The organism is Pseudomonas sp. Leaf48 (assembly GCF_001421885.1).
GTDB lineage: Bacteria > Pseudomonadota > Gammaproteobacteria > Pseudomonadales > Pseudomonadaceae > Aquipseudomonas.
The window spans coordinates 114,829-172,499 of sequence record NZ_LMLH01000001.1 but is presented as its reverse complement, the minus strand read 5'-3'; the positions used below and the strand labels follow the sequence as shown (position 1 = coordinate 172,499).

At 59.6% G+C, this 57,671-nt stretch carries 51 protein-coding genes (1 of these 51 running past the window's edge); 31 read left to right on the top strand and 20 right to left on the bottom strand.

Annotated features, from left to right (window positions below; translation table 11 throughout):
• From ASE98_RS00790 to rlmF, 5 genes are all read left to right on the top strand, one after another.
• Positions 1–2,847 carry a valine--tRNA ligase gene (locus ASE98_RS00790; RefSeq protein ID WP_060539535.1) on the top strand — a complete coding sequence of 949 codons (2,847 nt, stop codon included), beginning with the start codon at positions 1–3 and terminating at the stop codon, positions 2,845–2,847.
• Positions 2,848–3,025: 178 nt separating this feature from the next.
• Positions 3,026–3,478 (top strand): hypothetical protein, encoded by a 453-nt coding sequence (locus ASE98_RS00785; protein WP_060539534.1) that lies wholly within the window; start codon positions 3,026–3,028, stop codon positions 3,476–3,478.
• 59 nt (positions 3,479–3,537) lie between these two features.
• The gene (locus tag ASE98_RS00780) at positions 3,538–4,032 is read left to right on the top strand and encodes a hypothetical protein (protein ID WP_060539533.1); all 495 of its coding nucleotides are present in this window, start codon (positions 3,538–3,540) and stop codon (positions 4,030–4,032) included.
• 69 nt (positions 4,033–4,101) lie between these two features.
• Positions 4,102–4,629 carry a hypothetical protein gene (locus tag ASE98_RS00775; protein WP_060539532.1) on the top strand — a complete coding sequence of 176 codons (528 nt, stop codon included), beginning with the start codon at positions 4,102–4,104 and terminating at the stop codon, positions 4,627–4,629.
• Between the two features lie 195 nt (positions 4,630–4,824).
• Entirely contained in the window at positions 4,825–5,847 is a 1,023-nt protein-coding gene (rlmF, locus tag ASE98_RS00770; RefSeq protein ID WP_060539531.1) for a 23S rRNA (adenine(1618)-N(6))-methyltransferase RlmF, read from the top strand.
• A 195-nt stretch (positions 5,848–6,042) separates the two neighbouring features.
• Here the strand turns inward: rlmF and ASE98_RS00765 are convergent, their stop codons facing one another.
• Positions 6,043–6,324, bottom strand: coding sequence for an HU family DNA-binding protein (locus ASE98_RS00765; RefSeq protein WP_007905514.1), 282 nt, complete (start codon positions 6,322–6,324; stop codon positions 6,043–6,045).
• Positions 6,325–6,719: 395 nt separating this feature from the next.
• Between ASE98_RS00765 and yejK the strand changes: the two genes are divergently transcribed.
• On the top strand, positions 6,720–7,724 hold the full coding sequence (gene yejK / locus ASE98_RS00760; RefSeq protein ID WP_060539530.1) for a nucleoid-associated protein YejK: 1,005 nt from the start codon (positions 6,720–6,722) through the stop codon (positions 7,722–7,724).
• On the top strand, positions 7,724–8,074 hold the full coding sequence (locus ASE98_RS00755; protein WP_060539529.1) for a glutaredoxin family protein: 351 nt from the start codon (positions 7,724–7,726) through the stop codon (positions 8,072–8,074). The genes yejK and ASE98_RS00755 overlap by 1 nt, the downstream gene beginning before the upstream one ends.
• 108 nt (positions 8,075–8,182) lie before the next feature.
• Here the strand turns inward: ASE98_RS00755 and ASE98_RS00750 are convergent, their stop codons facing one another.
• The 9 genes from ASE98_RS00750 to ASE98_RS00710 form a co-directional block, all read right to left on the bottom strand.
• On the bottom strand, positions 8,183–9,118 hold the full coding sequence (locus ASE98_RS00750) for a glutathione S-transferase family protein (RefSeq protein ID WP_060539528.1): 936 nt from the start codon (positions 9,116–9,118) through the stop codon (positions 8,183–8,185).
• Positions 9,119–9,206: 88 nt separating this feature from the next.
• Positions 9,207–9,524 (bottom strand): GIY-YIG nuclease family protein, encoded by a 318-nt coding sequence (locus tag ASE98_RS00745; RefSeq protein ID WP_060539527.1) that lies wholly within the window; start codon positions 9,522–9,524, stop codon positions 9,207–9,209.
• 39 nt (positions 9,525–9,563) lie between these two features.
• Positions 9,564–10,034, bottom strand: a complete 471-nt coding sequence (locus ASE98_RS00740) for a nuclear transport factor 2 family protein (protein ID WP_060539526.1) — start codon at positions 10,032–10,034, stop codon at positions 9,564–9,566.
• 101 nt (positions 10,035–10,135) lie between these two features.
• Positions 10,136–11,443 (bottom strand): CynX/NimT family MFS transporter, encoded by a 1,308-nt coding sequence (locus ASE98_RS00735; RefSeq protein WP_060539525.1) that lies wholly within the window; start codon positions 11,441–11,443, stop codon positions 10,136–10,138.
• Positions 11,433–12,092: a FadR/GntR family transcriptional regulator gene (locus ASE98_RS00730; RefSeq protein WP_060539524.1), complete on the bottom strand. Its 660-nt coding sequence runs from the start codon at positions 12,090–12,092 to the stop codon at positions 11,433–11,435. Before ASE98_RS00730 ends, ASE98_RS00735 begins: the two co-directional genes overlap by 11 nt.
• A 282-nt stretch (positions 12,093–12,374) precedes the next feature.
• Positions 12,375–13,139, bottom strand: a complete 765-nt coding sequence (locus ASE98_RS00725) for an amino acid ABC transporter ATP-binding protein (protein ID WP_003178331.1) — start codon at positions 13,137–13,139, stop codon at positions 12,375–12,377.
• 12 nt (positions 13,140–13,151) lie between these two features.
• The gene (locus ASE98_RS00720; protein ID WP_060539523.1) at positions 13,152–14,249 is read right to left on the bottom strand and encodes an amino acid ABC transporter permease; all 1,098 of its coding nucleotides are present in this window, start codon (positions 14,247–14,249) and stop codon (positions 13,152–13,154) included.
• A gap of 10 nt (positions 14,250–14,259) precedes the next feature.
• Positions 14,260–15,441, bottom strand: a complete 1,182-nt coding sequence (locus ASE98_RS00715) for an amino acid ABC transporter permease (protein ID WP_060539522.1) — start codon at positions 15,439–15,441, stop codon at positions 14,260–14,262.
• Positions 15,442–15,506: 65 nt separating this feature from the next.
• The gene (locus ASE98_RS00710; protein WP_060539521.1) at positions 15,507–16,538 is read right to left on the bottom strand and encodes an amino acid ABC transporter substrate-binding protein; all 1,032 of its coding nucleotides are present in this window, start codon (positions 16,536–16,538) and stop codon (positions 15,507–15,509) included.
• 468 nt (positions 16,539–17,006) lie between these two features.
• Here ASE98_RS00710 and ASE98_RS00705 point away from each other — a divergent pair, with 468 nt between their 5' ends.
• From ASE98_RS00705 to ASE98_RS00685, 5 genes are all read left to right on the top strand, one after another.
• A complete protein-coding gene (locus ASE98_RS00705) occupies positions 17,007–17,663 on the top strand; it encodes an alpha/beta hydrolase (protein WP_060539520.1) in 657 nt (218 codons plus the stop codon).
• A 97-nt stretch (positions 17,664–17,760) separates the two neighbouring features.
• Complete coding sequence (rhlB, locus tag ASE98_RS00700; RefSeq protein WP_060539519.1) at positions 17,761–19,248, top strand: ATP-dependent RNA helicase RhlB; 1,488 nt, start codon at positions 17,761–17,763, stop codon at positions 19,246–19,248.
• Positions 19,249–19,374: 126 nt separating this feature from the next.
• Positions 19,375–20,319 carry an ornithine cyclodeaminase family protein gene (locus tag ASE98_RS00695; RefSeq protein ID WP_060539518.1) on the top strand — a complete coding sequence of 315 codons (945 nt, stop codon included), beginning with the start codon at positions 19,375–19,377 and terminating at the stop codon, positions 20,317–20,319.
• 225 nt (positions 20,320–20,544) lie between these two features.
• A complete protein-coding gene (locus tag ASE98_RS00690; RefSeq protein ID WP_060539517.1) occupies positions 20,545–21,672 on the top strand; it encodes an NAD(P)/FAD-dependent oxidoreductase in 1,128 nt (375 codons plus the stop codon).
• Positions 21,673–21,761: 89 nt separating this feature from the next.
• Positions 21,762–22,412, top strand: a complete 651-nt coding sequence (locus ASE98_RS00685; RefSeq protein ID WP_060539516.1) for a helix-turn-helix transcriptional regulator — start codon at positions 21,762–21,764, stop codon at positions 22,410–22,412.
• 135 nt (positions 22,413–22,547) lie between these two features.
• On the opposite strand, the gene ASE98_RS00680 is transcribed toward ASE98_RS00685, so the two are convergent.
• The 6 genes from ASE98_RS00680 to ASE98_RS00655 all read right to left on the bottom strand — a co-directional run bounded on the left by ASE98_RS00680 (position 22,548) and on the right by ASE98_RS00655 (position 27,965).
• On the bottom strand, positions 22,548–23,324 hold the full coding sequence (locus ASE98_RS00680; protein WP_060539515.1) for an ABC transporter substrate-binding protein: 777 nt from the start codon (positions 23,322–23,324) through the stop codon (positions 22,548–22,550).
• Positions 23,325–23,701: 377 nt separating this feature from the next.
• The gene (gene moaE / locus ASE98_RS00675) at positions 23,702–24,154 is read right to left on the bottom strand and encodes a molybdopterin synthase catalytic subunit MoaE (protein WP_007989960.1); all 453 of its coding nucleotides are present in this window, start codon (positions 24,152–24,154) and stop codon (positions 23,702–23,704) included.
• A gap of 3 nt (positions 24,155–24,157) precedes the next feature.
• Complete coding sequence (moaD, locus tag ASE98_RS00670; RefSeq protein ID WP_060539514.1) at positions 24,158–24,400, bottom strand: molybdopterin converting factor subunit 1; 243 nt, start codon at positions 24,398–24,400, stop codon at positions 24,158–24,160.
• Positions 24,397–24,870, bottom strand: coding sequence for a cyclic pyranopterin monophosphate synthase MoaC (moaC, locus tag ASE98_RS00665; RefSeq protein ID WP_007972660.1), 474 nt, complete (start codon positions 24,868–24,870; stop codon positions 24,397–24,399). The genes moaD and moaC overlap by 4 nt, the downstream gene beginning before the upstream one ends.
• 239 nt (positions 24,871–25,109) lie before the next feature.
• Complete coding sequence (locus ASE98_RS00660; protein WP_060539513.1) at positions 25,110–26,504, bottom strand: PhoH family protein; 1,395 nt, start codon at positions 26,502–26,504, stop codon at positions 25,110–25,112.
• Between the two features lie 336 nt (positions 26,505–26,840).
• Positions 26,841–27,965 carry a polysaccharide deacetylase family protein gene (locus ASE98_RS00655; RefSeq protein ID WP_060539512.1) on the bottom strand — a complete coding sequence of 375 codons (1,125 nt, stop codon included), beginning with the start codon at positions 27,963–27,965 and terminating at the stop codon, positions 26,841–26,843.
• A gap of 263 nt (positions 27,966–28,228) precedes the next feature.
• On the opposite strand from ASE98_RS00655, the gene yaaA reads away from it, so the two are divergent.
• The 16 genes from yaaA (at position 28,229) to ASE98_RS00575 (ending at position 48,743) form a co-directional block, all read left to right on the top strand.
• The gene (yaaA, locus tag ASE98_RS00650; protein WP_060539511.1) at positions 28,229–29,008 is read left to right on the top strand and encodes a peroxide stress protein YaaA; all 780 of its coding nucleotides are present in this window, start codon (positions 28,229–28,231) and stop codon (positions 29,006–29,008) included.
• A gap of 820 nt (positions 29,009–29,828) precedes the next feature.
• A complete protein-coding gene (locus ASE98_RS00645; protein ID WP_060539510.1) occupies positions 29,829–31,145 on the top strand; it encodes a nucleotide sugar dehydrogenase in 1,317 nt (438 codons plus the stop codon).
• Between the two features lie 183 nt (positions 31,146–31,328).
• Positions 31,329–32,810, top strand: a complete 1,482-nt coding sequence (gene alg8 / locus ASE98_RS00640; RefSeq protein ID WP_060539509.1) for a mannuronan synthase — start codon at positions 31,329–31,331, stop codon at positions 32,808–32,810.
• 36 nt (positions 32,811–32,846) lie between these two features.
• Positions 32,847–34,016 carry an alginate biosynthesis protein Alg44 gene (locus ASE98_RS00635; RefSeq protein ID WP_060539508.1) on the top strand — a complete coding sequence of 390 codons (1,170 nt, stop codon included), beginning with the start codon at positions 32,847–32,849 and terminating at the stop codon, positions 34,014–34,016.
• Between the two features lie 15 nt (positions 34,017–34,031).
• Entirely contained in the window at positions 34,032–35,537 is a 1,506-nt protein-coding gene (gene algK / locus ASE98_RS00630; RefSeq protein WP_177336930.1) for an alginate biosynthesis TPR repeat lipoprotein AlgK, read from the top strand.
• A complete protein-coding gene (locus ASE98_RS00625; protein WP_060539507.1) occupies positions 35,534–37,018 on the top strand; it encodes an alginate export family protein in 1,485 nt (494 codons plus the stop codon). The genes algK and ASE98_RS00625 overlap by 4 nt, the downstream gene beginning before the upstream one ends.
• Before the next feature lie 26 nt (positions 37,019–37,044).
• Positions 37,045–38,634, top strand: coding sequence for a mannuronan 5-epimerase AlgG (algG, locus tag ASE98_RS00620; protein ID WP_060539506.1), 1,590 nt, complete (start codon positions 37,045–37,047; stop codon positions 38,632–38,634).
• Between the two features lie 10 nt (positions 38,635–38,644).
• Complete coding sequence (locus ASE98_RS00615; protein WP_060539505.1) at positions 38,645–40,093, top strand: alginate O-acetyltransferase; 1,449 nt, start codon at positions 38,645–38,647, stop codon at positions 40,091–40,093.
• Positions 40,094–40,101: 8 nt separating this feature from the next.
• A complete protein-coding gene (locus ASE98_RS00610; RefSeq protein ID WP_060539504.1) occupies positions 40,102–41,223 on the top strand; it encodes a mannuronate-specific alginate lyase in 1,122 nt (373 codons plus the stop codon).
• A 396-nt stretch (positions 41,224–41,619) separates the two neighbouring features.
• Positions 41,620–43,185, top strand: coding sequence for an MBOAT family O-acyltransferase (locus ASE98_RS00605; RefSeq protein WP_060539503.1), 1,566 nt, complete (start codon positions 41,620–41,622; stop codon positions 43,183–43,185).
• An 11-nt stretch (positions 43,186–43,196) separates the two neighbouring features.
• Positions 43,197–44,372 carry an alginate O-acetyltransferase gene (locus ASE98_RS00600; RefSeq protein ID WP_060539502.1) on the top strand — a complete coding sequence of 392 codons (1,176 nt, stop codon included), beginning with the start codon at positions 43,197–43,199 and terminating at the stop codon, positions 44,370–44,372.
• Between the two features lie 14 nt (positions 44,373–44,386).
• Complete coding sequence (locus tag ASE98_RS00595; RefSeq protein WP_060539501.1) at positions 44,387–45,043, top strand: alginate O-acetyltransferase AlgF; 657 nt, start codon at positions 44,387–44,389, stop codon at positions 45,041–45,043.
• Between the two features lie 215 nt (positions 45,044–45,258).
• Positions 45,259–46,710 carry a mannose-1-phosphate guanylyltransferase/mannose-6-phosphate isomerase gene (locus ASE98_RS00590; RefSeq protein ID WP_060539500.1) on the top strand — a complete coding sequence of 484 codons (1,452 nt, stop codon included), beginning with the start codon at positions 45,259–45,261 and terminating at the stop codon, positions 46,708–46,710.
• Positions 46,711–46,879: 169 nt separating this feature from the next.
• Entirely contained in the window at positions 46,880–47,344 is a 465-nt protein-coding gene (locus tag ASE98_RS00585) for a hypothetical protein (RefSeq protein ID WP_060539499.1), read from the top strand.
• 34 nt (positions 47,345–47,378) lie between these two features.
• The gene (locus ASE98_RS00580; RefSeq protein WP_060539498.1) at positions 47,379–48,203 is read left to right on the top strand and encodes an SDR family oxidoreductase; all 825 of its coding nucleotides are present in this window, start codon (positions 47,379–47,381) and stop codon (positions 48,201–48,203) included.
• Between the two features lie 141 nt (positions 48,204–48,344).
• Complete coding sequence (locus ASE98_RS00575; protein WP_060539497.1) at positions 48,345–48,743, top strand: DUF4440 domain-containing protein; 399 nt, start codon at positions 48,345–48,347, stop codon at positions 48,741–48,743.
• Positions 48,744–48,850: 107 nt separating this feature from the next.
• Here ASE98_RS00575 and ASE98_RS00570 read toward each other — a convergent pair whose 3' ends face one another.
• The 4 genes from ASE98_RS00570 to ASE98_RS00555 form a co-directional block, all read right to left on the bottom strand.
• A complete protein-coding gene (locus tag ASE98_RS00570) occupies positions 48,851–49,714 on the bottom strand; it encodes an efflux RND transporter periplasmic adaptor subunit (protein WP_060539496.1) in 864 nt (287 codons plus the stop codon).
• Between the two features lie 24 nt (positions 49,715–49,738).
• Positions 49,739–49,939: a DUF1656 domain-containing protein gene (locus ASE98_RS00565; RefSeq protein ID WP_015096751.1), complete on the bottom strand. Its 201-nt coding sequence runs from the start codon at positions 49,937–49,939 to the stop codon at positions 49,739–49,741.
• Complete coding sequence (locus ASE98_RS00560; RefSeq protein ID WP_060539495.1) at positions 49,929–52,133, bottom strand: FUSC family protein; 2,205 nt, start codon at positions 52,131–52,133, stop codon at positions 49,929–49,931. The genes ASE98_RS00565 and ASE98_RS00560 overlap by 11 nt, the downstream gene beginning before the upstream one ends.
• A gap of 147 nt (positions 52,134–52,280) precedes the next feature.
• The gene (locus tag ASE98_RS00555) at positions 52,281–53,792 is read right to left on the bottom strand and encodes an efflux transporter outer membrane subunit (protein ID WP_060539752.1); all 1,512 of its coding nucleotides are present in this window, start codon (positions 53,790–53,792) and stop codon (positions 52,281–52,283) included.
• Between the two features lie 331 nt (positions 53,793–54,123).
• Here ASE98_RS00555 and ASE98_RS00550 point away from each other — a divergent pair, with 331 nt between their 5' ends.
• From ASE98_RS00550 to ASE98_RS00540, 3 genes are all read left to right on the top strand, one after another.
• A complete protein-coding gene (locus tag ASE98_RS00550; protein WP_060539494.1) occupies positions 54,124–55,092 on the top strand; it encodes a LysR family transcriptional regulator in 969 nt (322 codons plus the stop codon).
• Between the two features lie 183 nt (positions 55,093–55,275).
• Positions 55,276–56,436, top strand: a complete 1,161-nt coding sequence (locus ASE98_RS00545; RefSeq protein ID WP_060539493.1) for an efflux RND transporter periplasmic adaptor subunit — start codon at positions 55,276–55,278, stop codon at positions 56,434–56,436.
• Positions 56,433–57,671 carry the beginning of a multidrug efflux RND transporter permease subunit gene (locus ASE98_RS00540; RefSeq protein ID WP_060539492.1) on the top strand. It continues 1,869 nt past the right edge of the window, so 1,239 of the gene's 3,108 nt are visible here — the first part of the coding sequence; its start codon is at positions 56,433–56,435; the stop codon falls past the right edge of the window. Before ASE98_RS00545 ends, ASE98_RS00540 begins: the two co-directional genes overlap by 4 nt.

The following is a 57,671-nucleotide window of genomic DNA, read 5'->3' as shown; positions in this document are numbered from 1 at the left end:
ATGGATAAGACCTACCAGCCGCACGCCATTGAAACTTCCTGGTACAACACCTGGGAGTCAGAGAATTACTTCGCCCCGCAAGGCGCGGGCGAGTCCTACACCATCATGATCCCGCCGCCGAACGTCACCGGCAGCCTGCACATGGGTCACGGCTTCAACAACGCGATCATGGACGCCCTGATCCGTTTCCGCCGCATGCAGGGTCGCAACACCCTGTGGCAGCCGGGCACCGACCACGCCGGTATCGCCACACAGATGCTGGTGGAGCGTCAGCTCGAAGCCAAAGGCCAGAGTCGCCACGACCTGGGCCGCGAGAAATTCCTCGAGAAAGTCTGGGAATGGAAGGATGAGTCCGGCGGCAACATCAGCCGTCAAATCCGTCGTCTCGGCTCCTCCGTGGACTGGAGCCGCGAGCGCTTCACCATGGACGACGGCCTCTCGGAAGCGGTTAAAGAAGCTTTCGTGCGCCTGCATGAAGACGGCCTGATCTACCGCGGCAAGCGCCTGGTCAACTGGGACACCAAGTTGCACACGGCGATTTCCGACCTCGAAGTGGAAAACCACGACGAGAAAGGTTTCCTGTGGAACCTGAAGTACCCGCTGGCTGACGGCGCGAAAACCGCTGAAGGCAACGACTTCCTGATCGTCGCGACCACTCGCCCGGAAACCATGCTCGGCGACTCCGCCGTCGCGGTGAACCCGAACGACGAACGCTACAAAGCCCTGATCGGCAAATTTGTCGAGCTGCCCCTGGTTGGCCGCCGCATCCCGATCATCGCCGACGATTACTGCGACCCTGAATTCGGCACCGGCTGCGTGAAAATCACCCCGGCTCACGATTTCAACGACTACGAAGTCGGCAAGCGCCACAACCTGCCGCTGCTGAACATCTTCGACAAGAACGCTGCAGTCCTGCCGGCTTGCCAGGTGTTCAACCTCGACGGCACGCTGAACGAAACCATCGACGGCAAGATCCCGGCCGAATACGCCGGTCTCGACCGTTTCGAAGCGCGCAAGCAGATCGTGGCCGCGTTCGACGCCGCCGGCCTGCTGGTCAGCGTCGACGATCACGCCCTGAAAGTGCCGAAAGGTGACCGCTCCGGCACCATCATCGAACCATGGCTGACCGACCAGTGGTACGTGTCGACCAAGCCATTGGCCGAGCCTGCGATTGCCGCCGTTGAAGACGGCCGTATCCAGTTCGTGCCCAAGCAATACGAAAACATGTACTTCTCGTGGATGCGCGACATCCAGGACTGGTGCATCAGCCGTCAGCTGTGGTGGGGTCACCGGATTCCGGCCTGGTACGACGAGTCTGGCAAGGTCTATGTAGGCCGCGATGAAGCCGAAGTGCGCGCCAAGCACAACCTCGGCCCGGACGTTGCCCTGCAACAGGACAATGACGTTCTCGACACTTGGTTCAGCTCGGGCCTGTGGACCTTCTCCACCCTCGGCTGGCCGGAGAAGACCGAGTTCCTGAAGAAATTCCACTCCACCGACGTACTGGTCACCGGCTTCGACATCATTTTCTTCTGGGTTGCCCGGATGATCATGCTTACCATGCATTTGGTGAAAAACGAAGACGGCACGCCGCAGGTTCCGTTCAAGACTGTGTACGTTCACGGCCTGGTGCGCGATGGCCAGGGCCAGAAGATGTCCAAGTCCAAGGGCAACGTCCTGGACCCGCTGGACATCATCGACGGTATCGAGCTCGAAGCCCTGGTGCAGAAACGCACCTCCGGCATGATGCAGCCGAAGCTGGCGAAAAAGATCGAGAAGCAGACCCGCGACGAATTCGCCGAAGGCATCGCCAGCTACGGCACCGACGCCCTGCGCTTCACCTTCTGCTCGCTGGCGTCCACCGGTCGCGACATCAAGTTCGACATGGGCCGCGTCGAAGGCTATCGCAACTTCTGCAACAAGATCTGGAACGCGGCGCGCTACGTGCTGGACAAGGGCGAAGACTGCGGCCAGAACGGCGAAGCCTACGAGCTGTCCCTGGCTGACCGCTGGATCATTTCGCAACTGCAACGCACCGAAGCCGAAGTGACCCGTCAACTCGACCAGTTCCGTTTCGACCTGGCCGCACAAGCCTTGTACGAGTTCATCTGGAACCAGTACTGCGACTGGTACCTGGAACTGTCCAAGCCAGTGCTGTGGGACGAAAACGCACCGGTCGAACGTCAGCGCGGCACTCGCCGTACCCTGGTTCGCGTACTGGAAGTCGCCCTGCGTCTGGCGCACCCGTTCATGCCGTTCATCACCGAAGAAATCTGGCAGCGCATCGCGCCGCTGGCCGGTATCGAAGGCAAGACGATCATGCTGCAGCCTTGGCCGGTGGCCAATGAAACACGCATTGATCAGGCAGCCGAAGACGACATCGAATGGCTCAAGGGCCTGATGCTCGGCACGCGTAACATCCGTGGCGAAATGAACATCGGCCCGGGCAAACCGCTGCCGCTGTTCCTGAAAAACGTCAGCGCCGAGGATCAGCGTCGCCTGACCGAGAACGAAGCGTTGCTGAAAAAGCTGGCGCGCCTCGAGTCGATCACCGTACTCGCTGCTGGCGAAGAAGCACCACTGTCCGCTACCGCACTGGTCGGCGAGCTGGAAGTGCTGGTGCCGATGGCCGGCCTGATCGACAAAGGTGCCGAGCTTGCGCGTCTGGACAAGGAAATCCAGCGCCTGCAAGGCGAAGTGCAGCGCGTGGGTGGCAAGTTGTCCAACGCCGGTTTCGTTGACAAGGCGCCAGCCGAAGTCATCGAGAAAGAACGCGCCAAATTGGCCGAAGCCGAACAGGCTTTGGGAAAATTGGCAGAACAGCATGCAAGGATCGCAAGTTTGTAAATTGCTGTTGAATGCCTGGCTATAAAGTACAAAAAACGCCCCGATAATCGGGGCGTTTTTTATGGATGATTACTTAATATTTAATCAGGCCACTTATTCATAAAAAATGGATAAGCTGTGATTGGCAGTGACTTTGAACTATCTGCAAATTCTAAAACACTGAAAAAGGAATCTCAGTATGAGTACCCAACAACACAAATCGTTTCTCGCAACATTGAATACGGGTAATAATGCCTTGGCGATGGTTTCCCATAATGGCAATACACCGGTATGGACGCTCGTCGAGAACGGGGTCGCCGACGTCGTGTATTTCCGTTATGAAGAAGGTCATTACACCCTGCACGCCTGGTCGAAAGATGACCATTTAGGGCCAACCATCAATTTGGCCGGTGTGGTGTTTACAGTCGCTACCACGAACAACCCAACCACGTTCAATCTTACGAATGCTGACGGGAAAGTCGTGACACTCGATAACCTGACAAACGACAAAGAAGTGATACGTCTGCAAACCCGGGATGGCAAGGAGTTAAAAACCGAAATTGTCTGGGGAGACGATCCACAAAGGGTGTCAACGGTTGGCCAATACAAGCTGAACCTCGAGTTGAATATTTTAGAGCGCAACGCACCTTAGTTTATCTTTCAACAAAATTAAATCTTTACATAACTTTATAGCTGAAAAGGATTTCCACTATGAACACACTCAGACAAAAGTCATTTCTTGCGACATTGGCATTGAAAGGCAAACCACTGATCATTCACCGCTCGTACAACAACGACACATTAAGTGTGAGCGAACACAACGACACCGCCCTTATCTTTTACTTTCGCTGCGAAGGTGATTTCTACAACATTTATATCCGTTCCGAAGGCAACCATTTCGGAAAGACTCTAGACATAAACGACCAGTATATTATAGCGAACAGTGCAAAAGCTACGGGTTTCACAATCCTGAACACTGATGGAAAAACCCTCACACTCGACAGTCTTTCAAGCAACAATGAAAATATATACCTGCAAACTCGAAATGGAAAACGACTGTTTCTTGAAGTTGATTGGAGCCGCGAAGGATACTTCCCCCTACGAATATCGCACCCTTTAAATCCGACCATAGATCATCAAATGATTTTGAGTTTGAATATCCTGGAACGCAACACGCCGTACCTGGGCTTTCCGGATGAAATCTAATAACCTATAAATGCACTGGCAACACCATTAAAACCTTATATAACTTTATAGCTGAAAAGGAATTTCACTATGAGCACACTTCGACAAAAATCTTTTCTTGCAACACTGGCATTATGGGATAAACCGCTAATTATTGGACGGCCATATGGCCTACCGGTGTTAATGCTGGGTGATGACAATGACGCTGCCTTTATATTTTATTTCCGCTGTGAAGGCGACTACTACAACATCTATGTCCGAACTAAAGGTGAACACTTCGGAAGAACCCTCGACGAGATCGCCAGACTCGACCAGAAAAAACACGATTACCTATTCACAATCCATGGAAACCCCTGTTATATAACAACCAGCACAGCAGACGTCCCTACCAGCTTCAACATCCTGAATGGCTATGGAAAAATTTTGACGCTCGACAATCTAGCCAGCAACAAAGAAGAGATAATCCTGCAGACTCGAAGCGGGAACAAGTTAGCGATAGAATTTAGCTGGGATAACGAACCACCTCATATAATACTCACCTCAAGTGCTGGTGTTACACTGACTTTGAATATACTGGAGCGTAACGCGCCATACCTGGGCTTTCCGGGTGAAGTCTAATCGACTGTCCATGCTTTGAATGTCACTCGTGCGCACCACCTTTGTTATACCTGGAAAATCTACGACGTTGCGCAATCAGCAACAGTCAACGCAGGTCAGCGATTTTGGTGCGGACGATTCCGGACAGCCGCGCGTGTATCTGATTATGTGGGACAATGCTCGCCACTTTCAGCCATACCCGAATCGACCACACCCATGACCGCCCCACGTCCCCCCAAGCCTGCGCGCAAAAAGCCCGAACCGAAGACCCCGGCCACAGCCGTTGCACCGAAGGAAAAGGCCAGCCTGCACCCGCGCAATCGCCACCAGGGTCGTTACGACTTTCCGGCGCTGATCAAAAGCACCCCGGAACTGAAAAAGTTCGTGATCATCAATCCATACGGCAAGGAAAGCATCGACTTCGCCAGCCCGGACGCGGTACGGGTGTTCAACCGGGCCCTGCTCAAGTCATTCTATGGCATTGCCCACTGGGACATTCCTGCCGATTACCTGTGCCCGCCGGTACCTGGGCGTGCCGATTACGTGCACTTCCTCGCCGACCTGCTGGCCAGTGGCAATGACGGTGAGATTCCTCGGGGCGCCGCCGTAAAGGTGCTGGACGTCGGCATGGGTGCCAACTGTGTCTACCCGTTGATCGGTTACAGCGATTACCGCTGGCAGTTCCTCGGCTCGGACATTGACTCGACTGCCATCGCCGCAGCCAAGGCCATCATTCAATCCAACGGTTTGAACAAGGCCATCCAGGTGCGCCAGCAGGGCAATCCCAAGCAGATCCTCAGTGGCCTGTTGGAGAGCGCCGAGCGGTTTGACCTGACCATGTGCAACCCGCCGTTCCACGCGTCACTGGAGGAAGCCACCCGCGGCAGTACGCGTAAATGGCGCGCACTGGGCAAAGCCGACCCGAAACGCAAACTGCCGGTGCTGAATTTCGGCGGTCAGGCGGCGGAGTTGTGGTGCGAAGGTGGCGAGGCGCGGTTCGTCACACAATTGATCAGCGAGAGCGTGCAAGTGGGGCAACAGGTGTTGTGGTTCAGCACCCTGGTGTCGAAGGCATCGAATCTGCCGGCGATCCAGACTGCCCTGAAAAAGGCTGGGGCGCTGGAAAGCCAGGTGGTGGAAATGTCCCAGGGGCAAAAACAGAGTCGCTTTGTCGCCTGGACGTTCCAGACCAAAGCACAGCAACAGACCTGGCGCGGGCGCTGGGCAAGCAAAAACTGAGTCACCGCCCCACGTCGTCCAACTGTGGGAGCGGGCTTGCTCGCGAAAGCGGTACATCAGTCACCATTGAAGTTGACTGATGTACCGCTTTCGCGAGCAAGCCCGCTCCCACATGGTTTAGAGGTACTTGAGGCAAATCGCAGACACAAAAAAACCGTGCCCGGATCGCTCCGGCGCACGGTTTTTTAACAAGTCTTACTTGTTGACAGCGTCGGTCAGGCCTTTGGCCACAACCAGCTTGATCACTTTCTTGGCAGCGATTTCGATGGCAGCGCCAGTCGAAGGGTTACGGCCGGTACGGGCAGGGCGCTCAGTCACTTTCAGCTTGCCGATACCTGGCAGAGTGATTTCGCCGCCGTTTTCCAGCTGATCAGCAACGATTTGGCCCAGTTGGTCCAGAGCGTTACGCGCGGTGGTTTTCGGCGCGTCGATAGCTTCAGCGATGTCGGCGATCAGTTGGTCTTTAGTAAGAGCCATGTAGTGTTCCTTCCCTATCAAATTCATATGGATTGCAGAGTGCAGTGTCAGCCATCGAGCCCGATCTTTTGGATCCGGCACCCTCGGGTAAATAACCTCGGGATCCGGGTTATAGATTCCGAAATCAGGGTTTGGTTCGACCTGACAATTGCTGACTGCACGCTTAACGCAGTGACTTCGCGCAAGACCGGGCAAAGCTAGCACAGAGAGGTGGAAATATCCGCCTCTAGCGAACCATTTGGTCAGCTTTCTTGTGCTAAAACAGGAAAAAACAGCATAAGGACCACCGGTCGCCCCGGATTTGCCCTTCATCCCGCGCCAAAACCAATGGTTGCGGTACACTGAGCGCTTTTTCGGGGAGCATGCCCTCCTCTCTTCATTCAGCCGAGAAGCCCATGCCGATCCGCCATTGCATCGTCCACCTGATCGACAAAAAACCCGACGGCACACCAGCAGTTCTACACGCTCGCGACTCTGAACTCGCCGAGTCGAGCGCCATCGAGAATATGCTTGCCGACCTCAACGAGAGCTACAACGCCAAACAAGGCAAGGCCTGGGGATTGTTCCATGCCGAGTCCGGGGCGCACCCGTTCAGCGGCTGGCTGAAGGAGTACCTGGAGGGCGGCAAGGATTTCACAGCATTCAGCCGGGTGGCGGTGGAACACCTGCAGAAACTGATGGAAGAGTCCAACCTCTCGGTGGGCGGTCACGTGCTGTTCGCTCACTATCAACAAGGCATGACCGATTACCTGGCCATCGCCCTGCTGCATCACAGCGAAGGCGTGGCCGTGACCGACCAACTGGACGTGACCCCGTCCCGGCACCTGGACCTGGGTCAGTTGCACCTGGCGGCGCGGATCAACATCTCCGAGTGGCAGAACAACAAACAGTCGAAGCAGTACATCTCCTTCATCAAAGGCAAGAACGGCAAAAAGGTATCGGAGTATTTCCGCGACTTCATCGGCTGCCAGGAAGGCGTCGACGGCCCGGGCGAAACCCGCACCTTGCTCAAAGCCTTCAGCGACTTCGTTGAAAGCGAAGACCTGCCTGAAGACGATGCCCGTGAAAAAACCAAGACCCTGGTGGACTACGCCAGCAGCCAGGCCAAGCTCGGCGAGCCCATGGGCCTGGAGGAGCTGTCGGAGCTGATCGACGAAGAGCGCCCGAAAGCTTTCTACGATCACATCCGCAACAAAGACTACGGCCTGTCGCCGGAGATCCCGGCCGACAAACGCACCCTGAACCAGTTCCGCCGCTTCACCGGGCGCGCCGAAGGCCTGTCGATCAGCTTCGAAGCGCACCTGCTGGGCTCGAAGATCGAGTACGACGAAGAGGCCGGCACCCTGGTCATCAAGGGCCTGCCGACTTCGCTCACCGACCAGCTCAAGCGACGCAACTGATGCTCGGCGGTGTACTGAAGAAAGTCCTGCTGATCCTGCTGGTGGTCGTGGTTTATCAGAACTGGGGCAAGATCGAGCGGGTGTTCAATCCGGCGCAGGTGGTGTCGGAGCAGACCCAGGCCAGGGCCAACGTGGTGCTCTACGCCACTGAGTGGTGTGGTTACTGCAAATTGACCAGGCGCTTTCTCGATCAGAAAGGCATTCCCTACAAGGAAGTCGATATCGAGAAGGATGCCGTGGCTCGCAAGAACTACGAGGCCTTGGGCGGCGGCGGGATTCCGATCATCGACGTGAACGGGACCTTGATTCGCGGCTACGACCCGGATGCGATCCTCGCCGCTTTGAAATGATCCTGTAGGAGCGAGCACTCTCGCGAAAAACCGGAGAACCCCGTTGGGTATCTGGATTCACGCGTTATCGTTCACGACCATCGCGAGCATGCTCGCTCCTACAGTTGATCAGCAAGCCTCGATACGGAAACCGAACCGCGGGAAGTGCACATGCACGACGCCGCCACGTTCGTCTTCCCGACGCAGGATCAATTCCTCGCTGCCAGCAAACAACAACTCACCGGCCACCGGATCGACACCATAATCGATCGCGGCAATCACCACCTGCTGGCCTGCGGTGAAACCATTCGGATCTTCGAACGACTCGTCCGGCAAAGCTGCCGGCGTAGCGTTGCGGGCAACGTCCAGCGCTTCTTTCGAGGTCATCTCGCTCGACGCCCCATGACCAAAGCCCAGCACACGCACCAACCAGGCCGCAACCGCCGGATAGTTATCCACAAGCGGCGAGGTCACAGGCGTCGCCTTGAGGAACCACAACGAGTGAGCCAGGGCGAAGTCGGCAATCGACGGCTCACCGAACAGATAATCACCCTCTTCGCGCTGCAGCTGCTGCTCAAGGCGCGTCATGATCGTCGGCCACTGATGCCTGGCCTGCTCGGCGGACAATCGGGTCGCGCTGCCGCCACTGAACAAACCGGCACGGTCAGCGATGAATCCCTTGATCGCTTCCGGCGGCAAACTGGCGAAGCGCACCGCGATCGATTCCGGCTGGAACACCAGGCTGACCGCATGCTGGAACACCACCGAATCGGCCCAGGTGGCGAAACTGGCGGCGATCATTTCCTGACCTTCGGGGAAGAATGCCGGCAGGGCTTTTTCCTGCTCCAGGCGACGGGCGATCAACGCGGTGTCGCAATAAATATCCGCGCCGATCTGCAGCACCGGGGTTTTACGATAGCCGCCGGTGAGAGCCGTGAGATCGGGCTTGGGCATTACCGGCGAGATCTTCACCGAGCGCCAGGACAAGCCTTTGAAGCCCAGCAGCAGGCGGGCCTTTTCGGCGAAGGGGGACGTCGGGTAATGATGAAGAATCAACTCGGACATGCTCGGCTCCGCCGCACTGATAAGGAAGCAGCAGCTTAGCGCGCAATCGGATAGCAGCCTACAGATCTGCCTGATGGCAACTGATCAATCAGATTGATAAGGCGCTGGCAGCGCTGGCCACCAGGCACTCCTTGGCGCTTTTCCTGAGTTTCTTGATCAAGCGTTCCTGACGCAGGGCTTCGCTTTTATCGCGACAGGCTTCGGTGTAGACCAGCGCCATGGCCGGGCTGGAAAGAAAGAACCGCGCGCCCTTGCCACTTTGATGCTTGGCGAAGCGGCGCACGGGATCATCGCTGATCCCGCAGTAGAGCGAGCCATTGGCGGCGCGCACAAGATAGACAAACCAGGGTTTGCTGACCGGTGTCGGTTCGGCGGCAATGACAGGGGATTGGCTCGGGCTGCTCACGTGACGATCAAGGCTTGAAAAGGACAAGCCGCGATCTTATCAGCGACTGGCCTGGAATGCCTTCAGCCCCTTCAATGCCTGGGCACGAACAGCGTTTCTCACCAGGGGCGTCCAGCCCAGCAAAAGCCCTTTGAAACCCAGTGCCTGACGCGACCAGGCCCACAGGTCAAAGCTGTCGTGATGCTCGCAGATCTTGCCGTCGCGGAAAACGAAACGCGCCTGGATATCGTTGACCACGGTATTGCCAGTCTGGCTGAACAGATAGGTCGCCACCCAATGGGCGCTACCCGCGCGTTCGTCGGCGCGGACGTTATCGAAGGTGAGAGAGAAATCCCTGGCGCGCGTGGTGAGCATGCGCCACATGTCACCGGCATCCCGCCCGCGCAGTTCGCCGAACGCCGGATCACTGAACACTACGTCATCGGTATAGCAGGCACCCATGGCCTCGGCGTCCAGGCGCTGGAAGGCCTCGTAGAACCGGGTGATCAGTGCGTTATGGGCGTCAGTCATGGGCAGGGTCCAAGCGTTAATAAGGATTGCCTGCACCATAGTCAACAAATGCACTGTGCACTATCGGCATTCGTGAACCGAATACCGACAGTGTGCGGGAATCAGATCTTTTCGCTTTCCACCTGAACGTACAACGATCGCCCCGCACCGAGACCGGCGAGGATCGCGCCGAGGCCGATCACGCCGAAGATCCAGCCCACGGCCGTCCAGCCACCGGTCCAGTCATGCACGATACCGACCGCGAACGGCCCCATGGACGCCAGGGTATAGCCGAAGCCCTGGGCCATGCTCGACAGGTTTGCCGCCACGTGGGAATCGCGCGAGCGCAGCACGATCAGGGTCAACGCCAGGCTGAACGTGGCGCCCTGCCCCAGCCCGAGCACAATGGCCCAGCCCCACAATCCTTCGATCGGTGCATACAGGCAACCGAACAGGCCGCCGAGGGTCAACGCCATGACGATCACAATGGCCAGGCGCTGGTCCTTGCCGCGCGTGGCCAGCCACGGTGCGGCCAGTGAGCTGACCAGTTGCACGATCACCGAGCCCGACAACACCAGCCCGGCCTGGGTCGGCGTCAGGCCGCGCCCGATCAGGATCGAGGGCAACCAGCCAAATACGATGTAGGCCAGGGACGATTGCAGGCCCATGTAAAACGTCACCTGCCAGGCCAGCGGGTCACGCAACAGACCACGCACCCGGTAGGCGACGTGATGCGCGCCGTGCTTCTGGCCAACTTGCGGCAGCCAGAAAATCGCCGCCGCCAACGCCGGAATCACCCAGAAGCCCAGGCCCATGGCCCAGCTCTTGTCGAAATGCTCGCTCAGCGGCACCGTTGCGCCGGCAGCCATCGCGGCGCCCAGGCACAGGGCCATGGTGTAGACGCCGGTCATGGTCCCGGCCTGCTTGGGGAAGTCACGCTTGACGATGCCTGGCAGCAGCACGCCGATCACACCAATGCTCGCCCCCGCCAACACGCTGCCGGCAAACAGGCCGATTTCACCGAACGAACTGCGCAGGATGATTCCACCGGCCAACGTCAGGAGAATCCCCAACACCACCCGCTCGGCACCAAAACGCCTTGCCAGCACCGGTGCCAATGGCGCGAACAGACCCAGGCAGAGTACCGGCAAGGTCGTCAGCAAACCGGCCTGGGATGCCGACAGGCCGAGGGACCTGGAAACTTCGCTGAGCATCGGCGCCATGCTCGACAGCGCCGGGCGCAGGTTCAGCGCCACCAGAATCAGCCCGAGCAGCAACAGCCACGGCCGGCGCAGCAGCGGCTGAGCCGGCTGGACCTGTTCGTCATCGACCTCGGCGTCGATCAGCAGCTCTTCGAGCTCTGCGGTGCGCTTGGGTTGAGCGGTGTTGCCTGAATTGCTCGGCATGGTGTTCTCGTTTTCAAGGTTCATTGATCAACCGCCTCGACAGGGCTTTGGCCCGCTCCGGATCGCGTTGTTCGACGGCGTCGAGCAACTCGATATGCAGGTCGAACACTTCCTGGCGTCGGGGCGTGACGTTCAAGGTCTGGCGCAACTGCGCGCCGACGACGCTGGAAAAGTAGCAATACAACTCGCTGAGGGTCGGATTGTGCGCGGCGTCCACCAGACGGCGGTGGAACACCAGATCGCAAGCGATGTAGGTGTCGAGGTCGCCGTGATAGTGACTGCCACTGACACCCAGTGCCTCGCGCAAGGCCAGCAGATCTTCATCGGTGCGTCGCAACGCCGCCAGGCCAATGGCTTCGACCTCAAGAATGTGCCGGGTTTCCCGAGCCTGCTCGTGGGAACAGCGGGACAAGGCTTTCAGCGTATCCAGCGGATCAACCACCGCTCGCAGGTAACTGCCGTCGCCCTGACGTATCTCGATCAACCCGGAAAACGCCAACACCCGCATGGCTTCACGCACGGTGTTGCGGCTGATGCCCAGTTCTGCGGACAACTCGGGTTCGGTGGGTAAGCGCTGCCCCACCACCCACACGCCTTGGTTGATGCGTTGACGCAACTGATCCAGCGCTTGATCAACCAAGGATCGTTTAACTAATGGAGAAATGACTGACATTGGATTCACCCTTTCATCCAATCATAGGATGAATTTCCTGACATGTTAGTCAACATTGAACTGGAGGGCAACCGCACACGTTTTGTGTCGACAGTGGACCTGTCGACCACAAATCCTGTGGGAGCGGGCTTGCTCGCGAAAGCAGTTTGACATCCAACGATGATTTCGACTGATCCAGCGCTTTCGCGAGCAAGCCCGCTCCCACGGTTGATTTTCAGTGTTTTTTGGCACAAAAAAATAAACCCGGAACAAGTCCGGGTTCATTTCCACGCTTGAATCAGATCAATGCAGGATCTGGCTCAGGAACAGCTTGGTGCGGTCGTTCTGCGGGTTGTCGAAGAAGTCGTTCGGCGCAGCCTGTTCGACGATTTCGCCCTTATCCATGAAGATCACGCGGTTGGCCACGGTGCGGGCGAAGCCCATTTCGTGGGTTACACAGAGCATGGTCATACCGTCTTCGGCCAGGCCGATCATGGTGTCCAGTACCTCTTTCACCATCTCCGGGTCGAGTGCCGAAGTCGGTTCGTCGAACAGCATGATTTTCGGCTTCATGCACAGCGCACGGGCAATCGCCACACGCTGTTGCTGACCACCGGACAGTTGCCCCGGGTACTTGTGCGCCTGCTCCGGAATGCGTACGCGTTCCAGGTAGTGCATGGCGATTTCCTCGGCCTTGCGCTTGGGCATCTTGCGTACCCACATCGGCGCCAGGGTGCAGTTCTGCAAGATGGTCAGGTGCGGGAACAGGTTGAAGTGCTGGAACACCATGCCGACTTCACGGCGGATCGCTTCGATCTGCTTGAGGTCGTTGGTCAGCTCCACGCCATCGACCACGATGCGGCCCTGCTGATGCTCTTCCAGACGGTTGAGGCAGCGGATGGTGGTGGATTTGCCAGAGCCCGACGGACCGCACAGGACGATACGCTCACCCTGCTTGACGTTGAGGTTGATGTCTTTCAACACATGGAACTGGCCGTACCACTTGTTGACGCCCTGCATCTGAATAATGCCTTCAGGGCTCACAGGCTGTTTGATTGCTTCGCTCATTACAGAGAACTCCTAACGCTTGTGGCCAGTGTCGAGCTTGCGTTCCAGATGCATGGAATAGCGCGACATACCAAAACAGAAAATCCAGAACACCAGGGCCGCGAACACATAGCCTTCAGTGGCCATACCCAGCCATTTCGGATCGGCGGCGGCTTGCTTGACGCTGTTGAGCAGGTCGAACAGGCCGATGATGATCACCAGGCTCGTGTCCTTGAACAGCGCAATGAAGGTGTTGACGATGCCAGGAATTACCAGCTTCAGGGCTTGCGGCAGAATCACCAGGCCCATGCTGCGCCAGTAACCCAGCCCCATCGCCGCAGCCGCTTCGTACTGACCTTTAGGGATCGCTTGCAGACCGCCGCGCACCACTTCGGCCACATAGGCCGACTGGAACAGGATCACACCGATCAGCGCTCGCAGCAGCTTGTCGAAGTTCATGCCTTCGGGCAGGAACAACGGCAGCATTACCGAAGACATGAACAGCACCGTGATCAATGGCACGCCGCGCCAGAATTCGATGAAGGTCACGCAGACCACACGAATCGCCGGCATGTTCGAACGACGGCCCAGTGCCAGGACAATCCCCAGCGGCAACGCACCGGCAATGCCGACGGTGGCAATCACCAAGGTCAGCATCAGGCCGCCCCATTGGCTGGTCGCCACCTGGGTCATGCCGAACACGCCGCCGTGCAGCAGGCACCAGGCAATGATCGGGTACAGCACCAGGAAGCTCAGGCCATACACGGCCTTATGGCGAAAGCGCGAGATGAACAGCGGTGCCACGCCGATGACCGCCAGCCACACGGTCAGGTCCACACGCCAGCGCAGTTCCGGCGGGTAGTAGCCGTACATGAACTGGCCGAAGCGCTGCTGGATAAACACCCAGCAGGCGCCATCCTTGGTGCAGTCGGCCTGGCTGGTGCCAACCCAGTTGGCGTCGAGGATCGCCCATTGCAGGATCGGCGGTACAACCAGGTAGATCAGGTAGAACGCAAACAGGGTCAACAGGGTGTTGAGCCAGCTGGAGAACATGTTCGCGCGCATCCACGCCACGACACCGATGCTGCGGTTCGGTGGCGGCATGTCAGGTTTGAAAGTATGAGTCGTCATGCGCTTTTCCTTACCGCTCGATCAGCGCAATGCGCTTGTTGTACCAGTTCATCAGCAGGGAAATGCTGATACTGATCGCCAGGTACACGCTCATGGTGATCGCAATCACCTCGATCGCCTGCCCGGTCTGGTTCAGCACCGTACCGGCAAACAACGAGACCATTTCCGGATAACCGATACCAGCCGCCAGCGAGGAGTTCTTCGCCAGGTTCAGGTACTGGCTGGTCAGCGGTGGAATGATCACGCGCAGGGCTTGCGGGATGATCACCTTGCGCAGGGTCGGACCGTTGCGCAGGCCGAGCGAGTGGGCCGCTTCGGTCTGGCCATGGCTGACCGACTTGATGCCCGAACGCACGATCTCGGCGATGAACGCTGCGGTGTACACCGTCAGGGCCAGGGTCAAGGCCAGCAGTTCCGGGATCAGTACCCAGCCACCCACGAAGTTGAAGCCCTTGAGCTCCGGCATTTCCCAGTGCACTGGAGCGCCGAAAATCAACGCACACAGCGCCGGGATCACCAGGAACAGGGCCAGGCCGACCCAGAACTTGTGGAACGGCACGCCCGTCGCTTCAAAGCGTTTGTTCGCCCAGCGGCTCATCAGCACGATGGCGACGATGGCCACGACAACGCTGACCACGAACGGCCAGAAACCATCCGCCGCCAACGCTGCGGGCATGTTCAGGCCGCGGCTGCTGACAAAGAAGGTATCGCCGAAATTGTGGCTGTTGCGCGGCCCCGGCATGGTCAGGAACACTGCGAAGTACCAGAACAGGATCTGCAGCAGTGGTGGAATGTTACGGAAAACCTCCACGTACACGGTCGCCAGTTTGGCGATGATCCAGTTCTTCGACAGGCGTGCCACACCGACGATGAAACCGAGGATGGTTGCCAGGATCACGCCGATGAAGGTCACCAGCAGGGTGTTGAGCAGGCCGATGACAAACACCCGGGCATAGCTGTCCGCTTCGGTGTAGTCGATCAGGTGCTGGGCGATGCCGAAACCGGCACTGCGCTCAAGAAAGTCGAAACCGGAAGTAATGCCCCGGTGCTGAAGGTTGGTTTGCGTGTTATCGAACAGAAACCAGCCTAATGAGACCACCGCCACAATGGTGATGATCTGAAATACCCACGCACGCACTCGTGGATCGCTGAGGCTGAGCCTCTGCTTTGGTGCGCCGATTGAATTTTGCATGAAGTGCCCCGCAAATAATGGAACAGAACATCACCCGGTGGTTGGCCCACCGGGTGATAGAACCATCAGCGCACTGGTGGTGCGTATTGAATGCCGCCAGCGTTCCACAAGGCGTTCAGCCCGCGGTCGATTTCCAGAGGGGTGCTCTTGCCGAGGTTCTTCTCGAACACTTCGCCATAGTTGCCGACTTGCTTGACGATCTGCACGACCCAGTCTTTCTTCACTTTCAGGTCTTTGCCGTACTCACCGTCGGTACCCAGCAGACGGGCAACGTCAGGGTTCTTGGTGCCTTTGGCTTCAGCTTCGACGTTCTTCGAAGTGATGCCGGCTTCTTCAGCGTTGAGCATGGCGTAGCCAGTCCAGCGCACGATGGCCAGCCACTCGTCGTCGCCATTACGCACGACCGGGCCCAGAGGCTCCTTGGAAATGGTTTCCGGCAGAACCACGTAGTCCTTCGGCGCAGCCAGCTTGCTGCGCTGGGCGAACAGTTGGGACTTGTCGGAGGTCAGCACGTCGCAACGACCGGATTCCAGCGACTTGGCGCTTTCGTCGGAGGTGTCGAAGGTGATCGGGGTGTATTTCAGACCGTTACCGCGGAAGTAGTCGGACACGTTCAGTTCGGTGGTGGTACCGGCCTGGATGCAGATGGTCGCGCCATCCAGTTCCTTGGCACTCTTCACGCCCAGTTTGTTGTTAACCAGGAAGCCGATGCCGTCGTAGTAAGTAATGAAGCCAGGAAACTTCAGGCCCATGCCCGCGTCACGGGAACTGGTCATGGTGGTGTTGCGCGAGAGGATGTCGATTTCGCCAGATTGCAGCGCGGTGAAGCGCTCCTTGGCGTTCAACTGACTGAATTTGACCTTGGTCGCGTCACCGAAAACGGCAGCCGCTACAGCACGGCAGTAGTCAGCATCGATACCAACGATCTTGCCGGTAGCATCCGGAACCGAAAAGCCTGGCAGACCATCACTGACGCCACACTGTACGAAACCTTTTTTCTGCACTGCATCCAGGGTTGCGCCCGCCTGAGCGAACCCGCTGACACCGAGTACTGCAGCAGCAGTCACGATAGCCAGGGTGGATTTCAACATCTTCATTCAAACCTCCAGTTTTGCTCTTGTTGTGTCGGAGCGTGAGTCCAGTCGCACCCTTTTGAGGCGTAGTTGACCCGGGGTTGGCTTGTTTTGGGGTCAACCGACGTAAGACGCCAGCTATGAGTCTAGTAGGAGAAAATCCACATCATGGAGTACTCACTTCTCACCAATCGGCCGAACGGGCTGTAGCCCTTTCACGTTCGCGAAGCCCGTATCGGCCTTTGGCGAACATCCATCACCGGATTCTTAGCTATCCCGCGGCCAGCAGTAGACTGATAGTGTTACCGCCGGGCGCGAGATGGGTTGCACCGCTTCCCTATAGCAAAGCCCGTACCACACCGCTTTCCGAAGCCAATCAAGGACAGGTCAATAGCAAAACTTGTACCCTTGCGACATCTTCTTAACGGATCAACCAGACGCGCACTCAGACCACGCACTGAATGAGAGCGAACGCACTAAATTGGAGCAGACATGACCGAGCCCCTGATTCTTCAACCCGTCAAGCCGGCAGACGCCTGCGTAATCTGGCTGCACGGCCTGGGCGCCGATCGCTATGACTTCCTTCCCGTGGCTGAAGCCCTGCAGGAAACCTTGCTGACAACCCGCTTTGTCCTGCCGCAGGCACCGCACCGCCCCGTCACCATCAACGGCGGCTACGAAATGCCAAGCTGGTACGACATATTGGCCATGAGCCCCGCGCGCGCGATTGACCGCGAGCAACTGGAAGCGTCCTCGAACCGGGTCATCGAGTTGATCGAAGAGCAGAAAACCAGCGGAATAGACGCTTCGCGCATCTTCCTCGCCGGTTTTTCACAAGGTGGCGCCGTAGTGTTCCACACCGCGTTTATGAAATGGCAGGGACCACTGGGTGGCGTACTTGCCCTCTCTACTTATGCACCGACCTTCAGTGACGAACTTGAATTGTCGGCCAGCCAGCAGCGCATTCCTGCGCTTGTTTTGCATGGCCAATACGACGACGTGGTACAGAATTCGATGGGCCGCAGTGCCTACGAGCATCTCAAGCAACGTGGTGTCACCGTGACATGGCAGGAATACCCAATGGGGCACGAAGTGTTACCCGAGGAAATCCGCGACATAGGCACCTGGCTTGCCGAGCGCCTGCGCTGAACATTCATGTTTAAAAACGCCCTTTGATCATCCCACTACGCCGCGCCCGATTCTTGCATTACACTGGCCGGCGTACATTCCTTAATCAATTGATGAGATGACCGTGCTCAAAGCACTCAAGAAAATGTTCGGTAAAAGCGAGACTGAGCAACTCGCGCCAGTCCCCAGCGCTCCGTCTCACACCCCCAGCCACCGTACCGACGGTCATCAGTCTGGTCGGTCCGCCCCTGTAGCGGCACCGAAACACGAGCCGACGACCGCGCCGGCCGCACAGCCTGCCGTGCCAGCCGCGGCCGAGCAGCCGCGCAGCGAAGCGCCGAAACCGGCCAAACCGCGCCGCGAACCGAAGCCAAAGGCCCCGGTCATTCCCTGGAAACTCGAAGACTTCGTCGTCGAACCCCAGGAAGGCAAAACCCGCTTCCACGATTTCAAACTCGCCCCTGAACTGATGCACGCCATCCAGGACCTGGGCTTCCCGTATTGCACGCCGATCCAGGCGCAGGTGCTGGGCTTCACCCTCGCCGGCAAAGACGCCATCGGCCGCGCCCAGACCGGCACCGGTAAAACCGCGGCGTTCCTGATATCGATCATCACCCAGCTGTTGCAGACCCCGCCGCCCAAAGAGCGCTACATGGGCGAGCCTCGGGCATTGATCATCGCCCCGACCCGCGAGCTGGTGGTGCAAATCGCCAAAGACGCCGCCGACCTGACCAAGTACACCGGCCTCAACGTCATGACTTTTGTTGGCGGCATGGACTTCGACAAGCAACTCAAACACCTCGAAGCCCGCCACTGCGACATCCTCGTCGCCACGCCGGGCCGTCTGCTCGACTTCAACCAGCGCGGCGACGTGCACCTGGACATGGTCGAAGTGATGGTGCTGGACGAAGCCGACCGCATGCTCGACATGGGCTTCATCCCGCAGGTACGCCAGATCATTCGCCAGACCCCGCCGAAGAACGAGCGCCAGACGCTGCTGTTCTCCGCGACCTTCACCGACGACGTGATGAACCTGGCCAAGCAGTGGACCACTGATCCTTCCATCGTCGAAATCGAAGTCACCAACGTGGCCAACGAGAACGTCGAGCAGCATATTTATGCAGTGGCCGGGGCCGACAAATACAAACTGCTCTACAACCTGGTCAACGACAACGGTTGGGAGCGGGTGATGGTGTTCGCCAACCGCAAGGATGAAGTGCGACGCATCGAAGAGCGCCTGGTGCGTGACGGCGTCAATGCCGCGCAGCTGTCCGGCGACGTGCCGCAACACAAGCGCATCAAGACCCTGGAAGGTTTCCGCGAGGGCAAGATCCGCGTGTTGGTCGCCACCGATGTGGCCGGTCGCGGCATTCACATCGACGGCATCAGCCATGTGATCAACTTCACCCTGCCGGAAGTCCCGGACGACTACGTGCATCGTATCGGCCGTACTGGTCGTGCCGGTGCCGATGGTGTGTCCATCAGCTTTGCCGGTGAAGACGACTCCTACCAGCTACCGTCCATCGAAGAGAAGTTGGGGCGCAAGATCAGCTGTGAAACACCACCGACGCATCTACTGCGGCCGGTTGAGCGCAAGCGCCCGTAACGGCCGACTTGCAGAAAAAGGCGCAGCCGGAAACGGACTGCGCTTTTTTTTCGTCCGGATATTGTGCGCCATATCTAAAAGTCCATAATAGACAAATTAGTTTACACCCCACTTCCGGAGCCGCCCATGTCCAGCACGCCCCATGTGATCACCCAGCTTCAGGCCCGCGAACTGTTGGCGCAGGTCGATGTACCGCAGATTCTGCGCAAGCTGTTCCGCGAGCTGGCGGCCGGGCAAGCGGTGCAGCCGGCGCAGCAACTGGTGGAGTTTCCACAGGGTGCCGGGGACTTCATCAACTACCTGGGCGTCTTGGCCGAGGATGGCGTGTACGGGATCAAGACTTCGCCGTACATCGTGGGCGAACAAGGACCACTGGTGACGGCGTGGACCCTGTTGATGTCGATGCAGACCGGCCAGCCGCTGCTGCTGTGTGACGCCGGTGAACTGACCACTGCACGTACCGCTGCGACCACTGCGGTGGCGGTCGATGCCCTGGCGCCACTTAACGCCAGGCGCCTGGCGATCATCGGCAGCGGCAAAGTGGCTCAGGCGCATCTGCACTATGTAAAGAACCTGCGCGACTGGCACAGCATCAGCCTGTACTCGCCGAGCCTGAACGAAGACCCTGAGACGGTGAGTCTGCTCAAATCTATCGAGCCACGCCTGACCATCACGCAAAGTCGTGAGGCCGCCATCACAGACGCGGATGTGGTCATGCTCTGCACCTCGTCCGCCGGCCCGGTGATCGATCCGTCTACCCTGAGCAAACCGGCGCTGATCACTTCTATCAGCACCAACGCCCCGCGCGCCCATGAAGTTCCGCCGCAGAGCCTCAACGACATGCAGGTGTTCTGTGACTACCGCGTGACCACACCGGGCTCGGCGGGTGAAATGCTGATTGCCGGCGAGCAACATGGCTGGGACAAGGGCACGATCGTTGGCGACCTGCCCGACCTGCTGAGTGCAACAGTGCAGCGTCCCGACTACAACCGCCACGTGTTCTTCCGCTCCATCGGCCTGGGCCTGGAAGACATTGCACTGGCCAATGCGCTTTACCAATTGATGCACTGAAAAACCTCGCTCCAGTGAAGCGGGCTTTTTGTGGCGAGGGGGCTTGCCCCCGTTGGGTGGTGAAGCCGCCCCACAACCAGTTGCTGCTGTTATTCAGAAAGACCGAATGCAGTGGGATTCGCGGCTGCTGCGCAGCCGAACGGGGGCAAGCCCCCTCGCCACAAAATCGTCCCCCACCAAGGAAAGCACTATTAATTCGGCATTTGCGTTCTACAGGAGACGTTCATGAGCCAGGCAGATTTCATCATCATCGGCGGCGGGATTGCCGGCGCTTCCACCGGTTTCTGGCTGTCGCAGCACGGGCGCGTGGTCGTGCTCGAACGCGAATCCCATCCGGCCTACCATTCCACCGGACGCTCGGCTGCGTTGTACACCGCAGCCTATGGCACCCCGCAGGTTCGTGCATTGACCCAGGCCAGCCGGGACTTTTTCGATAATCCGCCGAACGGTTTCTGCGAACATCCGCTGCTGACCCCGCGCGGTGAAATGACCGTGGACTTCACTGGTGACCCGGCCGAACTGAACAATCAGTACCTGAGCGCGAAAGCCACGGTTCCGCAGATGCAATTGCTCAGCGCCGACGAAGCCTGCACGCGCCTGCCGATCCTGCGCCGAGAGAAAGTCCACGGCGCCATCTACGACCCGACCGCCAGCGACATCGACACCGACGCCCTGCACCAGGGTTACCTGCGCGGTATTCGCCGCAACCAGGGCGAAGTGCATACCGACAGTGAAGTCGTCAGCCTGAGCCGCGACGACCAAGGTACATGGCACGTCCAGACCGGCAACCAGACCTTCAGCGCGCCAATCATCATCAACGCCGCCGGTGCCTGGGCCGACAAGATCGCTGAACTGGCAGGCGCCCAACCCCTGGGCCTGCAACCCAAGCGCCGCGCCGCGTTCATCTTCGCCGGCCCCGAAGGCCTGGACATTCACCACTGGCCGATGCTGGTCAGCCTCGACGAATCCTTCTACATGAAGCCCGACGCCGGGATGTTCCTCGGCTCGCCGGCCAACGCCGACCCGGTGGAACCTCACGACGTGCAGCCCGAAGAGCTGGACATCGCCATGGGCATCTACCAGATCGAAGAAGCCACGACCCTGACCATCCGCCGCCCGACCCGCACTTGGGCTGGCCTGCGCAGCTTCGTCAGTGACGGCGACTTGTTGTGCGGTTTCGATCTGAAGGTACCGGGGCTGTTCTGGGTCGCGGCACAGGGTGGTTATGGCATTCAGACCTCGCCGGCCATGGGCCAGGCCAGCGCGGCATTGGTCCGTGGCGAAGCGCTGCCCGAACCGCTCAGCCGTTTCGGCCTGAACGCCGAGATGCTCTCCCCCGCTCGCCTGGGCTGACCTTGCGCCCCGGATGACGTGTCGACCTGATTACGGCACACTTTCAGCGCCCCTTTCACGGGGCGTTGATGCTGCCTGGAGTTCCACTGATGAACGCCCCTGAAAAAGACTCGATCCTGAACCACAGTGCCATGGACAACTTCCGGGCGATCGCCGACGCCATCGCCACGCTGTTCTTTCCCCATGCCGAAGTGGTATTGCACGACCTGCGCACGCAAAAGGTCGACTACATCGCCAATAACCTGTCGAAACGGGAAATCGGTGATGACTCGGCGCTGGAAGACATGCTCAGCGACGATGTCAGCGAACGTAACATCGGGCCGTACGAGAAGCTCAACTGGGATGGTCAGAAAATTCGCAGCCTCAGTACTGTGCTGCGTGACGGCGCGGGGCATCCGCTGGCCGTGCTGTGCATCAACCTGAACATCTCACTGTTCGAGAATGCCAAAGCCGCGCTGGATCTGTTCCTGTCACCGACCAAGCTGATTCCGCAACCGGACTCACTGTTTCGCGACGACTGGCAGGAGCGGATCAACACCTTCCTTCATGCGTGGCTGCGCGAACGCCAGTTGAGCCTGAACCTGCTGACCCGCGACCACAAACGCGAACTGGTGCTGGCGTTGCATGCCGAAGGCGCGTTCAAGGGTAAAAGTTCGTCGAACTATGTGGCCAATGTGCTGAACATGGGGCGGGCGACGGTGTACAAGCATTTGAAGGAATTGAAGGAATTGAAGGGCTAGAGCCCCGGGATTTGTATTGTTTTATCTGGCCTCTTCGCGAGCAAGCCCGCTCCCACACTGGTTCTGCGTCGAACACAAAGTCTGTGCCTGGTAGAGATCCATTGTGGGAGCGGGCTTGCTCGCGAAAGCGAACTGTCAGTCGCCGTAGATATCCGACTTGAAGTATTTGTCCGAAATCTTCTGGTACTCGCCACTGGCGCGAATGCCATCAATAGCTGTATTCAGTTCGCTGACCAGCTCGGTATTACCCTTGCGCACCGCAATGCCCGCACCCTCACCCACATACTTCGGATCCTTCAGCTCCGGCCCGACAAAGGCATAGCCCTTGCCGCGCGGCATCGACAGGAAGTCATTGAGCGGAATGGTGTCGGCAAAAATCGCGTCGAGGCGGCCGGCGGCCAGGTCCATGTAGATTTCTTCGTTGTTGCTGTAGCGCTTGACGTTGATGCCTTTGGGCTCGAACACCTCGGTGGCGTAACGGTCGGTCGTGGTGGCGCGCTGCACGCCGACAGTCTTGCCCTTGAGGCTGGCGTACTGGTCATCCACCACCGCGCCGTCCTTCATCACCAGGCGCGACGAGGTGAAGTAGTACTTGTGGCTGAAGTCCACCGACTTCTTGCGGTCTTCGTTGATGGTCATGGACGACAGCGCCATGTCGATTTTCTTCACTTTCAGGGAAGGAATCAGACCGTCGAACTCACCTTCGACCCACACACATTTGGCCTTCATCTGCGCGCACAGGGCGTTGCCGATGTCATAGTCGAAACCGACGATTTCGCCTTTGTCGGTTTTCGAGGCGAACGGCGGATAGGCCGCTTCAATGCCGATGCGCAGGGTTTTCTCGGCGGCGAACACAGAGCTGCACGCCAACAGGCTCAGGGCCAGACCGGTGATGAGGGGGAGTTTCTTCATGTTCGTTTTCTCGCGATTGTTGTTGGTTTGGCAAGACAGAAGAAAAAGCTGAAGCGGGTGAAAGCCTTTTTTGTACTTATAATTCCATACTGGACTTTTATGTATAAATCGTCAATCGGGCAAATGCAGCCCGCGCCGGCCAATGGTCGGGTGGTGAATCAAGAGGTTCTTGGGTGAGGCGGATGGCCTCTTCGCGGGCAAGCCCGCTCCCACAGGGATTTATGGCGTTGCCGGGATTTGTGCCAGTCTATGTTGCCTATTGCAGGGGAAGACATTTGCTCCCACAGATATCGGGGCGGTCACAAAATGTCCGCACGACACAACACCTGTGGGAGCGCGGCTTGCCCGCGATAGCGTCCTCGAGATCACCGCTGGAGTTACTGCTTCCAGCGATCCGCCGCCGCATGATCACTGTCACGCCCTTCCACCCAACGCGGTCCGTCACTGGTGTTTTCTTTCTTCCAGAACGGCGCACGGGTTTTCAGGTAATCCATGACAAAGGCGCAGGCGTCGAATGCCGCCTGGCGATGGGCGCTGGCCGCGCCGACGAAAACAATCGGCTCGCCCGGTTCCAGGGCACCGATGCGGTGCAGCACTTCAAGCTTGAGCAGCGGCCAGCGCTGTTCAGCCTCGATGGCGATCTTGCCCAAGGCTTTTTCAGTCATGCCGGGATAGTGCTCGAGAAACATCCCGGCCACATCGAGCCCGTCATTGAAGTCGCGCACATAGCCGACAAAACTCACCACCGCACCGACGCCGACATTGGCATCGTGCATGGCGTTGACTTCGGCACCCGGGTCGAACGCTGTCGATTGCACGCGGATCGCCATGGCTCAGCCCCCGGTCACGGTCGGAAAAAAGGCCACTTCATCACCATCGCTCACCGGTTCGTCGAGCTGGCACAGGTCCTCGTTGCGCGCGCACATCAGGTTCTGTTCGCTCAACACATCAGCGCCTTCACGCTGAGCCAGCAAGGCACGCACATCTTCGACCGTAGTGAAATGGCCTTCGACCTTTACCGAGTCGACGCCCAGCGCTTCACGATAACGGGCAAAAAACTTCACAGTCAGATTCATGGCTGCTCCGCCTGGAAATGCCCGCTCTTGCCGCCGACCTTCTCCAGCAGACGCACGCTTTCGATGGTCATGCCACGGTCTACGGCCTTACACATGTCGTAGATCGTCAGCGCTGCGACGCTTGCAGCGGTCAGAGCCTCCATCTCGACGCCGGTCTGCCCGGACAACTTGCAGCGCGCGACGATGCGCACGCTGTCGTCACCTTCGGCACTGAGCTCGACTTTCACACCCGTCAGCATCAACGGATGGCACAGCGGAATCAGATCACTGGTTTTCTTCGCTGCCTGAATCCCGGCAATGCGCGCCACGGCAAACACATCACCCTTGGGGTGGCCGCCGCTGACGATCATCTGCAGGGTTTCGGGGAGCATGCGCACCAGCGCCTGAGCGGTCGCTTCGCGGAACGTCACGGCTTTTTCGGTGACGTCGACCATGTTGGCGCGACCTTGGGAATCGAGATGAGTCAGCACGGGGTTACTCCTGATCAGGAGAATCGATTGTAAACCCGTGGGTCAATTTTCCGCACCTTAGATTGCATGAACACCACAGAACCAATGTGGGAGCGGGCTTGCTCGCGAAGGCGGAGTGTCATTCAACACTTATAGTGACTGATACACCGCTTTCGCGAGCAAGCCCGCTCCCACATTTGATTTGGGTTGGGCATGAAAAACCGGGCGGCTTTTGAAGGCCGCCCGGTCTGGGTGAACGGTTACAGATGCGTTTCGGCGTATTCGGCCAGGATCGAGCGTGGTACCCCTTGCAGGGTGATGTGCACCCCGTTCGGGAAGTCCTTGAAGCGTTCTGTGAGGTAGGTCAGCCCGGAACTGGTCGCGGACAGGTATGGGGTGTCGATCTGTGCCAGGTTGCCCAGGCACACCACTTTGGAACCGGCGCCGGCACGGGTGATGATGGTTTTCATCTGGTGCGGGGTGAGGTTCTGGCATTCGTCGATCAGGATCAGGCTCTGCTGGAAGCTGCGGCCCCGGATGTAGTTGAGGGATTTGAACTGCAACGGCACTTTGCTGAGGATGTAGTCGACGCTGCCATGGGTGCTTTCGTCATCCATGTGCAAGGCTTCGAGGTTGTCGGTGATGGCGCCCAGCCATGGCTCCATTTTTTCCGCTTCGGTGCCGGGCAGGAAACCGATTTCCTGGTCCAGGCCCTGCACACTGCGGGTGGCGATGATGCGCCGGTAGCGCTTGCTGACCATGGTCTGCTCGATAGCGGCGGCCAGGGCCAGGATGGTTTTACCCGAGCCGGCGGCACCGGACAGGTTGACCAAATGGATGTCCGGATCAAGCAAGGCGTACAGCGCCAGGCTCTGGTAGATGTCACGCGGTTTCAGGCCCCAGGCTTCCTGGTGCAACAGGGGCTCCTGATGCAGGTCGAGAATCAGTAATTTGTCTTCTGCGATTTCCTTGATCCAGCCGACAAAACCCTGTTCGTCGATGATGAACTCGTTGATGTGCACTGCCGGCAGGTTGTCGATCAATTGTACCTGGTGCCAGGTGCGGCCATGATCCTGGCGGGTTTCGACCTTGCTCACGCGGTCCCAGAAAGAGCCGGTCATGTTGTGGTAGCCGTTGGGCAACAGCGACACGTCGTCGACCAGTTGGTCGGTGCTGTAGTCCTCAGCCTCAATCCCGCAGGCCCGGGCCTTGAGACGCATGTTGATGTCTTTGGTGACCAGCACCACCGGTTTCTTCGGATCGCGCGCGTGCAGGTCGATCAACTGGTTGATGATTTTGTTGTCGTTCAGGTGCTCGGGCAGAATCAGGTTCGGCTCGGCATGCTTGCTCATCAGAATTGACAGCAAACCCTTCGGCCCGCTCTTGCCGCGCTGGATCGGCACGCCCTGCTCGACGTCCTCGGGTGAGGCATCGCCCAGGGTCTTGTCGATCAATCGGATGGCCTGGCGGCATTCGGCGGCAACGCTGTGGTGCCCGCTCTTGAGCTTGTCCAGCTCTTCAAGCACTGTCATCGGGATGGCGACGTGGTGTTCTTCGAAGTTGAGCAGCGCGTTTGGATCGTGGATCAATACGTTGGTATCGAGCACATAAAGGATTGGCTGGTTGGAAGAAGAGCTACGTCCGTGATCATCCATACTCGGTCACCTTTGTGGGAGCCATTCGACGCAATACCCTGACGGTGCTGCGCCTCGAAGTGACTGCCGAATACACCTGCGGGGACTCAAGTGTTCTGCGTACAAGCGGGGTCTTGGAAGACGCCACCTGTGTTGCAGGTTTCGGCGGTCTGTCTTCGTAATACTCCAAAACCCATGACAGAAAAAAGTACTTTGACGCTTTTTTGAAGTTTATTTTTCAGAATGACCAATAACACTTGGCGGACCGCCACCACCCGTTTACAGTCGGAAGTCAACCTGCAACGAATCCCCTCCAAAATTCACCCCAAGCCCAATGTTTCCGGGCTTTTGGCGTTTTCAGCGAAAACCGTCCTGACAGTCTTCCCAGCCGATCCCCATGGGTGCCGTTTGCGTGAGCAGCCAGGGTAGCGCCGCTTTCACCGCATCCTGCTTCACATTGAAATTGATCACGCCGTGGCGCCACAGCAGCATCAGGGTCAGCACCCGTTGCGCACTCTGGTTGCCCTTGAGCTTGCCGGCTCCGTCCTGGGCGTCGATGTCCCATAGCGCCACTTCCACACCCTGGGACTTGAAGAAAGGTTCGGCATCGGAGCGGCGTTGCCCATCGGGCGGGCGAAACAGCGGCACGAAGTTCTCCGGCAATTTGCTTTTCACCAGTTCGACACTGCGTCGCACCGAATCCTGCCAGTCCTGCCAGTGGCTGTGGGAGCGATACTCCCAGCCCTGTACGCCAACGCACTGGGTCGAGTAAACCGATTGCAGGCTGCTTACAGAGTACTCGGTCAGTCGGCTCTGGATATCCTTGCCGAGGACAAAGAAGGTGCCGCTCAGGTTCGACTTGCGCAGGTAGTCGGTGGCCCATTCGGTGTTGTCCGGTCTGACGTTGGCGGCACTGTCGAAGGTCAGCAGAAACAGCCGGTCATGCATCTGTTCGCCGTTTCGCTCATAGTCGCCAAAATGATCGACTTCGCTGCTGGTTTGCGGGAACAGCGCAGCCTTGCGCAACTGTTCGTCCAGGTACTGGCTATGGAACAGCCGACTCGGTTCGGCCCATTTCATGTAATAGCTGTCATTGCCGACCTGAAACTTGCCGGCCTGCTCGCGCAAGGTGGCAATGTCCTCGACCAGAAAACAGAAGGACGCGTCCTGGTCGCAACTCTGCTGGGCGAAGTTATAGTTGCTCAGCAGGCGTTGCCACATGCGCTGACGCACGCGATTGACCGACTCCATGTTGACCGTGCGCAGGCCCAGGCGCTGGGCCAGGGCGGGCTCGTCAAGGGATTCACTGGCCAGCAGACCACGGGCGAACATGAGGATTTCGGCGCGTGAAGCGACGTCGAACAGCGTCGGGTTGCTGATTTGTTCAGGCCAGCTGCTGCGATCAAGGGTCGCCACATCACCCGGTGACGCCATGGCCCCGAAGCTCAGGAGCCAGGCTGAGAATACAAAAGCGATACGCAATGGGATGTCTCCATAACAAAACCCGCGCGGCACTATAGCTGATCCGCTACCAACTCCCGCAGCAACACCGAACCACTGTGGAAGCGGGCTTGCTCGCGAAAGCGGTGTATCAGTCGACGTTTTTGTTGAAAGTCATAGCGCTTTCGCGAGCAAGCCCGCTCCCACGGGTTTGTGGTGAACCGGTCATCACCTATGGACTTGATAGCTGGAGTCGTCACCGACAACCCCCTAGAATCGCCGCCACGATTAAAGGAGACGACTTCATGCTGATGGTGATTTCCCCCGCCAAAACCCTCGACTACGAAACACCGCCGGCGACCCAGCGCTTCACGCAGCCGCAATACCTCGACCATTCCCAGGAGCTGATCGAACAATTGCGCGAGCTGACCCCGGCGCAGATCAGCGAGCTGATGCACGTCTCCGACAAGATCGGCGGGCTCAATGCCGCGCGCTTCGGCAGCTGGACCCCAGCCTTCACCCCGGAAAACGCCAAACAGGCACTGCTGGCCTTCAAGGGCGATGTGTACACCGGCATGAATGCGCAAACCCTCAGCGAAGCCGATTTCGACTACGCCCAAAAACACCTGCGCATGCTCTCGGGCCTCTACGGCCTGCTGCGTCCGCTGGACCTGATGCAACCCTATCGCCTGGAAATGGGCACCAAGCTGGCCAATGCCCGGGGCAAGGATCTGTATGCTTTCTGGGGCACGCGGATCAGTGAATGGCTGAACGAAGCCTTGGCCGACCAGGGTGATGACGTACTGCTCAACCTGGCTTCCAACGAGTACTTCTCAGCGGTCAAACGCAGCGCCCTGAACGCACGCATCATCAATACCGAGTTCAAGGACCTGAAAAACGGCCAGTACAAAATCATCAGCTTCTACGCGAAAAAAGCCCGCGGCCTGATGAGTCGCTTCGTCATTGAAGAGCGCATCAACGACCCGGCCGCACTGACGCAGTTCGATGTGCAAGGCTATCGCTACAGCGCCGAACAGTCCAAACCGGACAATCTGGTGTTTTTGCGCGACCACGCACCGCAGTGATGCAAAGCATCGGCGCATGGGAATGAACCCTCATGCGCCACCCATTGATCGTCCGACAATCCCCCGCCTGATCGCCATTCTATTGGCGTCAAAAAATCATCACCGATTTTCCTTAAATTAGTTTCACTCGACTTCAATCATTTTTTTCCGTAGTGGCACTGACATTTTTTAACAGTAGTGGCAAAAAACTATCCGCCGCAATTCTCCGCCTATATATAAAGGGCCAAACGCCCAGTGCTATCAATTTGAGAGCAGTGCCATCTTCATCAATATTTCAAGAAATTTCAGATTCACCGATGGATGGGCTGGAACTTCGTCCTGATGCGCAGTTCATACCACCGGTAACGATTATCGCCGAGGCTGTACGAGATAACTTACGAAGAGAAGTGATTGAGCCAGCAAAGTTGCGGCGCAAACTAACGCTGACTAATCCCTGATGTGGTCAACACAGGAAAGACTGGAGATATGCATTAATGCCTATCCCCTAAAAGGCCAAGGCCGCGCCCCTATAACGTGCTCGCCTGAGCACCCAACCGCTTGATTCACGGGCTTTCGGCCTGACATCGAGCGTGCAGTACCTTTGCGCCTGGAACTTCTTCCAAGAAGTCTGGCTGCATAACAGGGCAAATCATAATAACAAGGCCTGGTTACGCACATCTTGAGTGCATCGATTTAGACACTCGGAACTTTGTATGCCTGCACACGGCATTGCGACGCCTGCAAGTCGCACTTGCGAGTGCACTATTACCGCTGAACACCATTAACTCCGGCCATTTAATGGCCTGATAAAGACAGGCTTGATAATAGAGAGGTAAATGCGATGCGCATCAGCATATTTGGTTTGGGTTACGTTGGCGCGGTATGTGCCGGCTGCCTGTCTGCACGGGGCCATGACGTCGTTGGCGTCGATGTTGCCAAAGACAAGATCGACATGATCAATGCCGGTAAATCGCCGATTGTTGAACCCGGCCTGGGCGAACTTCTGGCGCAAGGTATCCAGAACGGTCGTCTGCGCGGCACCACCAACTTCGCCGAGGCGATTCGCGACACCGACCTGTCGATGATCTGCGTCGGTACGCCGAGCAAGAAGAACGGCGACCTGGAACTGAACTACATCGAGGCCGTGTGCCGCGAAATCGGTTTTGTCCTGCGTGACAAGACCACCCGCCACACCATCGTGGTTCGCAGCACCGTGCTGCCGGGCACTGTGGCCAACGTGGTGATCCCGATTCTCGAAGACTGCTCCGGGAAGAAGGCCGGTGTTGATTTCGGTGTTGCCGTGAACCCTGAGTTCCTGCGCGAAAGCACTGCCATCGCCGACTACGACCAGCCGCCAATGACCGTCATCGGCGAGTTCGACAAGGCGTCGGGCGACGTCCTGCAATCGCTGTACGAAGAACTCGACGCGCCGATCATCCGCAAGGACATCGCCGTTGCCGAGATGATCAAGTACACCTGCAACGTCTGGCACGCCACCAAGGTGACCTTCGCCAACGAGATCGGCAACATCGCCAAGGCGGTCGGCGTCGACGGTCGCGAAGTGATGGACGTGGTCTGCCAGGACAAGACCCTCAACCTGTCCCAGTACTACATGCGCCCGGGTTTCGCGTTCGGCGGCTCGTGCCTGCCAAAAGACGTGCGCGCCCTGACCTACCGCGCCGGTTCCCTGGATGTCGAAGCGCCGCTGCTCAACTCGCTGATGCGCAGTAATGAGTCCCAGGTGCAGAACGCCTTCGACATCGTTGAAAGCCACGACAAACGCAAAGTTGCCTTGCTGGGCCTGAGCTTCAAGGCCGGCACAGACGACCTGCGCGAAAGCCCGCTGGTTGACCTGGCGGAACTGCTGATCGGCAAGGGCTACGACCTGAGCATCTACGACAGCAACGTCGAATACGCCCGTGTCCACGGCGCGAACAAGGACTACATCGAGTCGAAGATTCCCCATGTCTCGTCCTTGCTCAACGCCGACTTTGACGCCGTGATCAACAACTCCGACGTGATCATCCTCGGTAACCGTGACGAGAAATTCCGCGCCTTGGTGAAGGACGTACCGCACGGCAAGCAGGTGATCGACCTGGTCGGCTTCATGTCCAAGGCCACCAGCGTCAGCGGTCGCACCGAAGGCATTTGCTGGTAACCGGCGGGTTGTAAGCGCTTCGCGCTGATCGCCGGCAAGCCGTAGCGGGCGCCGGCTCCTACAGGATCACCGCAAACCTGCAGGAGCTGGCTTGCCAGCGATGGCCTACCTGAGATCGCCATCGCCGGCAAGCCGGTCCCTGCTGGGGGCGCGAGACTTGCAACTGACTTTAGGATTCCGATTATGCACAGGCTAAAACACGGCCTACTCCAGGCCGCCGGTTGGCTGTTTTATTTGAGTTTACTGATGGGCATCGCCATGGCGTTGCCTGTGTCCACGTTCGACTCCGAGTCGAAGGACTTTATTTTCCTGATTGGTATCGTCGGCATCTGGCGCTACTCGATGGGTGCCACGCACTTCCTGCGCGGCATGCTGTTCCTCTACGTGGTCTACCCGCACCTGCGACGCAAAGTGCGCAAGCTGGGCAAAGCGGCTGACCCATCCCATGTGTTTTTGATGGTCACCAGTTTCCGCATCGACGCCCTGACCACCGCACAGGTCTACTGCTCGGTGATCCGCGAAGCCATCGACTGCGGCCTGCCGACCACCGTGGTTTGCTCGATCGTGGAAATGTCCGATGAACTGCTGGTCAAGAGCCTGTGGAAGCGGATGAACCCGCCACCGCACGTAAAGCTCGACTTCGTGCGCATCCCCGGCACCGGCAAGCGCGACGGCCTGGCCTTCGGTTTCCGCGCCATCTCCCGTCACCTGCCGGATGACCGCGCCGTGGTCGCCGTGATCGATGGCGACACCGTGCTCGGCGAAGGCGTGGTGCGCAAGACCGTGCCGTGGTTCCAGCTGTTCGGCAACGTCGGCGGCCTGACCACCAACGAATTCTGCGAAGTGCGTGGCGGCTACATCATGAGCGAATGGCACAAGCTGCGTTTTGCCCAGCGTCACATCAACATGTGCTCGATGGCCCTGTCCAAGCGCGTGCTGACCATGACCGGACGCATGTCGGTGTTCCGTGCCACCGTGGTGACCAACCCGGAATTCATCGCCGACGTGGAAAGCGACTCGCTGCAACACTGGCGCCTGGGTCGTTTCAAGTTCCTGACCGGCGACGACAAGTCGAGCTGGTTCAGCCTCATGCGCCTGGGCTACGACACCTTCTACGTGCCTGACGCTGCGATCAACACCGTCGAACATCCGCCGGAAAAGAGCTTCATCAAGGCCAGCCGCAAGCTGATGTTCCGCTGGTACGGCAACAACCTGCGGCAGAACTCCCGGGCCCTCGGCCTTGGGGTCAAACGCCTCGGTGCGTTCACCTCGGTGGTGCTGTTCGATCAGCGCGTGTCGATGTGGACCTCCCTGCTGGGCCTGACCGTGGCACTGATCGCCAGCTTCAAGTACGGCACCGCGTTCATCCTCGTGTACCTGCTGTGGATCGGCATCACTCGCCTGATCCTGACCCTGTTGCTGTCCTGCTCCGGTCACCGGATCGGCCCGGCCTACCCGGCGATTCTCTATTACAACCAGATCGTCGGCGCGCTGGTGAAGATCTACGTGTTCTTCCGCCTCGACCAACAGTCCTGGACCCGCCAGCCCACTGCCCTGACCCGTGATCTCGCCAGCTTTCAACGTTGGTTCAACACCTGGTCGTCTCGGACCATGACCTTCTCCGCCGGCAGCATTTTTGTCGCCGTGCTGCTGATGATGGTCTGACCGCCCCCTTTTTGAATTAACCAGGAAATCGCCCTTATGAATACCGCCGTCAACGCCAACGTAGTGCATGAATCCGAAGCCCAGCGCCAGCACGCCCGCGTGAAAATCCCGGCCAAGCTGCGTTTCTTCGGCCCTGACCGGACTCCGGTCGAAGCCCGGGTGATCGACCTGTCCGCCGGTGGCCTGGCGTTCAATGCCGGTCAGTTGCCACTGAAGATCGGCGACAAGTACAAGGCCCGTCTGCAATTCGTCATCGACAACCTCGGCCTGGCCATGGACGTGGAGTTGCAGGTGCGCTCCTACGATCGCGAGACCGGTCGTACCGGATGCCAGTTCCAGAACCTGGAACCGCAAGACATCTCGACCCTGCGCCACCTGATCACTTCGCACCTGGCCGGCGACATCGTCACCATCGGCGAAGTGCTGGCGACCCTGCAGCGCGACAACTTCACCAAGGCGCGCAAGATCAAGGACGGCGGCCACGGCATGACCGCCTTCGGACGCATGAAAGCCGTGACGTTCAGCCTGGGGATTTTCGTGGTGGGCCTGGCCGCGTTCGGCTTCATCTTCAAGTCGGTATACGGCATGTACTTCGTCAGCCACGCCCAGGCTGGTCTGGTCAGCGTGCCGGGCGTGAACATCACCATGCCGCGCGACGGCACCGTGCAGAGCCTGGTGAAAGCCGACGGCGTGGCCGCCAAGGGCGCACCGCTGGCGACCTTCAGCACCAGCATGCTCGACGTGCTCAAGGGTCATCTGGAAGACGATCAACTGGCCCCTGCCAAGGTTGAAGAACTGTTCGGCAAGCAAATGACCGGCACCTTGACCTCGCCGTGCGACTGCACCGTGGCCCAGCAAATGGTCGCCGACGGTCAGTACGCCAGCAAGGGTGACGTGATCTTCCAATTGGTGCCACGCAACAGCGAAGCCAATGTCGAAGCACGCTTCTCCTACCGCCAGTTCGGTGACGTGCGCCCGGGCACCGCCGTGCGTTTCCAGATCGCCGGCGAAGACCAGACCCGCACCGGCAAGATCGTCAGCAGCACCAGCCTGAAAAGCGCCGACCTGTCCTCCGACATCCGCGTCCTGATCCAGCCGGACGACGCCCTGGACAGCACCCTCGCCGGCCGCCCGGTGGAAGTGAGCAGCGACCGTGGCCCGAACCTGAACTGGCTGATCGACAAAGCCATGGCTGCTGGTCTGTAACCGGAGGAGATGCACGTGACGACGCCAGATCTTGTGAACACACCACATCCCCTGTGGGAGCGGGCTTGCTCGCGAATGCGGTTCGACATTCAAAATCAATGCCGGCTGACACACAGCTTTCGCGAGCAAGCCCGCTCCCACATGGGTTCACTGTGTGCAGTTGCATTGGCAGTCAGCCTCGCCGGTTGCGCCGGCCTGCCCGACCAGCGCCTGGCCAATGAAGCCCTCAAGCGTGGCGATACCGCGCTGGCGGCGCAGAACTATCAGCAACTGGCAGACCTGGGCTACAGCGAAGCCCAGGTTGGTCTGGCCGACATCCAGGTCGACAGTCGCGACCCGGCGCAGATGAAACAGGCCGAGGCGACTTACCGCGCCGCCGCCAGCGTTTCACCGCGGGCCCAGGCGCGTCTGGGTCGTCTGCTGGTGGCCAAGCCCGGCTCCACCGAAGCCGAACAGCACGAAGCCGAGACCTTGTTGAAAAAAGCCTCGGCCGCTGGCGAAGGCAACACCCTGATCCCGTTGGCGATGCTGTACCTGCAATACCCGCACAGTTTCCCCAACGTGAATGCCCAGCAGCAGATCAGCCAATGGCGCGCTGAAGGCAAGCCGGAAGCGGGCCTGGCGCAGGTGCTGCTGTATCGCACCCAGGGCACTTACGACCAGCATTTGGATGACGTGGAAAAGATCTGCAAGGCTGCCCTCAACACCACCGACATCTGCTACGTCGAACTGGCCACGGTCTACCAGAAAAAAGCCCAGCCTGAACAACAGGCCGAGCTGATCAAGCAGATGCAGGCCGGTCACGCCCTCGGCAAAGTTTCCGCTCAGCGTGTGGATAGCGTCGCCCGCGTCCTCGCCGATTCGACCTTGGGTACGCCTGACGAAAAAACCGCAAAGTCGCTGCTCGAACCCATCGCTCCTGGCTACCCTGCATCCTGGGTCACCCTCGCACAACTGCTCTACGACTTCCCTGAACTGGGCGATGTCGACCAGATGATGAAGTACCTCGACAACGGCCGCGCCGCCGATCAGCCGCGCGCGGAGCTGTTGCTGGGCAAGCTCTACTACGAAGGCAAAATGGTCCCGGCCGATGCCAAGGTCGCCGAAGAACACTTCCAGAAAGCCGTCGGCCGCGAAGTCGCCGCCGATTATTACCTCGGCCAGATCTACCGCCGTGGCTACCTGGGCAAAGTCTATCCGCAGAAGGCACTGGATCACCTGCTGACCGCTGCGCGCAACGGCCAGAACAGCGCCGACTTCGCCATCGCCCAACTGTTTTCCCAAGGCAAAGGCACCAAGCCTGACCCACTCAATGCGTACGTCTTCAGCCAATTGGCCAAGGCGCAGAACACCCCGCAAGCCACCGAGCTTGCACAAACACTCGAAGCCCAACTGCCGCCTGCGCAGCTCGCCGAGGCCCAACGCCTGTTGAAACAAGAACAGAGCGTTCGTGGTGCCTTGAGCCAGAACACGCTGCAACTGCACGCCCTGCAAGAAGAAGACGGCGAGGAATCCCTATGAAATTGAATCCATTCATGAAGGCCGGTATCGGCCTCACCTTCGCGCTGATCTGGTCTTGCCCGACACTCGCTGCGATGACGGAAGAAACCAAGAATTTCGGCCTGGACGTGAAGATCACCGGCCAGTCCGAAGACGACCGTGACCTGGGCACCCAGCGCGGTGGCGACGTCAACGGCGTCGGCCTCGACCTGCGTCCGTGGGTGTATGGCGAAAGCGGCGCGTGGAGCGCCTTCGCCATGGGTCAGGCGGTGACGTCTACCGACATCATCGAGACCGATACCCTGCAGCAATCCGATGGCGCCGAGACCACTGACAACGGTGATCGCGAGACCAAGAAAAACTATCTGGCCATGCGCGAATTCTGGGTCGGCTACAGCGGCTTCACGCCCTACCCTGGCGAGATCCTCAAATTCGGTCGCCAGCGTCTGCACAATGACGACGGCCAATGGCGCGACACCAACATCGAAGCGCTCAACTGGACCTTCGACACCACCCTGCTGCGTGCCAACGCCGGTATCGCCGAACGTTTCAGCGAGTACCGCACCGACCTGAAAGAGCTGGCACCCGAAGACAAGGATCGCCTGCACGTCTACGCCGATGCCGAGTACCAGTGGACACCGGGTCACTGGGCGGGCATTCGCGGTCATCACACCCACGATGACGGCAAACTCGACTATGCCGAACCCGGCGTTCCCGCCGATTCGCTGGACAAAAAACAGAACGGTGACATCAGCTGGCTGGGCCTGCAGGCCAACAGCGATGCCTACAACTGGCGCAACACCAACACCGTCAACTACTGGGGCAGCATCACCGGCATGAGCGGTGATCGCGATACGGTCAACCCGCTGAACGCCGATGGCACGGCTCCCGCGCAAGCCAAGCGCAGCGGCGATGTCGATGGCTGGGCCACCGATATCGGCGTGCGCCTGCGCCTCGATCCGCAATGGCAAGTCGGTGCCGCGTATGCCCGCGCCAGCGAGGATTACGAGCAAAATGGCCTGGAAAGCAACCGTTCGAACTACACCGGTACCCGCTCGCGGGTGCACCGTTTCGGCGAAGCCTTCCGTGGCGAAATGAGCAACATGCAGAGCGCCACGCTGTTCGGTTCGTGGATGCTCAACGACGAATACGATGCCAGCCTGATCTATCACAAATTCTGGCGCGTCGACGGCAACAAGCCAGTCGGCAGCAATGGCATCGACGCCGTGCAGAACAACACCGACGACGTCACTGGCGCCGTACTGTCCAGCACCTCCCTGCCGCTGGCCGATGGCGAAAAAGACCTCGGTCAGGAAATGGACCTGGTGGTGACCAAGTACTTCAAGCAAGGCCTGTTGCCAGCGTCGCTGAGCCAGTCGATCGATGAGCCAGCGGCCCTGGTGCGCTTGCGCGGCGGCGTGTTCAAGCCCGGCGATGCCTACGGCAAGGATGTCGACTCGTACATGCACCGCGCGTTCATCGACGTGATCTGGCGCTTCTGATGCACATTGCGAAGGGAGTCCCCCAGATGAATCATCAAGCCAGAAAAGGCTCGATCAGCCTGTTGGCCGGCGCGATGCTGCTGGCCAGCGCGACTGCCTTCGCCAATGTGGAGCCGGCAGCTCCTCAACCAGGCAAGCAGGCGACCGTGGCCAAGGAGCTGCAACAGGCCAAGACCTACACCGTCAGCAGCGCACCTATCGCACCGCTGGAACTGGCCACGCCAAAACTGCCGGATGTGTCCGGCTACACCGCCGAAGCTGTCGCAGCAAAAGTGGTGCGCAGCAAGGCCGGCAAGATCAGCGTGCGCCGCATGATGCAGGAAGACGCCCTGAAGGACTTCATCGGCGGCGACAACAAGATGGCCGAGTGGGTGGTGCGCCAGCACGGCATTCCGCAGGCGATCTTCATCGACGACGGCTACATGAACCTCAAGGACTTGGCGAAGAAGCTGCCCAAGCAGTACTTCAGCGAAACTTCGCCGGGGGTGTTCCTGGCCAAGTTGCCGATCGTGGTCGGCCAACACGGCATACTCGAAATCGACCAGCAGACCCAGGAGTTGCGCCTGTCCCAGGAGGCCGGTTCGTTCCTGGTCAACGACGGCCAGTTGTTCGTGCGCGATACCAAAATCACTGGCTGGAGCGAGAAGGCAAACGGCCCGGCGGCCTTCAAGTCGGCCAAGGAATTCCGTCCTTTCCTGCTGTCCTGGGGCGGTACCGAGACCTACATCGCCAACAGCAAGATCGCCAGTTTCGGTTACGCCAACAGTAAGTCCTATGGCGTGAGTATTTCCCAATACACACCGAACATGGCCAAGGTACTCAAGCGTCCCGAGCCGACCGGCTGGATCGTCGGTTCCGAGTTCTCGGACATGTGGTACGGCTTCTACTGCTATGAAACCCGCGACTTCGTAGTCAAGGGCAACACCTACAAAGACAACATCGTCTACGGCATCGACCCACACGACCGTTCCCACGGTCTGATCATTGCCGACAACACGGTGTTTGGTACCAAGAAGAAGCACGGGATCATTATTTCCCGTGAGGTCAACGACAGCTTCATCTTCAACAACCGCAGCTACGACAACAAGTTGTCGGGCCTGGTGATCGACCGTAACAGCGTCAACAACCTGATCGCTCACAACGAGATCTACCAGAACCACACCGACGGCATCACCCTCTACGAGAGTGCCGACAACCTGCTGTGGGGCAACAAGGTCGTCAGCAACCGCCGCCACGGCATCCGCATTCGTAACAGCGTGAACATTCGTCTGTACGAAAACGTCGCCATGGCCAACGGCCTGACCGGGGTCTACGGCCACATCAAGGACCTGAGCAACACCGACCGTGACATCAAGCTCGACCCGTTTGACGCCCAGGTGTCGCTGATCGTGGTCGGCGGTGAACTGGCAGCCAATGGCAGCGGCCCGCTGTCCATCGACTCGCCGTTGAGCGTCGAGCTGTATCGCGTGTCCATGCTCGCCCCGACCAAATCCAGCGGCATCAGCTTCTCGGGAATTCTCGGTGAGCGCCAGGATGAAATTCTCGACCTGCTGGTGCGCCAGCAGAAAGCCGTGCTGATCGACCCTGTCGAACGCCAGACCGAAATGCAGGACTGAGGATAATTTTATGCACCCACACCTGATCAAATTACTCAGCCTGTCGGCCCTGACCGCCGGCATTCTCGCGGCCAGCGGCGGCGCGCGCGCCGATGATATCCAGGCACCGAAGTTCAGCGCCGAACCCTGCTGCAGTCTGTGCCCGGCGGCCCACGACGCGAAGAACTACACCACGCGTTATCAGCAGAACTTCACCACACTGGTGCAGGCCCAGGGTGACTGGTTGTTCCGTACGCAAGAAGACTTGCGCACCGAATTCGACACCACCCCCGCCGGCTACAAGCGCATGAAGCAACTGCACGATGCGTTCAAGAGCAAAGGCGTGGAACTGGTGGTCGTTTACCAGCCGACCCGTGGCCTGGTGAACCGCAACAAGTTGAACCCGGCGGAGAAAGCCAGCTTCGATTTCGACAAGGCACTGAAGAACTACAAGACCATGCTCGGCCGTTTTGCGCAGATGGGTTACGTGGTGCCGGACCTGTCGCCGCTGACCAACGAGTCGCTGCCCGACACCCTGCCCGCCCACGATTTCTACTTCCGTGGCGATCAGCACTGGACGCCGTACGGCGCCCAGCGCACAGCGAAAATCGTCGCTGAGAAGGTCAAGCAGATCCCGGCTTTCGCCGACATTCCCAAGCGTGAATTCGAGACCCACAAGTCGGGTCGCATGGGCAAGACCGGAACATTGCACAACATGGCCGGTCAACTCTGTGGCACCAGCTACGCGATCCAGTACATGGATCAATTCACCACCGAGCCCAAAGGCGAAGCGGGCGATGGCGACCTGTTCGGCGATTCCGGCAACCCGGAAATTACCCTGGTCGGCACCAGCCACAGCGGCAAGAACTACAACTTCGCCGGTTTCCTCGAAGAGGCCATCGGCGCCGACATCCTCAACGTGGCATTCCCTGGCGGTGGCCTGGAAGGTTCGATGCTGCAGTACCTGGGCAGCGAAGAGTTCCAGAAAAACCCGCCGAAGATTCTCATCTGGGAATTCTCGCCCCTGTATCGCCTCGACCAGGAAACCATCTACCGCCAGATGATGGCGCTGCTGGACAACGGTTGCGAAGGCAAGGATGCGCAGATGTCCGGCAGCACCACCCTGAAGCCGGGCAAGAATGAACTGATGGTCAACAGCAAAAACCTGAACCTGCAAAACGGCAACCACCAGGTCGACATCCGCTTCGCCGACACCTCGGTGAAAACCCTGCAAGCCACCCTCTGGTACATGAACGGACGCCACGAGGACATCAAGATCGACAAACCGGAAACCTCCGACACCGACGGGCGTTTCGCCTTCGAGTTGCGCACGGATGAAGACTGGGCCTCGCAGAACCTGCTGGCCGTCGAAATCCAGGGGCCTGAAAACGCCACCACGCCACAGAAAGTCGAAGCGAAAATCTGCAAACGCAACGTATTCCCGGGCGCGGAGCAACGTACCGCTTCGGCCGGGCAATGAGGTCTGCCATGCGAAATCCGAAACTTGCAAATCTGTTGGCTCCGACGTTACTGAGCCTGGCGATGTTTGCCGGCGCTACGCAAGCTGCTGCGCCACTGCGTCCGCCACAGGGCTATTTTGCGCCGATCGAGAAAGTCAAAACCGGCGACAAGAGCGAAGGCTGCGATGCAGTGCCGACGCCGTACACCGGCTCGCTGCAGTTTCGCAGCAAGTACGAAGGCTCGGACAAGGCCCGTTCGACCCTGAACGTGCAGTCGGAAAAAGCTTTCCGCGACAGTACTGCGGACATCACCAAAATGGAGCGCGGCACCAGCAAGCGGGTGATGCAGTTCATGCGTGACGGTCGCCCGGAACAACTGGAGTGCACCCTGACCTGGTTGACCGCTTGGGCCAAGGCGGATGCATTGATGTCCAAGGACTTCAACCATACCGGCAAGTCGATGCGCAAATGGGCGTTGGGCAGCATGGCGTCGTCCTACATCCGCCTGAAGTTTTCCGACTCCCATCCGCTGGCCAACCATCAGCAAGAGTCGCAGCTGATCGAAGCGTGGTTCAGCAAGATGGCCGATCAGGTGGTCAGCGACTGGGACAATCTGCCGCTGGAAAAAACCAACAACCACTCGTACTGGGCCGCCTGGTCGGTGATGGCAACTTCCGTCGCCACCAACCGCCGCGACCTGTTTGACTGGGCCGTGAAGGAATACAAGGTCGGCGCCAATCAGGTCGACGCCGACGGCTACCTGCCGAACGAACTCAAGCGTCAGCAACGGGCACTGGCCTACCACAACTACGCCCTGCCGCCGCTGGCGATGATCGCCAGTTTCGCTCAGGTCAACGGTGTGGATCTGCGTCAGGAAAACAACGGTGCGTTGAAACGCCTGGGTGATCGCGTGCTCGCCGGGGTGAAAGACCCGGATGAGTTCGAGGAGAAGAACGGCAAGGAACAGGACATGACTGACCTTAAGGTCGACTCGAAATTTGCCTGGCTGGAACCGTTCTGCACCCTCTACACCTGTGCGCCGGATGTGCTGGAGAAGAAGCATGACATGCAACCGTTCAAGACCTTCCGCCTCGGCGGGGATCTGACCAGGGTCTACGACCCGGCGAATGAAAAGGGTAAGGGCTCGTGAAAGGCGAAAGGCAAAAGCCCCTCACCCTAACCCTCCCGAAACGTCGGACCGCCCACAGGGAGAGGGGACTGACCGAGGGGGATGTGCAAGCTCCGCCGACCTGAAAGATCGAGGCGATCTCAGGTTCTGAAAACGACCGGGATCAGACGCCTACTTGAGGAGAGGCTACCCGCTTTCGATGGGGCAATTTACCGCGACACGAAATACCGAGCCGGTCTCAATTTTTGCAGCAACCGGGATCAGGCTCCCTCTCCCTCCGGGAGAGGGCGGGGGGTGAGGGTAAGGTCTGAAGGCCACCCACAACCTTCAAGGAAACACCGTTTCACCCCTCCACTATCACGGGGGGGTTGGGGGGGCTTTGGCCCTTGACTGTTGGTTAAACATGGAGAGATCGGGATGGTATTTTCATCCAACGTGTTCCTGTTTCTGTTCTTGCCGATCTTTCTCGGCTTGTACTACTTGAGCGGGCAACGCTATCGCAATTTACTGCTGCTGATTGCCAGCTACGTGTTCTACGCCTGGTGGCGCGTAGACTTCCTCGCACTGTTCGCGGCGGTCACGCTGTGGAACTACTGGATCGGCCTGAAAGTCGGCGCCGCCGGGGTCAGGACCAAACCGGCGCAGCGCTGGCTGCTGCTCGGCGTGGCCGTCGACCTGTGCATTCTCGGCTACTTCAAGTACGCCAACTTCGGCGTCGACAGCATCAACGCCATGATGACCTCGGTGGGCCTGGAGCCCTTCATCCTGACCCACGTGCTGTTGCCGATCGGTATCTCGTTCTACATCTTCGAGTCGATCAGCTACATCATCGATGTCTACCGTGGCGACACCCCCGCGACCCGCAACCTGATCGACTTCGCGGCCTTCGTGGCGATCTTCCCACACCTGATCGCCGGTCCCGTGCTGCGTTTCCGCGACCTCGCCGACCAGTTCAACAACCGCACCCACACCCTGGACAAATTCTCCGAGGGCTGCACGCGGTTCATGCAGGGTTTCATCAAGAAAGTCTTCATCGCCGACACCCTCGCGGTGGTGGCCGACCACTGCTTCGCCCTGCAAAACCCGACCACGGGTGATGCCTGGCTCGGCGCCCTCGCCTACACCGCGCAGTTGTATTTCGACTTCTCCGGATACAGCGACATGGCCATCGGCCTGGGCCTGATGATGGGTTTCCGCTTCATGGAAAACTTCAAGCAGCCGTACATCAGCCAGTCGATCACCGAGTTCTGGCGCCGCTGGCACATCAGCCTGTCGACCTGGTTGCGTGACTATCTGTACATCACGTTGGGCGGCAACCGCAAAGGCACGCTGATGACCTATCGCAACCTGTTCCTGACCATGCTGCTCGGTGGTCTGTGGCACGGCGCGAACATCACCTACATCGTCTGGGGTGCATGGCACGGCATGTGGCTGGCGATTGAAAAGGCCCTGGGCCTGAACACTTCGCCGCGCAGCATCAACCCGATCCGTTGGGCACTGACCTTCCTGCTGGTGGTGATGGGCTGGGTGATCTTCCGCGCGGAAAACCTGCACGTTGCCGGCCGCATGTACGGCGCAATGTTCAGCTTTGGTGACTGGTCACTGTCGGAACTCAACCAGGCCAGCCTCACCGGCCTGCAGATCGCAACATTGGTTGTGGCCTACGTGACCCTGGCGTTCTTCGGTCTGCGCGACTTCTACAGCAACCAGCCACCGGTGAAGACCAAAACCGCCGTGAACGTCGACAGCGACGGCCCGGCCGCCACCGAACCTGGCCTGATCAAGGCAGCACCTGGGGATAACCCGGCGAGCATCCACCAGCCTGGCTACACCGTCGGCGTCGAAGCCCAGGTGCAACCAGCCTACTGGACCGCCGACTGGTCGCGCTACGTGATGCGTGCGCTGGTGCTGCTGCTGTTCATCGCCTCGATTCTCAAACTCTCGGCGCAAAGCTTCTCGCCGTTCCTCTACTTCCAGTTCTGAGGGATCTGACCATGACCCGCTCATTACGCATCTTCTACATCGCCCTGTTCCTGGTGACCCTGCTGGTCCTGGGCCTGTGGTCGGTTCGCAGCTTCTTCGGCTTCAGCACCAACGCCGACGCGACGGTGCTCAACGGTCGCTGGACCAAGGCCGTGGAGACGCACTACGACGAAGAGTTTCCGATCAAGCGCCTGGGCACCAATCTCTGGGCGGCGCTGGACTTCAAACTGTTCAACGAAGGTCGTCCGGGCGTAGTGCTCGGTCGCGACCAGTGGTTGTACAGCGATGAAGAATTCAACCCGATCGTCAACGAAGAGCTGAACCTGCAAGGCAACTACGCGCTGGTCGAAGGCGTGCGCCAGACCCTCAAGGCCAAAGGCGTGCAATTGGTGATGGCGGTGGTGCCGGCCAAGGTACGCCTGTACCCGGAACACCTCGGTGAGGTGAAACCGGCCAGCATCCACGCCAATCTGTACCAGGACTTCCATCAGCGCCTGGCGGCCGAGCGGATTCCGGCTCCGGACCTGCTGGGCCCATTGCAGGCCGCCAAGAAAAACGGCCAGCAAGTGTTCCTGCGCACCGACACCCACTGGACCCCGGAAGGCGCCGAAGTCGCCGCCAACCGCCTGGCCAGAGTCATCGCCGACCAGTACCCGCTGAGCGGCGAACCGCAAAACTTCGTCACCGAGCCGGCCGAGCAAGTCACCCACAAGGGCGACCTGCGTCTGTTCCTGCCGCTGGACCCGCTGTTCGAAAACCTGATGCCGGCGCAAGAGCCACTGCGCAAGCGCAACACCGTCGCCGCCGGCGACCCGCCTGCCGGTGACGACGCGCTGTTCGCCAACACCGAAGTGCCGGTGGCCCTGATCGGTACCAGCTACAGCGCCAACCCGAACTGGAACTTCGTCGGCGCGCTCAAGCAAGCGCTGCACAGCGACGTGGTCAGTTACGCCGAAGACGGCCACGGCCCGATTCTGCCGATGCTCAGCTACCTGAAAAGCGATGCCTTCAAGAACAGCCCGCCACAGGTGCTGATCTGGGAGTTTCCTGAACGATATCTGCCTGTGAACAACGAAATCGGCGACGCCGACCCGCAGTGGGTCGCAGAGCTTAAACAAGCCGGCGCGCGCCAGCAAAACGTCGCAATCAACACTAAATCCGAGACGCCCGACCGGGCGCAAAACTGAAAGAGAGGTACACCATGACTTTCACTACAACTCCTCGTCGTCTCGCAAAACGCATTGCTCTGGTCGCTGGCCTCAGCGTGCTGTCAGTCCAGGCTTTCGCCGCTGGTGACTCGGCGCTGTACGGCCCGACCGCACCGAAAGGCTCGACCTTCGTGCGCATCTACAACGCCAGCAACGCCGAAGTCAGCGCCACCGTCGGCAGCACCAACCTGAGCGACGTCGCGCCACTGTCCAGCAGCGACTTCAGCTTCATGCCGGGCGGCGACTACAGCGCCAAGGTCGGTAGCCAGAGCCTGCCGGTGAAACTGGCCGGCGACCACTATTACACCCTGGTCAACAACGCTAGCGGCGCACCGCAATTGATCGAAGAGCCGCCGTTCAAGAACAAGCAGAAGTCCCTGGTACGCGTGCAAAACCTGAGTGACAAGGCGCTGACCCTGAAAACCGCCGATGGCAAGACCGACGTGGTCCCGAACGTTGCGCCCAAGGGGCGCGGCGAACGTGAAATCAACCCGGTGAAAGTCAGCCTGGCGCTCTATGACGGCGCCACCAAAGTCGGCGACGTGAAACCCGTCGCCCTGGAACGTGGTGAAGCCGCCGTGCTGTACGTCACCGGCAACGGCAGCAGCCTGTCGCCGGTCTGGGTAAAACGCCCGGTATCGACGCGCTAACAAATTTCCCGGCTTGACCCCGATCCCCTTGTGGGAGCGGGCTTGCTCGCGAATACGGTTTCACATTCAACGACGATGTTGACTGACCCACCGCTTTCGCGAGCAAGCCCGCTCCCACCTGGACCGAGGTGTCAGTCCGGACACGAAACAAGAACAAGAGTGAAACGACACAGCGTTCGTAGCTCTAACCAATCGATTTTCAAGGAGTAAACAATATGATTCCGGTGATCTTGTCAGGTGGTAGTGGCTCACGTCTTTGGCCGCTTTCCCGTAAGCAATTCCCTAAACAGTTCCTCGCCCTGACCGGCGAACACACCCTGTTCCAGCAGACTCTGGAGCGCTTGGTGTTCGAAGGCATGGACACCCCGATCGTGGTCTGCAACAAGGACCACCGTTTCATCGTCAGCGAGCAGTTGGCCGCGCGCAAACTGGAAACCCAGCGCATCCTGATGGAACCGTTCGGTCGCAACACCGCGCCGGCCGTGGCCTTGACTGCGATGATGCTGGTCAGCGAAGGACGTGACGAGTTGATGCTGGTGCTGCCAGCCGACCACGTGCTGGAAGACCAGAAAGCCCTGCAGCGCGCCCTGGCACTGGCCACCGTCGCTGCGGAAAACGGTGAGATGGTGTTGTTCGGCGTACCGGCCACCAAACCGGAAACCGGCTACGGCTACATCAAGTCGACCAACGATTCGCTGCTGCCCGAAGGCGTCAGCCGCGTCTCGCACTTCGTCGAAAAGCCCGACGTGAAACGCGCTACCGAGTTCGTCCAGTCCGGCGGTTACTTCTGGAACAGCGGCATGTTCCTGTTCCGCGCCAGCCGCTTCCTCGAAGAGCTGAAAAAGCACGATCCGGACATCTACGACACCTGCCTGCTGACCCTGGAACGCAGCCCGCAGGACGCCGACAGCATCACCCTCGACGAAGCCACCTTCGCGTGCTGCCCGGACAACTCCATCGACTACTCGGTCATGGAAAAAACCCAACGCGCCTGCGTCGTACCGCTGACCGCGGGCTGGAGCGATGTCGGTTGCTGGTCGTCGCTGTGGGAGGTGAATGCCAAAGACGCCAACGGCAACGTCACCAAGGGCGACGTGGTGATCCAGGACAGCAAGAACTGCATGATCCATGGCAACGGCAAGCTGGTGTCGGTGATCGGCCTGGAAAACATCGTGGTCGTCGAAACCAAGGACGCCATGATGATCGCCCACAAGGACAAGGTCCAAGGCGTCAAACAGATGGTCAACACCCTCAATGAACGGGGCCGCAGCGAAACCCAGAACCACTGCGAAGTCTATCGTCCGTGGGGTTCGTATGACTCGGTGGACATGGGCGGGCGCTTCCAGGTCAAGCACATCTCGGTCAAGCCGGGCGCGTGCCTGTCCCTGCAGATGCACCACCATCGCGCCGAGCACTGGATCGTGGTCAGCGGCACGGCTGAAGTGACCTGCGATGAAAACGTGTTCCTGCTGACCGAGAACCAGTCGACTTACATCCCGATTGCTTCGGTGCACCGTTTGCGCAATCCGGGGAAGATCCCGCTGGAGATCATTGAAGTGCAGTCGGGCAGCTATCTGGGTGAGGACGATATCGAGCGGTTTGAAGATATCTACGGGCGCTCGACGCCAATCGAGCGTGGGGTTTCGGTGAAGACCATCGCGCAGTAACACCCGGCAAAACAAGAAGCCCTCGTTCAGCCCACTGCGTCCCCTATCCGCAGTGGGCTGGGCGGGGGCTTTTTCTTTCAGGTTTTTGTAATGCTCCGACCGGCCCCATCGCCAACCCCACCCACCCTTAGGTAGGATGACCTCCTCTACTCTCGAGGTTTGCGCGCCCATGTTCATCGGCATCCTGCTGGTCATCACCTGGCTGATTCTGTTGCTGCGCTACCCGGCCAAAGCCCTGCCCGTTTCCATGGCTGCCGCCGTGGGGCTGGGAATCGTCGCCACCTGGGTCATCTGGCTGGACCACCGCGAGCTCAAGCAATTGCAACGGCTGGAATTGCGCATCAGCTACGCCCCGCAGCTCTGTCCCGCTGACCGCCCGCTGCAATTGACCATGAATAATGGCAATGACGTACCGCTGACCGAATTGCGCTGGCGGGTCGCCGCTTATGCGCCGGGCGACACGGTCAACCTCGCCGACAATCAATACAGCGCGCCACGCTATCGTGGCCCTGGCGAGCTACTGCCTGGCGGTAATTGGGAGGACTGTCTGCCCATGCCGCCACTGCGGCCCGGTTATCGTCCGCAAACCCTGGAGTTTCGCGCCGAGCGTTTGCAAGGTAGTTTCTCCGACTGATCGCCTCTTCTTTTCGCTGCACAAGGACCGCGCCATGCCCGTTGCGTTGATTACCGGATGTTCCAGCGGCATCGGCCGCGCCCTGGCCGATGTGTTCAAGACTGCTGGCTATGAGGTCTGGGCCACTGCGCGCAGGACTGAAGATGTTGTAACACTGTCTGGCGCAGGATTTACCGCAGTGCAGCTGGACGTCAACGACGGCCCGGCACTTGAAGCATTGCGAGAACGAATCAACCAGCTACACGGTGGCCTTGATGTGCTGATCAACAACGCTGGCTACGGCGCCATGGGCCCATTGCTGGACGGCGGCGTGCAGGCCATGCAGCGTCAGTTCGAAACCAATGTGTTCGCGATCGTCGGCGTGACTCGCGCACTGTTCCCGGTGCTGCGCCGGGCCAAAGGGCTGGTGGTGAATATCGGCAGTGTGTCCGGCATTCTGGTCACGCCGTTCGCCGGTGCCTACTGCGCGTCGAAAGCCGCTGTGCATGCCTTGAGCGATGCCTTGCGCATGGAGCTGGCGCCGTTCGGTATCCGCGTGATGGAAGTCCAGCCCGGTGCCATCGCCTCCAGTTTTGCCAGCAATGCCGGACATGAAGCCGAGCAACTGATCAGCGAACAATCGCCCTGGTTCCCGTTGCGCGAAGGCATTCGTGCGCGGGCCCGGGCTTCGCAGGACAACCCGACTCCGGCCAGTGAGTTTGCGGCTGGCCTGTTAAAGGCGGTACAGCAGAGCAAGCCGCCTCGGCTGGTGCGCCTGGGCAATGGTAGCCGGGCGTTGCCGCTACTGGCCGCGCTGGTGCCCAAGGGCTTGCTGGAATCAGGATTGATGAAGCGGTTCGGCTTGCGCGGGCAGCTCTGAGACCGGGTCGACACCTTCGCGGGCAAGCCCGCTCCCACAGTGATTGATGTCGTACACAAGTTTTGTGTTCAACATCAATCACTGTGGGAGCCTGCTCGCGATGACACCAGAACAGACACCATCAGAATTCCAGGAAACAAAATGACCGACTACACCCAATACTTCGACGAAGTGATCCAGGCTCACGTAGCCATCGAACAATGGCTGGCCGAGGAGCGTGATGCGTCGGAACTCGAACAACTGCTGGCACGCTTCTCACCACAATTTTCCATGGTATCGCCATTGGGCAGGGTGCTGGATTTCGACGCGCTGAACGAATTGTTCACCCAGGCTGGCGGAAAGAAGCTGGGCTTTCGCATCGAGCTCAGCGAGTTTTGCGGTATTGCCTTGCACGAAGGCGGCGCGACCCTGAGTTATCGCGAGCAGCAAACCGACGCGACCGGTCAGCATTCGGATCGCCGCTCGACCGTGGTGTTCGAGAAACAGGCGGATGGCAAGGTGGTCTGGCGGCACTTGCACGAGACGTTTTGCCAAGGCTGACGCAAACGCTGTGGCTTGGCGGGGTTTCTGTGGCAAGCCCCCTCGCCACAGGCAAACCGCTTGGCCACAGGCAGGCCCCCTGGTCACTGTGTCATTTGCCTTCGGGGTCAGTCACCGGCCGCAGACTTGACCACCACCGTACAAGTAATCCCCGCCGCCAGCAGCACCCCCTGCGGCACTTCATCAATGTGTATCCGCACCGGCACCCGCTGTGCCAGGCGCACCCAGTTGAACGTCGGGTTGACGTCGGCGATCAACTCGCGACTTTCCGGGTTATCGCGATCATAGATGCCGCGCGAGATGCTTTCCACATGGCCCTTGAGCACTTCGCCGCTCATCAGTTGCATGTCGGCTTTATCACCCACACGCACATGGGGCAGTTTGGTTTCTTCGAAGAAGCCATAGACCCAGAACGAATTCATGTCGACCACAGCCATCTTCGCTTCGCCGATGCGCGCGTAGTCACCGCGATGCACGTTGAGGTTGGTCACGTAGCCATCCACCGCGGCACGCACTTCGGTGCGTTTGAGGTTGAGTTCGGCGGCTTCCAGTTGCGCCTTGGCCTGCTGGTAATCGGCCTGGGCCGCGTCGGCGAGGTTGCCGGCGTCGTCGCGGTTTTCCCGGGAGATTACCAGGTTGTCCATATCGGCACGGCGATGGGCGTTGACCTTGCGCATCTCCCAGGTTGCCTTGCGTGAGGCAACCAGCGACTTGGCCTGTTTCACCGCCAGCCGATAGTGCTCGGGGTCGATCTGCATCAGCAGATCGCCCTTCTTCACCAGTTGGTTGTCGCGCACCGGCACGTCCACCACTTCGCCGGTGACGTCGGCGGCGACGTTGATGATATCGGCGCGCACACGGCCGTCGCGGGTCCACGGCGTGTTCATGTAGTGCTCCCACAGGGTGCGGCCGATCCACAGCGCAAGGGCCAGCACCAGCAGGGTCGCGAGCAGGCTGAAAAACTTTTTCATCGGGGCATTCTCAGTGATAGAGAGTCAACGGTAGACAGTCAGCGCCATGGCGCCGAACAGACAGGTGAACAGGCTCAGGCGCAGCAACGCCGGGTGCCAGAAAAAACGGTACAGATCGAATCCGGACAGGAACCGGTCCAGCGCCCAGGCAAGCGCTGCCGCGATGAAGAACATCAGGGTCATGGTCGGCATGTACACGCCGTGGAAGGCGATTTCACGAGGCATGTGCAAGTCCTTGGGGCTTGGCAGTGGCGATGGCGTTGGAGTAGCCGGCGAGCGGCGATTGCGGGTCGAGCAACGAGGTGCGGATGAAGTGCAGATAGCTCTTCACCCGCCGCAACGCCGAGGTATCGAAGTGCGGGGCGAAGGGTTCATCGGTGGCCTGCACGCAACTGATTGCGTGGTCGACGGCAACCAGTGCGCGTTCAAGGTTGCTGCTGTTGGGTTGCAGAAACAGCCGCACCAGCGCACGGCCCATGACACGGATCGCCTGGCGCCATGGCTGGGTTTCGGTATACGCCGGATGCACCGGCAGGATCGCCTGCTCTTTGCGTAACTCGATGATCGCGTGGCCGACCTCCAGCACCACGAACATCCAGCGCAACAAGTCGCGCTGGACTTGCGGCTGCCCCGCCGCGAGGCCGTAGGCCTGATGCAGGAGATCGCGGGTGCGGCTTTCGAATCTCGACGCCAGGCCCTTGAGTTTGCCGCTGATGGCATACACCACCTGGCCGCGCAGATCCTGTTCCAGCCGTCGCCACAACCAGCGGCTGTTGGGCGGCAGAATAATTGCCCCCGCCGCCGCGCACACCAGCATGCCCAAGACCATGGCAATGTAGTCGTTGATGAAGGTGTAGGGGTTGTAGACGGTCAGGTTGTCCGGAACCGAACCGGTGCTGAAGAAGATCAGCAACCCAAGGCCGACGCCGGCATATTGCGGCCGCGAGGTGAGGAACGAGCCGAGTACGATCACCGGTGCGAGCATTACGCAGAGCAATGGAAAACCGTCGATCCATGGGTAGATGAAAAACATCTGGAAAAAGCCAATCAGCGCTCCCAGAAACGTCCCGCAGGCCATCTGGAATGCCATGCGTTTCGGGTTCGGCGTGGCGGCGGAAAGGCCCACTGTGGCAGCAGCAATCAGGGTCATGGTGGCCCCGCTTGGCCAGGCGGTAGCCACCCAATAGCTGCCCAGCACTAACAGGATGAACGCGGCGCGAATCCCCGACGCCGCAGCGGCCAGCCAGTTGGTTTGCGGGGTGAACGGTTCGTCCCAATGCTCGCGCTCGTGACTGTGCTCGGCCAGCGATGCGTGGGTCTGTGCATAACTGTGCAGGTCGTCGACGAAGCGATAGAGCAATTCATAGGCCGTGTGGAAATCCAGCAACTCGGCGTCACTCGGCCCGCTCTCCTGAAAGAGCGTGCGCAGGCTGCGGACCTGGGCCGGCAAGCTCTCCTTATAGGTCGTCAACGCCGTGACCAGACGGGCTGCATCGGCCGTGGTCAGGGAGCGGCCGCTAAAGCCGTCGAGCACCTCGGCAAGTTCGTGCAGGCCGGGTTTGATCGCTGCCACGACATGGTCGACGTCATTGCTGCGCAGGCGTTCGAGCAACTGGTGCAGGGCGTTGAAGCGCGTGGTGATGCCCATGAATTCGCTGTTCAACCGACTGAGCCGGCCGTTACGTCGGCGCATGTGCGGGTCTTCGAATACGGTGACACTGCGCAGCCCTTCCAGCCCCACCGCTTGCGCGATAAAGCGCACGTTGCCGGCCTCGAAAGCCTCGCGCTGACTGCGCCCGCGCAAGCCGTCGGTGACGAACTGGGCAAACACGCCGAAGCGTTGGTACAAGGCGTTGCGCATCGCCGCACTGGCGGTCTGCGGCAGGATCGCCGCGCTGACCAGTGTCGAGCAAAGTATGCCCAGGGAGATCTCCAATACCCGCCAGACCGCCGCCATGAATGCGCCATCCGGGTGCGCCAGGGCGGGCAAACCAACCATCGCCGCGGTGTAGCCGGCGAGCACGAAACCATAGGCGCGAAAGTTGCGACAACGGGCGGCACCGGCTGAACAGATACCGACCCAGATCGCCAGCGCGCCAAGAAACAGTTCGGTGTTCTGCGCGAACAAGGCAATCAGCGCCACCATCACCGCCGACCCGGCCAGGGTGCCGAGAAAACGATAGAAGCTCTTGGCGAACACTTGCCCGCTTTGTGGCTGCATGACGATGAACACGGTGATCATCGCCGTGCGCGGCTGCGGCAACTCCAGGCGCATGGCCAGCCACAGGGTCAGGAACGCGGCGAACAGCACTTTGAAGATGTAGACCCAGGTCACGCCATCGCTGCGTGCCCAGTCGAAGAAGCCCCGGCGCCATTCCAGGGAATACAGCCAGCGCAAAGGTGCGGGCAAGGGAGTCATCAAATTCTGCTCAAAGGTCAAAAATCGTGCGGCGAGAACTCGGTCCTTGTGGGAGCGGGCTTGCTCGCGAAAGCGGGGTGTCAGATAACATAACCGTCGACTGACACACCCTCTTCGCGAGCAAGCCCGCTCCCACAGGTTTTGTGTTCAATTCACGACGCTCTTAAGTAGAGCCGGGGTTTTCGGTGCTTGGGTCTGGCTGTCGTTCGGTACATCGTTGCCTGCTCCCAAGCCACCGCCGAGCGCCGTCACCAGTTCGGCATGGGCACTCAACCGCGCAGCCTGAACCTGCTGCTGGACTTGTTGCTGCTTGAACAGCAGGGTCTGGGCGTTGAGCACGTTGAGGTAATCGGTGAGCCCGCGCTGCCAGGCGATCAACGCGATGTCACAGGTCTTCTGCGCAGCGGCCACCGATTCGGCGGCGAAGGCTTGCTGCTTGTCCATGGATTCGCGGCGGATCAACTGGTCGGAGATATTCTTCAGCGCATTGACCAGGGTCTGGTTGTATCGCGCTACGGCAATGTCATATCCGGCCGAGGCTTCCCCCAGTTCGGCGCGCAACCGCCCGCCGTCGAAGATCGGCAGGGAGATCGCCGGGCCGACGCTGTAGTTGAGTTTCTTGCCGGTGAGGAACTCCAGCGCCCCGCCGCCGGTGGCCATGTAGCCGAGACTGCCGACCAGATCGACGTTGGGATAAAAACCGGCATGGGCGACTTCAATGCCCCGCGCTTGCGCCGCCACTTGCCAACGGCTGGCGACCACGTCCGGACGCTGGCCGAGCAGTTGCGCCGGCAGCGACGACGGCAGTTTCAATGGCGCATCCAGCGACAGCATCGGGCGCTGCAACTGCGCGGCCTGCCCCGGGCCGAAACCTGCCAGGGCGGCGAGCTGATTGCGGCTCAGGGCGATTTCCTCGTCCAGGGCATCAAGCTGGCGATGACTTTCCGGCAGCGGCGTGCGGGCCTGGCTGACTTCGAAATGCGTGCCGATGCCGCCGCTCAGGCGCTGCTGCGCCAGCTCAAGGATTTGCTGTTGCTGCTGCTGTGTTGCCTGGACGATGTCCCGCTGCGCGTAATGCAATGACAGTTCGATGTACACTCGTACGATATTGTTCTGCAGTTCGAGCCGGGCCTGGCGTGCTTCGGCGACCGTCATATGCGCCATGTCCACGGCACGCTCGCTGGCATTGCTTTCGCGGCCCCAGAGATCCAGGGCATAGCTCAAGCCCAGGGCGGCGTTGTTGTCCCAGGTGGTGGAATTGGCCAACTCGCCCGGCCCGTAGAACTGATCGGTGGGCCAGTTGTGGCGCTTGAGGGTGGACTCGCCATTGATCTGCAGCGACTCGGCAGCCTCGGCGATACCGGCCATTGCCCTGGCCTGACGTACCCGCGCGGCGGCCATGGCCAGGGTCGGACTGCCCTGCACGGCGAGCTCGATCCAGTGGCTCAGTTGCGGATCGCCATAGGCCTGCCACCATTGTGCGGTGGGCCAATGCGCATCCTGGGCGGCGCTCTGGATGGCTTCGTCGGTGGCCAGTGAACTGGCCTCCAGCGCCTTGCCTTGTGGGGCAATACCTCCGGTTCCGATGCAGCCGCTGATTGCCAGGGTTAAAGCCAAAACACTGAGCGGTTCAAGCGCTCTGCTGATGCGACGCGGCACTGCTGCGATTTCCTGAAGATAGAGGGGAGCCATGAGATTTTCTGGAAACCGGAGATCCGCCTTTGTGGGAGCGGGCTTGCTCGCGAAGGCGGTCTGTCAGTCAACATCCGTGTTGAATATGATGCCCTCTTCGCGAGCAAGCCCGCTCCCACAGGTTATGCGGCGGTCGAGCCCCAGTTGCCAAGTTGCGCAATTCTATTGGTCGGCCCGAATGGCGATAAGCTGGGATTCCTGTGAATCTTTGTTACCGTTAGCGAGATAATCCCTTTGTAGGGGGTCACCCCCTCTGAAACTTCGTGTCACAATTTGCCATCGCATCCGAGAGCTCCCCATGGACACTTTGCAAAACATGCGCGCCTTCAGTTACGTGGCCGAGGCCGGTAGCTTTACCGCTGCCGCCGTGCAACTGGACACCACCACGGCTAACGTCTCGCGCGCGGTCTCCAACCTGGAAGCCCACCTGCAAACCCGCCTGCTCAACCGCACCACCCGGCGCATCGCTTTGACCGAAGCCGGCAAGCGCTACTTGCTGCGCTGCGAGCAGATCCTGGCCTATGTCGAAGAGGCCGAAGCCGAGGCCAGCGACGCCCACGCCCGCCCCGCCGGTCAGTTGAAGGTGCACACCATGACCGGCATCGGTCAGCACTTCGTGATCGACGCCATCGCCCGCTACCGCAAGACCCACCCGGACGTGACCTTCGACCTGACCCTGGCCAACCGCGTCCCGGACCTGCTCGACGAGGGCTACGACGTGTCCATCGTCCTTGCCAGCGAACTGCCGGACTCGGGCTTCGTGTCCCAGCGCCTGGGTATCACCTACAGTATCGTTTGCGCCTCACCGGCTTACGTCAAAGCCAATGGCTGCGCACACAAACCCAGTGACCTGCTCAACCATGCCTGCCTGCGTCTGGTAAGCCCGGTCCTCCCCCTGGAAAAATGGGCCTTCGACGGCCCTGACGGCCAGGAAATGGTCACCATCAACAGCTCGCCGTTCCTGGTGAACTCCGCCGATGCAATGAAAACCGCGATCACCAGCGGCATGGGCGTCGGTGTTTTGCCGTTGTATGCAGCGATCGACGGCTTGCGCAATGGCACGCTGGTGCGGGTCATGCCCAACTATCGTTCGCAGGAACTGAATCTGTATGCGATCTACCCGTCGCGGCAGTACCTGGATGCGAAGATCAAGACCTGGGTCGAGTACCTGCGTGGGTCTTTGCCGGAGTTGTTGGCGGCGCATCAGGCGGAGCTGGCGGCGTATGAATTGAGCGGGAGCATGGCCGGAGTCCGGGTAGCCAATTAAGGATGACCGCGCCCCTGTAGGAGCCGGCTTGCTGGCGATCTGCCTTGAAGCCTGCATCGCTTCTGAGACAGCCAAGGCAAACGAAACTGACAGCGCCGTCAGTTAGCAGTCACCCTGCTGACCGCCAGACAGGTTTATAAAGGAGGTATAAACCTGCCATCACTCCCCCGGCGCCCCACTCGCATGCGAATCCAGAAAAACCCCGCCCTGCTCGTCGCCCTTCTGATCGTCCTGGCAGCGCTGGGCCTGTGGTACGCCAGCAAGCCCGCCAAAACCAAACTCGCCACAACCAGCGCCATCCCCGTGCGCGTGATCAGCGTCGCCGAAAAAGACGTACCGCGCTATGTCAGTGGCATCGGCTCGGTGCTGTCCCTGCACAGCGTGGTGGTCCGTCCGCAAATCGATGGCATCCTCACCAAAGTACTGGTCAAGGAAGGCCAACTGGTGAAAAAAGGCGACCTGCTGGCGACCATCGATGACCGTTCAATTCGCGCCAGCCTCGACCTCGCACGGGCGCAATTGGGTGAAAGCCAGGCACAACTGCAAGTCGCCCTGGTCAACCTCAAGCGCTACAAACTGCTGAGTGTCGACGACGGCGTTTCCAAGCAGACCTACGACCAGCAGCAAGCGCTGGTCAACCAGCTCAAAGCCACCGCCCAAGGCAACCAGGCCTCGATCGATTCCGCCGAGGTGCAACTGTCCTACACGCAGATTCGCTCACCGGTCAGCGGTCGCGTCGGTATTCGCACAGTGGACGAAGGCAACTTCCTGCGCATGAGCGACGCCCAAGGTCTGTTCACCGTGACCCAGATCGACCCGATTGCCGTGGAATTTTCCCTGCCGCAACAGATGCTGCCGACCCTGCAGGGTCTGATCAACGATCCTCAACACGCTCGGGTGAAGGCTTACATCGGTGCCGACACCGACGGCGAAACCGGCAACCTGCTCGGCGAAGGCCACCTGACCCTGATCGACAATCAGATCAACGCCAACACCGGCACCATCCGCGCCAAGGCCGAGTTCGATAACGCCGAGCAGAAACTCTGGCCGGGCCTGCTGGTGACGGTAAAGATTCAGACAGCGCTGGATAAGGATGCCCTGGTGGTGCCACCCAACGTCGTACAACGGGGTCTGGATCAACACTTCGTGTACCGGCTCAAGGGCGACAAAGTCGAAACCGTTCCCGTGCAGATGGTCTATCAGGACAGCCGGCTAAACATCATCAAGGGCGTGCAGGCCGGTGACAGCCTGGTCAGCGACGGGCAGTCGCGGCTCAAACCCGGTTCAGTCGTCCAGGTGCTGACGGATCCGCCGCAGGTGGTGCAATCGGAGTCGACTCCATGAAGGGCTCCATCTCGGCCTGGTGCATCGATCACCCGGTGGCGACTATCCTGCTGACCTTTGCCCTGGTGCTGCTGGGCGCGATTGCCTTCCCTCGCTTGCCGATCGCACCGCTGCCGGAAGCGGAGTTCCCGACGATTCAGGTGGCGGCGCAATTGCCCGGTGCCAGCCCGGAAACCATGGCTTCGTCGGTGGCCACACCGCTGGAAGTGCAGTTCAGCGCTATCCCCGGCGTTACCCAGATGACATCGAGCAGCGCGCTGGGCTCGACCAACCTGACCCTGCAATTCACCCTCGATAAAAGCATCGACACCGCCGCCCAGGAAGTTCAGGCGGCCATCAACACCGCCGCCGGCAAGCTGCCCAAGGACATGCCGAACCTGCCGACCTGGCGCAAGGTCAATCCGGCCGACAGCCCGGTGCTGATCCTCAGTGTCAACTCCAACCTGATGCCCGGCCCGGAACTCAGCGACCTCACCGAAACCCTGCTGTCCCGGCAGATAAGCCAGATCGACGGAGTGGGCCAGGTCTCGATTACCGGTCAGCAACGCCCGGCGATCCGCGTCCAGGTGTCCGCCGACAAACTGGCTGCCATTGGCCTGACCCTCGCGGACGTGCGCCTGGCGATCCAGCAAACCAGCCTTAACCTGGCCAAGGGTGCGCTGTACGGCGAATCGAGCATTTCAACGCTGTCCACCAATGATCAGTTATTCCACCCCGAGGAATACAGCGAGCTGATCGTTTCCTACAAGGATGGCGCCCCGGTTCACCTCAGGGATGTCGCCAAAGTCGTCAACGGTTCGGAAGACGCCTACGTCCAGGCCTGGGCGGGCTCGCTACCGGGGGTCAACCTGGTGATTTTCCGCCAACCCGGTGCCAACATTGTCGAGACCGTGGACCGCATCCAGGCGGCGCTGCCAGGCCTGGAAGCCATGCTGCCGGCTTCGGTGCAGGTCAAGGTACTGATCGACCGTACCCAGACCATCCGTGCCTCCCTGCATGAAGTGGAAATTACCCTGCTGATCGCGGTCATGCTGGTGGTGGCGGTCATGGCGCTGTTCCTGCGCCAGCTATCGGCGACCCTGATCGTCTCGGCGGTGCTCGGTGTGTCGCTGATCGCCACCTTTGCCCTGATGTATGTCATGGGCTTCAGCCTGAACAACCTGACCCTGGTCGCGATCGTGGTGGCCGTTGGGTTTGTGGTCGACGATGCGATAGTGGTGGTGGAGAACATTCAC

What these genes read in the sequence shown, in the direction of transcription:
- ASE98_RS00575 (WP_060539497.1), top strand. Translation starts at nt 48,345, where the DNA reads ATGACCGACTACACCCAATACTTCGACGAAGTGATCCAGGCTCACGTA.
- ASE98_RS00680 (WP_060539515.1), bottom strand. Translation starts at nt 23,324, where the DNA reads ATGAAGAAACTCCCCCTCATCACCGGTCTGGCCCTGAGCCTGTTGGCG.
- ASE98_RS00775 (WP_060539532.1), top strand. Translation starts at nt 4,102, where the DNA reads ATGAGCACACTTCGACAAAAATCTTTTCTTGCAACACTGGCATTATGG.
- ASE98_RS00605 (WP_060539503.1), top strand. Translation starts at nt 41,620, where the DNA reads ATGGTATTTTCATCCAACGTGTTCCTGTTTCTGTTCTTGCCGATCTTT.
- ASE98_RS00660 (WP_060539513.1), bottom strand. Translation starts at nt 26,504, where the DNA reads ATGGATGATCACGGACGTAGCTCTTCTTCCAACCAGCCAATCCTTTAT.
- ASE98_RS00595 (WP_060539501.1), top strand. Translation starts at nt 44,387, where the DNA reads ATGACTTTCACTACAACTCCTCGTCGTCTCGCAAAACGCATTGCTCTG.
- ASE98_RS00560 (WP_060539495.1), bottom strand. Translation starts at nt 52,133, where the DNA reads ATGACTCCCTTGCCCGCACCTTTGCGCTGGCTGTATTCCCTGGAATGG.
- alg8 (WP_060539509.1), top strand. Translation starts at nt 31,329, where the DNA reads ATGCACAGGCTAAAACACGGCCTACTCCAGGCCGCCGGTTGGCTGTTT.
- ASE98_RS00780 (WP_060539533.1), top strand. Translation starts at nt 3,538, where the DNA reads ATGAACACACTCAGACAAAAGTCATTTCTTGCGACATTGGCATTGAAA.
- ASE98_RS00695 (WP_060539518.1), top strand. Translation starts at nt 19,375, where the DNA reads ATGTCCAGCACGCCCCATGTGATCACCCAGCTTCAGGCCCGCGAACTG.
- yejK (WP_060539530.1), top strand. Translation starts at nt 6,720, where the DNA reads ATGCCGATCCGCCATTGCATCGTCCACCTGATCGACAAAAAACCCGAC.
- ASE98_RS00610 (WP_060539504.1), top strand. Translation starts at nt 40,102, where the DNA reads ATGCGAAATCCGAAACTTGCAAATCTGTTGGCTCCGACGTTACTGAGC.
- ASE98_RS00715 (WP_060539522.1), bottom strand. Translation starts at nt 15,441, where the DNA reads ATGCAAAATTCAATCGGCGCACCAAAGCAGAGGCTCAGCCTCAGCGAT.
- ASE98_RS00545 (WP_060539493.1), top strand. Translation starts at nt 55,276, where the DNA reads ATGCGAATCCAGAAAAACCCCGCCCTGCTCGTCGCCCTTCTGATCGTC.
- ASE98_RS00635 (WP_060539508.1), top strand. Translation starts at nt 32,847, where the DNA reads ATGAATACCGCCGTCAACGCCAACGTAGTGCATGAATCCGAAGCCCAG.
- yaaA (WP_060539511.1), top strand. Translation starts at nt 28,229, where the DNA reads ATGCTGATGGTGATTTCCCCCGCCAAAACCCTCGACTACGAAACACCG.
- ASE98_RS00740 (WP_060539526.1), bottom strand. Translation starts at nt 10,034, where the DNA reads ATGACTGACGCCCATAACGCACTGATCACCCGGTTCTACGAGGCCTTC.
- ASE98_RS00720 (WP_060539523.1), bottom strand. Translation starts at nt 14,249, where the DNA reads ATGACGACTCATACTTTCAAACCTGACATGCCGCCACCGAACCGCAGC.
- ASE98_RS00565 (WP_015096751.1), bottom strand. Translation starts at nt 49,939, where the DNA reads ATGCCTCGTGAAATCGCCTTCCACGGCGTGTACATGCCGACCATGACC.
- ASE98_RS00600 (WP_060539502.1), top strand. Translation starts at nt 43,197, where the DNA reads ATGACCCGCTCATTACGCATCTTCTACATCGCCCTGTTCCTGGTGACC.
- ASE98_RS00755 (WP_060539529.1), top strand. Translation starts at nt 7,724, where the DNA reads ATGCTCGGCGGTGTACTGAAGAAAGTCCTGCTGATCCTGCTGGTGGTC.
- ASE98_RS00685 (WP_060539516.1), top strand. Translation starts at nt 21,762, where the DNA reads ATGAACGCCCCTGAAAAAGACTCGATCCTGAACCACAGTGCCATGGAC.
- ASE98_RS00625 (WP_060539507.1), top strand. Translation starts at nt 35,534, where the DNA reads ATGAAATTGAATCCATTCATGAAGGCCGGTATCGGCCTCACCTTCGCG.
- rhlB (WP_060539519.1), top strand. Translation starts at nt 17,761, where the DNA reads ATGACCGTGCTCAAAGCACTCAAGAAAATGTTCGGTAAAAGCGAGACT.
- ASE98_RS00730 (WP_060539524.1), bottom strand. Translation starts at nt 12,092, where the DNA reads ATGTCAGTCATTTCTCCATTAGTTAAACGATCCTTGGTTGATCAAGCG.
- ASE98_RS00615 (WP_060539505.1), top strand. Translation starts at nt 38,645, where the DNA reads ATGCACCCACACCTGATCAAATTACTCAGCCTGTCGGCCCTGACCGCC.
- ASE98_RS00735 (WP_060539525.1), bottom strand. Translation starts at nt 11,443, where the DNA reads ATGAACCTTGAAAACGAGAACACCATGCCGAGCAATTCAGGCAACACC.
- ASE98_RS00750 (WP_060539528.1), bottom strand. Translation starts at nt 9,118, where the DNA reads ATGTCCGAGTTGATTCTTCATCATTACCCGACGTCCCCCTTCGCCGAA.
- ASE98_RS00645 (WP_060539510.1), top strand. Translation starts at nt 29,829, where the DNA reads ATGCGCATCAGCATATTTGGTTTGGGTTACGTTGGCGCGGTATGTGCC.
- rlmF (WP_060539531.1), top strand. Translation starts at nt 4,825, where the DNA reads ATGACCGCCCCACGTCCCCCCAAGCCTGCGCGCAAAAAGCCCGAACCG.
- ASE98_RS00725 (WP_003178331.1), bottom strand. Translation starts at nt 13,139, where the DNA reads ATGAGCGAAGCAATCAAACAGCCTGTGAGCCCTGAAGGCATTATTCAG.
- ASE98_RS00710 (WP_060539521.1), bottom strand. Translation starts at nt 16,538, where the DNA reads ATGAAGATGTTGAAATCCACCCTGGCTATCGTGACTGCTGCTGCAGTA.
- ASE98_RS00570 (WP_060539496.1), bottom strand. Translation starts at nt 49,714, where the DNA reads ATGAAAAAGTTTTTCAGCCTGCTCGCGACCCTGCTGGTGCTGGCCCTT.
- ASE98_RS00705 (WP_060539520.1), top strand. Translation starts at nt 17,007, where the DNA reads ATGACCGAGCCCCTGATTCTTCAACCCGTCAAGCCGGCAGACGCCTGC.
- moaE (WP_007989960.1), bottom strand. Translation starts at nt 24,154, where the DNA reads ATGGCGATCCGCGTGCAATCGACAGCGTTCGACCCGGGTGCCGAAGTC.
- ASE98_RS00690 (WP_060539517.1), top strand. Translation starts at nt 20,545, where the DNA reads ATGAGCCAGGCAGATTTCATCATCATCGGCGGCGGGATTGCCGGCGCT.
- ASE98_RS00790 (WP_060539535.1), top strand. Translation starts at nt 1, where the DNA reads ATGGATAAGACCTACCAGCCGCACGCCATTGAAACTTCCTGGTACAAC.
- ASE98_RS00785 (WP_060539534.1), top strand. Translation starts at nt 3,026, where the DNA reads ATGAGTACCCAACAACACAAATCGTTTCTCGCAACATTGAATACGGGT.
- ASE98_RS00765 (WP_007905514.1), bottom strand. Translation starts at nt 6,324, where the DNA reads ATGGCTCTTACTAAAGACCAACTGATCGCCGACATCGCTGAAGCTATC.
- ASE98_RS00550 (WP_060539494.1), top strand. Translation starts at nt 54,124, where the DNA reads ATGGACACTTTGCAAAACATGCGCGCCTTCAGTTACGTGGCCGAGGCC.
- moaD (WP_060539514.1), bottom strand. Translation starts at nt 24,400, where the DNA reads ATGAATCTGACTGTGAAGTTTTTTGCCCGTTATCGTGAAGCGCTGGGC.
- ASE98_RS00585 (WP_060539499.1), top strand. Translation starts at nt 46,880, where the DNA reads ATGTTCATCGGCATCCTGCTGGTCATCACCTGGCTGATTCTGTTGCTG.
- ASE98_RS00580 (WP_060539498.1), top strand. Translation starts at nt 47,379, where the DNA reads ATGCCCGTTGCGTTGATTACCGGATGTTCCAGCGGCATCGGCCGCGCC.
- ASE98_RS00590 (WP_060539500.1), top strand. Translation starts at nt 45,259, where the DNA reads ATGATTCCGGTGATCTTGTCAGGTGGTAGTGGCTCACGTCTTTGGCCG.
- algG (WP_060539506.1), top strand. Translation starts at nt 37,045, where the DNA reads ATGAATCATCAAGCCAGAAAAGGCTCGATCAGCCTGTTGGCCGGCGCG.